The organism is Rossellomorea sp. YZS02, from assembly GCF_033963925.1.
Taxonomy (GTDB): domain Bacteria; phylum Bacillota; class Bacilli; order Bacillales; family Bacillaceae_B; genus Rossellomorea.
Map to the genome: position 1 here is coordinate 1 of NZ_JAXBLY010000011.1, position 57671 is coordinate 57671.

General features: G+C 43.8%; 60 protein-coding genes and 2 riboswitches. Of the genes, 13 read left to right on the forward strand and 47 right to left on the reverse strand.

Annotation, left to right across the window (positions count from 1 at the left end):
- Positions 1-86 precede the first annotated feature (86 nt).
- The gene (locus tag SLH55_RS11910) at positions 87-362 is read right to left on the reverse strand and encodes a YutD family protein (protein ID WP_206856811.1); all 276 of its coding nucleotides are present in this window, start codon (positions 360-362) and stop codon (positions 87-89) included.
- Between the two features lie 103 nt (positions 363-465).
- Between SLH55_RS11910 and SLH55_RS11915 the strand changes: the two genes are divergently transcribed.
- Entirely contained in the window at positions 466-1206 is a 741-nt protein-coding gene (locus SLH55_RS11915; protein ID WP_226677028.1) for a YhcN/YlaJ family sporulation lipoprotein, read from the forward strand.
- Between the two features lie 75 nt (positions 1207-1281).
- On the opposite strand, the gene lipA is transcribed toward SLH55_RS11915, so the two are convergent.
- The gene (gene lipA, locus SLH55_RS11920) at positions 1282-2199 is read right to left on the reverse strand and encodes a lipoyl synthase (RefSeq protein WP_079532004.1); all 918 of its coding nucleotides are present in this window, start codon (positions 2197-2199) and stop codon (positions 1282-1284) included.
- Positions 2200-2417: 218 nt separating this feature from the next.
- On the opposite strand from lipA, the gene SLH55_RS11925 reads away from it, so the two are divergent.
- Positions 2418-3422: a M23 family metallopeptidase gene (locus tag SLH55_RS11925; RefSeq protein WP_219166196.1), complete on the forward strand. Its 1005-nt coding sequence runs from the start codon at positions 2418-2420 to the stop codon at positions 3420-3422.
- A gap of 39 nt (positions 3423-3461) precedes the next feature.
- Here the strand turns inward: SLH55_RS11925 and SLH55_RS11930 are convergent, their stop codons facing one another.
- The 30 genes from SLH55_RS11930 to SLH55_RS12075 all read right to left on the reverse strand — a co-directional run bounded on the left by SLH55_RS11930 (position 3462) and on the right by SLH55_RS12075 (position 33436).
- Complete coding sequence (locus SLH55_RS11930) at positions 3462-3569, reverse strand: methionine/alanine import family NSS transporter small subunit (RefSeq protein ID WP_201714229.1); 108 nt, start codon at positions 3567-3569, stop codon at positions 3462-3464.
- Position 3570: 1 nt separating this feature from the next.
- A complete protein-coding gene (locus SLH55_RS11935) occupies positions 3571-5097 on the reverse strand; it encodes a sodium-dependent transporter (RefSeq protein ID WP_320323513.1) in 1527 nt (508 codons plus the stop codon).
- 284 nt (positions 5098-5381) lie between these two features.
- Entirely contained in the window at positions 5382-6944 is a 1563-nt protein-coding gene (locus SLH55_RS11940) for a Na+/H+ antiporter NhaC family protein (protein WP_219166194.1), read from the reverse strand.
- A gap of 115 nt (positions 6945-7059) precedes the next feature.
- Positions 7060-7242: riboswitch (Lysine riboswitch) on the reverse strand.
- Positions 7243-7321: 79 nt separating this feature from the next.
- Positions 7322-8086, reverse strand: a complete 765-nt coding sequence (yunB, locus tag SLH55_RS11945) for a sporulation protein YunB (RefSeq protein WP_219166193.1) — start codon at positions 8084-8086, stop codon at positions 7322-7324.
- 58 nt (positions 8087-8144) lie between these two features.
- Complete coding sequence (locus SLH55_RS11950; RefSeq protein ID WP_320323514.1) at positions 8145-9257, reverse strand: HD-GYP domain-containing protein; 1113 nt, start codon at positions 9255-9257, stop codon at positions 8145-8147.
- A 457-nt stretch (positions 9258-9714) separates the two neighbouring features.
- Positions 9715-10017 carry a YunC family protein gene (locus tag SLH55_RS11955; protein ID WP_219166191.1) on the reverse strand — a complete coding sequence of 101 codons (303 nt, stop codon included), beginning with the start codon at positions 10015-10017 and terminating at the stop codon, positions 9715-9717.
- Positions 10018-10073: 56 nt separating this feature from the next.
- Positions 10074-11426: a bifunctional UDP-sugar hydrolase/5'-nucleotidase gene (locus SLH55_RS11960; protein WP_320323515.1), complete on the reverse strand. Its 1353-nt coding sequence runs from the start codon at positions 11424-11426 to the stop codon at positions 10074-10076.
- A gap of 27 nt (positions 11427-11453) precedes the next feature.
- Positions 11454-12278 carry a sulfite exporter TauE/SafE family protein gene (locus SLH55_RS11965; RefSeq protein WP_219166189.1) on the reverse strand — a complete coding sequence of 275 codons (825 nt, stop codon included), beginning with the start codon at positions 12276-12278 and terminating at the stop codon, positions 11454-11456.
- A 20-nt stretch (positions 12279-12298) separates the two neighbouring features.
- Positions 12299-13141: a DUF72 domain-containing protein gene (locus tag SLH55_RS11970; RefSeq protein ID WP_219166188.1), complete on the reverse strand. Its 843-nt coding sequence runs from the start codon at positions 13139-13141 to the stop codon at positions 12299-12301.
- A gap of 138 nt (positions 13142-13279) precedes the next feature.
- The gene (gene sufB / locus SLH55_RS11975; RefSeq protein ID WP_219166187.1) at positions 13280-14677 is read right to left on the reverse strand and encodes a Fe-S cluster assembly protein SufB; all 1398 of its coding nucleotides are present in this window, start codon (positions 14675-14677) and stop codon (positions 13280-13282) included.
- 39 nt (positions 14678-14716) lie between these two features.
- Positions 14717-15157, reverse strand: a complete 441-nt coding sequence (gene sufU / locus SLH55_RS11980; protein ID WP_098350063.1) for a Fe-S cluster assembly sulfur transfer protein SufU — start codon at positions 15155-15157, stop codon at positions 14717-14719.
- The gene (locus SLH55_RS11985) at positions 15147-16376 is read right to left on the reverse strand and encodes a cysteine desulfurase (RefSeq protein ID WP_219166186.1); all 1230 of its coding nucleotides are present in this window, start codon (positions 16374-16376) and stop codon (positions 15147-15149) included. Before SLH55_RS11985 ends, sufU begins: the two co-directional genes overlap by 11 nt.
- A complete protein-coding gene (gene sufD / locus SLH55_RS11990) occupies positions 16376-17686 on the reverse strand; it encodes a Fe-S cluster assembly protein SufD (RefSeq protein ID WP_320323516.1) in 1311 nt (436 codons plus the stop codon). The genes SLH55_RS11985 and sufD overlap by 1 nt, the downstream gene beginning before the upstream one ends.
- Positions 17687-17703: 17 nt before the next feature.
- A complete protein-coding gene (sufC, locus tag SLH55_RS11995; RefSeq protein WP_034763664.1) occupies positions 17704-18489 on the reverse strand; it encodes a Fe-S cluster assembly ATPase SufC in 786 nt (261 codons plus the stop codon).
- 301 nt (positions 18490-18790) lie between these two features.
- A complete protein-coding gene (locus SLH55_RS12000; protein WP_219166365.1) occupies positions 18791-18937 on the reverse strand; it encodes a hypothetical protein in 147 nt (48 codons plus the stop codon).
- 806 nt (positions 18938-19743) lie between these two features.
- Positions 19744-20109, reverse strand: a complete 366-nt coding sequence (locus SLH55_RS12005) for a carboxymuconolactone decarboxylase family protein (protein ID WP_219166184.1) — start codon at positions 20107-20109, stop codon at positions 19744-19746.
- 417 nt (positions 20110-20526) lie between these two features.
- Entirely contained in the window at positions 20527-21351 is an 825-nt protein-coding gene (locus SLH55_RS12010) for a MetQ/NlpA family ABC transporter substrate-binding protein (protein WP_320323517.1), read from the reverse strand.
- A 16-nt stretch (positions 21352-21367) separates the two neighbouring features.
- Positions 21368-22036 (reverse strand): methionine ABC transporter permease, encoded by a 669-nt coding sequence (locus tag SLH55_RS12015; RefSeq protein ID WP_219166182.1) that lies wholly within the window; start codon positions 22034-22036, stop codon positions 21368-21370.
- A complete protein-coding gene (locus tag SLH55_RS12020) occupies positions 22033-23055 on the reverse strand; it encodes a methionine ABC transporter ATP-binding protein (protein ID WP_320323518.1) in 1023 nt (340 codons plus the stop codon). The genes SLH55_RS12015 and SLH55_RS12020 overlap by 4 nt, the downstream gene beginning before the upstream one ends.
- 152 nt (positions 23056-23207) lie before the next feature.
- Positions 23208-23314, reverse strand: a riboswitch (SAM riboswitch).
- A gap of 104 nt (positions 23315-23418) precedes the next feature.
- On the reverse strand, positions 23419-23772 hold the full coding sequence (locus SLH55_RS12025; protein WP_320323519.1) for a hypothetical protein: 354 nt from the start codon (positions 23770-23772) through the stop codon (positions 23419-23421).
- Positions 23773-24559: 787 nt separating this feature from the next.
- On the reverse strand, positions 24560-24871 hold the full coding sequence (locus SLH55_RS12030) for a thioredoxin family protein (RefSeq protein WP_257474879.1): 312 nt from the start codon (positions 24869-24871) through the stop codon (positions 24560-24562).
- 2 nt (positions 24872-24873) lie between these two features.
- Positions 24874-25233 carry a toprim domain-containing protein gene (locus SLH55_RS12035; RefSeq protein ID WP_219166179.1) on the reverse strand — a complete coding sequence of 120 codons (360 nt, stop codon included), beginning with the start codon at positions 25231-25233 and terminating at the stop codon, positions 24874-24876.
- 174 nt (positions 25234-25407) lie between these two features.
- Positions 25408-25644, reverse strand: a complete 237-nt coding sequence (locus SLH55_RS12040) for a YusG family protein (RefSeq protein ID WP_219166178.1) — start codon at positions 25642-25644, stop codon at positions 25408-25410.
- Between the two features lie 93 nt (positions 25645-25737).
- Positions 25738-26121: a glycine cleavage system protein GcvH gene (gene gcvH, locus SLH55_RS12045; RefSeq protein ID WP_201714209.1), complete on the reverse strand. Its 384-nt coding sequence runs from the start codon at positions 26119-26121 to the stop codon at positions 25738-25740.
- Between the two features lie 129 nt (positions 26122-26250).
- Positions 26251-26607: an arsenate reductase family protein gene (locus SLH55_RS12050; protein ID WP_219166177.1), complete on the reverse strand. Its 357-nt coding sequence runs from the start codon at positions 26605-26607 to the stop codon at positions 26251-26253.
- Positions 26608-26717: 110 nt separating this feature from the next.
- Positions 26718-27020, reverse strand: coding sequence for an ArsR/SmtB family transcription factor (locus tag SLH55_RS12055; RefSeq protein WP_219166176.1), 303 nt, complete (start codon positions 27018-27020; stop codon positions 26718-26720).
- A 32-nt stretch (positions 27021-27052) separates the two neighbouring features.
- Complete coding sequence (locus tag SLH55_RS12060; RefSeq protein ID WP_320323520.1) at positions 27053-27832, reverse strand: SDR family oxidoreductase; 780 nt, start codon at positions 27830-27832, stop codon at positions 27053-27055.
- 143 nt (positions 27833-27975) lie between these two features.
- Positions 27976-29760, reverse strand: coding sequence for an acyl-CoA dehydrogenase family protein (locus SLH55_RS12065; RefSeq protein ID WP_320323521.1), 1785 nt, complete (start codon positions 29758-29760; stop codon positions 27976-27978).
- 75 nt (positions 29761-29835) lie between these two features.
- Entirely contained in the window at positions 29836-31014 is a 1179-nt protein-coding gene (locus SLH55_RS12070) for an acetyl-CoA C-acetyltransferase (protein WP_219166173.1), read from the reverse strand.
- Between the two features lie 37 nt (positions 31015-31051).
- Positions 31052-33436 (reverse strand): 3-hydroxyacyl-CoA dehydrogenase/enoyl-CoA hydratase family protein, encoded by a 2385-nt coding sequence (locus SLH55_RS12075; RefSeq protein ID WP_320323522.1) that lies wholly within the window; start codon positions 33434-33436, stop codon positions 31052-31054.
- A 440-nt stretch (positions 33437-33876) separates the two neighbouring features.
- On the opposite strand from SLH55_RS12075, the gene SLH55_RS12080 reads away from it, so the two are divergent.
- Positions 33877-34014, forward strand: a complete 138-nt coding sequence (locus SLH55_RS12080) for a YuzL family protein (RefSeq protein WP_206856877.1) — start codon at positions 33877-33879, stop codon at positions 34012-34014.
- 287 nt (positions 34015-34301) lie between these two features.
- Positions 34302-34928, forward strand: a complete 627-nt coding sequence (locus tag SLH55_RS12085) for a YczE/YyaS/YitT family protein (RefSeq protein ID WP_219166171.1) — start codon at positions 34302-34304, stop codon at positions 34926-34928.
- A 49-nt stretch (positions 34929-34977) separates the two neighbouring features.
- On the opposite strand, the gene SLH55_RS12090 is transcribed toward SLH55_RS12085, so the two are convergent.
- From SLH55_RS12090 to SLH55_RS12100, 3 genes are all read right to left on the reverse strand, one after another.
- Entirely contained in the window at positions 34978-36444 is a 1467-nt protein-coding gene (locus SLH55_RS12090; RefSeq protein WP_320323523.1) for a potassium/proton antiporter, read from the reverse strand.
- A gap of 104 nt (positions 36445-36548) precedes the next feature.
- The gene (locus SLH55_RS12095) at positions 36549-37043 is read right to left on the reverse strand and encodes a GNAT family N-acetyltransferase (RefSeq protein WP_320323524.1); all 495 of its coding nucleotides are present in this window, start codon (positions 37041-37043) and stop codon (positions 36549-36551) included.
- Positions 37044-37115: 72 nt separating this feature from the next.
- Positions 37116-38033, reverse strand: coding sequence for a proline dehydrogenase family protein (locus SLH55_RS12100; RefSeq protein ID WP_219166168.1), 918 nt, complete (start codon positions 38031-38033; stop codon positions 37116-37118).
- Positions 38034-38350: 317 nt separating this feature from the next.
- Between SLH55_RS12100 and SLH55_RS12105 the strand changes: the two genes are divergently transcribed.
- Positions 38351-38608 (forward strand): hypothetical protein, encoded by a 258-nt coding sequence (locus SLH55_RS12105; RefSeq protein ID WP_219166167.1) that lies wholly within the window; start codon positions 38351-38353, stop codon positions 38606-38608.
- A gap of 79 nt (positions 38609-38687) precedes the next feature.
- The gene (locus SLH55_RS12110; protein WP_201714322.1) at positions 38688-38972 is read left to right on the forward strand and encodes a spore coat protein; all 285 of its coding nucleotides are present in this window, start codon (positions 38688-38690) and stop codon (positions 38970-38972) included.
- Between the two features lie 146 nt (positions 38973-39118).
- Here SLH55_RS12110 and SLH55_RS12115 read toward each other — a convergent pair whose 3' ends face one another.
- The 5 genes from SLH55_RS12115 to SLH55_RS12135 are packed head-to-tail and all read right to left on the reverse strand — an operon-like array spanning position 39119 to position 43041.
- The gene (locus SLH55_RS12115; RefSeq protein ID WP_219166166.1) at positions 39119-39382 is read right to left on the reverse strand and encodes a DUF2573 family protein; all 264 of its coding nucleotides are present in this window, start codon (positions 39380-39382) and stop codon (positions 39119-39121) included.
- 27 nt (positions 39383-39409) lie between these two features.
- Positions 39410-40156, reverse strand: a complete 747-nt coding sequence (gene fhuF / locus SLH55_RS12120; RefSeq protein WP_219166165.1) for a siderophore-iron reductase FhuF — start codon at positions 40154-40156, stop codon at positions 39410-39412.
- 5 nt (positions 40157-40161) lie between these two features.
- Positions 40162-40980 (reverse strand): ABC transporter ATP-binding protein, encoded by an 819-nt coding sequence (locus tag SLH55_RS12125; RefSeq protein WP_219166164.1) that lies wholly within the window; start codon positions 40978-40980, stop codon positions 40162-40164.
- Positions 40981-40995: 15 nt separating this feature from the next.
- Complete coding sequence (locus tag SLH55_RS12130) at positions 40996-42051, reverse strand: FecCD family ABC transporter permease (RefSeq protein WP_219166163.1); 1056 nt, start codon at positions 42049-42051, stop codon at positions 40996-40998.
- A 3-nt stretch (positions 42052-42054) separates the two neighbouring features.
- Positions 42055-43041, reverse strand: a complete 987-nt coding sequence (locus tag SLH55_RS12135; RefSeq protein WP_320323525.1) for an iron ABC transporter permease — start codon at positions 43039-43041, stop codon at positions 42055-42057.
- A 210-nt stretch (positions 43042-43251) separates the two neighbouring features.
- Between SLH55_RS12135 and SLH55_RS12140 the strand changes: the two genes are divergently transcribed.
- The 4 genes from SLH55_RS12140 (at position 43252) to SLH55_RS12155 (ending at position 48089) form a co-directional block, all read left to right on the forward strand.
- Complete coding sequence (locus SLH55_RS12140; protein WP_219166161.1) at positions 43252-44211, forward strand: ABC transporter substrate-binding protein; 960 nt, start codon at positions 43252-43254, stop codon at positions 44209-44211.
- Positions 44212-44374: 163 nt separating this feature from the next.
- Complete coding sequence (locus SLH55_RS12145; RefSeq protein ID WP_320323526.1) at positions 44375-45880, forward strand: spore germination protein; 1506 nt, start codon at positions 44375-44377, stop codon at positions 45878-45880.
- Positions 45881-45897: 17 nt separating this feature from the next.
- Positions 45898-46986, forward strand: coding sequence for a GerAB/ArcD/ProY family transporter (locus tag SLH55_RS12150; RefSeq protein WP_320323527.1), 1089 nt, complete (start codon positions 45898-45900; stop codon positions 46984-46986).
- A complete protein-coding gene (locus SLH55_RS12155) occupies positions 46983-48089 on the forward strand; it encodes a Ger(x)C family spore germination protein (RefSeq protein WP_320323528.1) in 1107 nt (368 codons plus the stop codon). The genes SLH55_RS12150 and SLH55_RS12155 overlap by 4 nt, the downstream gene beginning before the upstream one ends.
- Positions 48090-48136: 47 nt before the next feature.
- Here SLH55_RS12155 and SLH55_RS12160 read toward each other — a convergent pair whose 3' ends face one another.
- Positions 48137-49174 carry an oxidoreductase gene (locus tag SLH55_RS12160; protein WP_320323529.1) on the reverse strand — a complete coding sequence of 346 codons (1038 nt, stop codon included), beginning with the start codon at positions 49172-49174 and terminating at the stop codon, positions 48137-48139.
- 124 nt (positions 49175-49298) lie between these two features.
- Between SLH55_RS12160 and SLH55_RS12165 the strand changes: the two genes are divergently transcribed.
- Entirely contained in the window at positions 49299-49613 is a 315-nt protein-coding gene (locus SLH55_RS12165; protein ID WP_219166151.1) for a thioredoxin family protein, read from the forward strand.
- 51 nt (positions 49614-49664) lie between these two features.
- On the opposite strand, the gene SLH55_RS12170 is transcribed toward SLH55_RS12165, so the two are convergent.
- Positions 49665-51041, reverse strand: a complete 1377-nt coding sequence (locus SLH55_RS12170) for a hypothetical protein (protein ID WP_320323530.1) — start codon at positions 51039-51041, stop codon at positions 49665-49667.
- Positions 51042-51215: 174 nt separating this feature from the next.
- Here SLH55_RS12170 and SLH55_RS12175 point away from each other — a divergent pair, with 174 nt between their 5' ends.
- Positions 51216-51356: a hypothetical protein gene (locus SLH55_RS12175; protein WP_226676970.1), complete on the forward strand. Its 141-nt coding sequence runs from the start codon at positions 51216-51218 to the stop codon at positions 51354-51356.
- Between the two features lie 49 nt (positions 51357-51405).
- Here SLH55_RS12175 and SLH55_RS12180 read toward each other — a convergent pair whose 3' ends face one another.
- A complete protein-coding gene (locus SLH55_RS12180) occupies positions 51406-51558 on the reverse strand; it encodes a hypothetical protein (RefSeq protein WP_320323531.1) in 153 nt (50 codons plus the stop codon).
- Positions 51559-51668: 110 nt separating this feature from the next.
- On the opposite strand from SLH55_RS12180, the gene SLH55_RS12185 reads away from it, so the two are divergent.
- Complete coding sequence (locus tag SLH55_RS12185) at positions 51669-51848, forward strand: H-type small acid-soluble spore protein (protein WP_061809731.1); 180 nt, start codon at positions 51669-51671, stop codon at positions 51846-51848.
- 50 nt (positions 51849-51898) lie between these two features.
- Here SLH55_RS12185 and SLH55_RS12190 read toward each other — a convergent pair whose 3' ends face one another.
- The 4 genes from SLH55_RS12190 to SLH55_RS12205 form a co-directional block, all read right to left on the reverse strand.
- Positions 51899-53278, reverse strand: coding sequence for an alkaline phosphatase (locus SLH55_RS12190; RefSeq protein WP_320323532.1), 1380 nt, complete (start codon positions 53276-53278; stop codon positions 51899-51901).
- A gap of 140 nt (positions 53279-53418) precedes the next feature.
- On the reverse strand, positions 53419-54276 hold the full coding sequence (locus SLH55_RS12195; RefSeq protein ID WP_219166141.1) for a dimethylarginine dimethylaminohydrolase family protein: 858 nt from the start codon (positions 54274-54276) through the stop codon (positions 53419-53421).
- 184 nt (positions 54277-54460) lie between these two features.
- Entirely contained in the window at positions 54461-56041 is a 1581-nt protein-coding gene (locus SLH55_RS12200) for a long-chain-fatty-acid--CoA ligase (RefSeq protein ID WP_320323533.1), read from the reverse strand.
- Between the two features lie 159 nt (positions 56042-56200).
- Positions 56201-57631 (reverse strand): DEAD/DEAH box helicase, encoded by a 1431-nt coding sequence (locus tag SLH55_RS12205; protein ID WP_320323572.1) that lies wholly within the window; start codon positions 57629-57631, stop codon positions 56201-56203.
- Positions 57632-57671: the final 40 nt, after the last annotated feature.

Below are 57671 nucleotides of genomic sequence, written 5' to 3' on the forward strand. Positions count from 1 at the left end.
GGAAATCAACAGCGGTGTAACACGTAATCTCATTGTTCGTCTTTAGAGTGTATAGATTTTGTTTTGTCCCTGCCTCTTCTTTCCCTTTATTTATTGACTTTCTTCACGAGAAAATAAGCGCATCCGAAATTGCAGTATTCATATAAATAATCCTTATGAGTACTTACCTTTGTATCGAAAGAAGCCTTTTGATTGTGATCTTCAAAGAACCCCTTCAGCCTGAGCTGTCCATATCCCCAATCGCCGAGGATATAATCGTACTTGCTTAAAATATCGCTATATCTTTCCTTAAACGCTTCTTCGTTGAATCCATCTCTGAATTCGTCGACGATTTCATAGCATGTGTTCTGCACGCAAATCACCTCTGTCCACCCACTTTCGTTTCCTTATCTTAAATTATAACGGATTGTCCATTAATTTCTATGAAAAATTACCATACGAGATGGTCACCCTATCAAATAGGGGGTGTTTAAGTTGAATAAATTAATTCTAGGTACGACGGTTCTGAGCATTACGCTAATCGGAACTGCCTGTAATGGCATTGACACGGCCAATGAAGAAATGTTCCACGATAATGGAAATACAATCAACGTCAGAGACAGGGAAGACCTGTATAACGAAGACAGCTGGACCAAAAAAGGAGCCCACAGAGGGGAAGACTTCGGTTACGTCCGACAGCAGAAAAGTCCCACCGGTGGTCAGAACATCTCTACGAAGGATATGTACAGCATCAATCGCGAACAGGTAGCAGACAGCATCAGCAAGATGAGTGTCGCTCTTCCTGACGTGAAGGATTGCTCTACCCTTGTGACGGATGAAGAAGTTCTTGTCTCCTATGTGACCGACAAAAAAGATAAAGACGGCCGCTTTGAAGTAGCCGATCAAGTAAAGAAAACGGCCATGTCCGTCATCCCACGCTGGTACCATGTCTATGTGACCGATGATAAGTCTTTGATGCGGAATGTCGAAAACCTGGCCAAAATGGATAGTGACAGCAAAAACGCCAATACAGCCATTGACGACACCATCAACCTAATGCTGAAAGATTCTCCACAAGGAAGAAATGTCGATTCCGGAGAGAATGCCAACGGCGAAATGACATCTGATCAATACGAAATGCGTGATGATGACACCCATAAAATCAACATGGACCGTCAGAAACGTAATGACTACACTGATACAGGTACTGATAAAATGATGGATTAATCTCCATCTGCTACAAAAAGGACTGACTGTAAGAGTGCAACTCCGACAGGTCAGTCCTTTTCTTGTTATGTGAAATTATGCGTTTTGAACTTCCTGCTCACCTTTGGCTTGTCTTGCTTTGGCTGCTGCGTTTACCTGCTCGTCGGCATGGTAAGAAGAACGGACAAGCGGTCCTGCTTCACAGTGGCTGAAGCCTTTTTCCATAGCGGCTTCACGGAGTTCGGCAAATTCATCTGGATGGTAATACTTTTGAACCTTCAAGTGTTTCTTCGATGGTTGCAGATATTGACCCAAAGTCACAATATCAACATGATTGGCGCGTAAATCATCCATCGTTTCAAGAATTTCTTCCTTCGTTTCCCCAAGACCAACCATGATGCTTGATTTTGTCGGAATATCAGGATTCAGTTCTTTTGCACGGCGCAGGAATTCCAATGTACGATCATAGGTCGCACGTGCTCGAACTCTTGGAGTCAGGCGGCGGACCGTTTCGACATTGTAATTCATGATGTCGGGCTTTGCGTCCATTAATGTTTTAATATTATCAAAAACCCCTCCCATATCTGAAGGCAGTACTTCAATGGAAGTGAAAGGACTCTTACGACGAATGGCTCGAACGGTTTCAGCAAAAACTTGTGATCCGCCGTCTTTTAAGTCATCACGGGCAACAGCCGTAATAACCACGTGCTTCAGATTCATTAATTGTACGGAATCCGCAACACGTTCTGGTTCTTTAAGATCCAATTCAGTTGGTAGACCTGTTTTAACCGCACAAAAACGGCAGGCACGTGTACAAATATCCCCCAGGATCATGAAAGTTGCCGTACGTCTTGTTCCCCAGCACTCATGAATATTCGGACAGCGAGCTTCTTCACAAACTGTATGAAGATTGTTTTCACGCATCATTTTTTTCAAGCCCATATAATTATCGTTCGTATTCAGCTTAATTTTAAGCCAATCCGGTTTACGAATATGTTCATCTTTCTTGCTCATACCCCTCATCTCCAATCCTAAATAATTCTGACTTAGGCAAAGAGTGAAACGCTGTATCGTTCATCCTATGTAAAAAAGCCATCATCAATATACTTCTTTTGTCACTTTATCATACTAAAAAAGTGAAAACAAGCATGCGATACCCTATTACCATTTATTGATGATTATGAATCCCGATGAACGATACAAACTACAAATAGGCCCCTAAAAATGGAGGGATGATTTTGTACAAAAGATTGGTCATACTCATTGTCCTTTTCTCCTTCGTGATAAGTCCAACTCAGGGCTTTGCAGCAGAAAAGCTTACGGATGAGCAGATATACACCAAAAGAATGGAATTGTTTCAAAAGAGCGAGGCCTTGACTCATATTCCCTGGTACTACTTAGCTGCCATTGATCAATATGAACGAAGTCTCCGGTTCGCCCGGAAAGATAGAGAAAAGCCTTCTTCTTATATCTCGATTTATATGGAACCCGAAAAGTGGATTGGCCCTCTGAATCCGCGCTCTGACGATGAGAATCCGGAAACCATTGCACTATTCAATGGAATCGGTCGGGACGGAGACCTGGATGGGAAAGCAAGTCTGAAAAATGATGAAGATATTCTTGCTTCCTTAACAGACTTCATACTGAGATATGGTATCGATCGCGATAACTTCAAGCTGGCACTTTGGGATTATTACAAACGGGATAAAACCGTCAGTATCATCATGGGAAATGCCAAAATATATAAACAGTACGGAACGATTCATTTGAATAAAAAAGCCTTTCCCCTTCCCCTGAGATTTAACTATAGTTACCGGAACACCTGGGGGGATGCCCGAGGTTGGGGCGGAAGAAGGATCCATGAAGGGACGGACCTATTCGCTGATTATGGTGTACCGGTGAGAGCCACCTCATACGGCATCATCGAGATGAAAGGCTGGAACCGTTATGGAGGCTGGCGCATTGGGATCCGTGACATCAATAACACGTATCATTACTTCGCCCACTTGAGTGGTTTTGCCAAAGATCTTCATGTAGGACAGGTGGTCGAGCCTGGCATGGTAATAGGCGGGGTCGGAAGTTCAGGTTATGGACCTCCGGGAACGTCAGGAAAATTCCCTCCCCATTTGCATTACGGTATGTACAAGGATAACGGCCTGACAGAATGGTCGTTTGATCCGTATCCCCATCTACGAATGTGGGAGCGCCAGGACAGAATCGAAAGCAGGAAACATTAAAAAAGCAGACAATGGAGGATCCATCGTCTGCTTCTTCCTTTATACCTGTTTCTTCGATTTGGAAACAGCGTTCATGATACTAGCTGCTAATCCACCCCAGATGATAACCATCCCGACCACCATCATTGCAATTGCGCTACCAGTCATGTTAGCTTACCTCCTTATAGCTTTCAGCATCCGATTTGGCATGCCAGCGTTTAAATCCGAAGGCTACTCCTGCCAGGATAGCAAATGCCGCTACAAACCATCCACTGTACATAATGAAAGTATCAGAGTATCCTCCATAGTTTCCAGTTTCTGTTTCAAATTCTTTCAGTAGGTTCATTTTGAATAATCCGAACATCATCCAACCAAGGACGATCGGTGTGATAACACCTAAACATACTTTCCACCATGCACCAAGCTGGATATCAGAAATTCCATTCGCATGGGATTGGAATGCTCCCAGTTTGCGAAGGAACCAGGCTATTACTACCACTTCCACTAATCCTACAAACGCCACTCCGAATTGATTAATGAAGTAATCTGCTACATCCAGGAACAATAGTCCGCCCTGTGTGGCAAAAAGAATGGAGATAACAGCTGAAAGTCCTCCACCGAATAGAACGGCTTTGTTACGGGAAATCCCGAACTTCTCAGAGACTGCTGCTACATACGTTTCTGAGATCGATATTAACGATGACAGTCCGGCAAGGACCAGCGAAGCAAAGAATAAGAAACCAAATACTTCGTTGAATGCCGGGAATTCGTTAATGATCTGCGGGAAGACGACAAACGCTAGTCCTACGCCGCCACTTACTACTTCCTGCACACCAACACCTTGCGATTGAGCCATGAAACCTAATGCGGCAAACACCCCGATACCGGCCAATAATTCAAAGCCTGAGTTACTGAAGCCAGTGATGAAGGCATTGTTCGTAATATCCGATTTTTTCGGAAGATAACTTGAGTACGTGATCATGATGGCAAAGGCAATGGATAAGCTGAAGAATATTTGCCCGTATGCTGCCACCCAAACGCCAGGATCAGCGATTTTGCTGAAGTCAGGTTTGAAGAATGCATCAAGTCCATCCATCGCCCCAGGTAACGTTAAAGCGCGAACAACAATAATTAAGAATAAGATAACAAGTGCTGGAATAAAGATTTTATTCGCTACTTCGATCCCTTTCTTTACTCCTTTGAAAAGGATACCAAGTGTTACGGCCCATACGATGACAAGCGGGATGAATACTCCTGGAACCACGCTTCCCGTCTGACCTGCATCAACCGAAAGTTTTAAATAATCGCTGAACAGGAAGGATTCTGTATCCTTTCCCCAACCTAAGTTGAAAGAAAATACGCTGTACGACATCGCCCAGGCGATAATGACGGCATAATAGGTGGAGATGACGAAGGCAATTAATACCTGCCACCAGCCAAGCCATTCTGTTTTCTTATTAAGACGGAAATAAGATAAAGGTGCTGAACCACGGTACTTATGACCGATTGTAAACTCAAGTACTAATAATGGAATCCCTGCTGTCAAAAGAGCGAATAAATAAGGAATGAAGAATGCTCCCCCGCCATTTTCATACGCTACTGCCGGGAAACGCCAAATGTTCCCTAGACCGATTGCCGATCCGACAGCAGCTAGAATAAATCCTGCCCGTGTACCAAACTGTGCACGATTTTCCATGCTGTTCCCCCCTAGTTCTTTCCAACTACCATTTAATAGGTATTTGAAATTTTTATATTTTCAGATTATTTATAATCTAAAGTCAGTATAGCTAGTTCCGGGACAATTGTCAAAGCTTTATTTTAGTGATTTCATAAGAATTTCACAAAAATCCGGCAGTACTATTTCACTATAAGAATTTTGTCGGAATTTGGAGAATGGGAGGCGATAGAATCATAAAGTGAATTCATCCTCCATACAAGAAAAAAAACCAGAAGCCGTTTGGCTTCTGGTCTTCATTTCCATTATTCTGCAGATGCAGGCTTTGCTTTTTCACCGAACAGAAATGCGATTGCCAGGATTAATATGATGACAACCACGAGTCCCAAGATGGTGCTTCCCGTAAATCCTAATACCAGGTATCCGATTGCGGCTACTACCGCACCAATAATCGCATATGGAAGCTGCGTGATGACGTGATCGATATGGTTGCTTCCTGCACCTGTAGAGGAAAGGATCGTCGTGTCTGAGATCGGTGAACAGTGGTCACCCAGAACAGATCCCGCAAGCACCGCTGCCATGGCAGGAAGTAAGATCGTTACATCTGACGCTGCAGCAATTTCTCCGGCGATCGGCAGGAGAATTCCGAACGATCCCCAGGATGTTCCCGTTGAGAAGGCCATGATTCCGGCAACAAGGAATAAAATGACCGGAAGTGCCTGCATCGGTAAGTTAGATTGCTCTACCAGACCGGCAAGATACGTTCCTGTTTGCAATTGGTCGATAAGCGTGACGATGGTCCAGGCAAAGATCAGGATGTAAACAGCCGGAAGCATGGACTTGATTCCTTCCAGTACAGCCGTTCCTAGAGCACTTCCTTCAATTCCTTTTAGGCTTACTTGGCGAAGGAAGAAGATCAGGGCAACCACAAGTCCGAATAATCCACCGTATAGTAACGATTTGGTAACATCCGTATTTTCAAAAATAGGCAGTAGATCAAAGGATCCCACCGCTTGATAACCAGTCCATAGCATCATGGAAACTGTACCGATGACAAGAGCCACAATCGGCCAGACAAGATCGCCCACAGATCCTTTTGAGCTGACTGGAAGATCGTTTTTCAATTCACCGGGAATTTCTTTGCCGGGATCATAAAGATCTCCGGTTTCAATGGCACGTACTTCATGCTCTTTCATTTTACCGAAATCAAGACCCTTATAGGCAACCATTACAACAAGTAAGACTGCTGCCCATACGTAAAGGTTCATCGGGATCATTTGAATGAAAGCTGAAAATGCCGTATATTCCGTGATACTGTGAGCAGTAAGAATCGAACCGATGATCCCGATAATATAAGCTCCCCAGCTGGAAATAGGTGAAACAACACAGATCGGAGCCGAAGTTGAATCAATGATATAAGCTAATTTTGCTCGTGAAATTCTGTGACGATCGGTGATGGGCCTTGAAACCTGACCGACAGCAAGGGCATTGAAATAGTCGTCAATAAAAATGATGATACCTAATACCGCAGCCAGAAGCTGTGCACCCTGCCTTGTCTTCACTCGTTTCATCGCCCATTCACCGAACGCGCGGCTTCCGCCTGAGATATTCACAAATGCCGTGATAACACCGAGAATGAGTAAGAAGAAAATGATGTAGACATTCCAGGTATTCAGTCCGCCATCTGCGACAAAGATACCCTTAAAGGCGTCCCATATAAAGCTGAATGTTTTGGGTATTGATAAATCCGCCAACAGAAAGGCAGATGCGACAATCCCTACTCCCAATGAAAGCAGGACCCGTCTTGTGAGTATAACCATAAGAATGGCTAAAAGGGGTGGTAATAATGAGTAAATCGTGTTTTCCATAGTGTCCTCCTCCTATTTGATAGGGGGGAACCATCGTAGCATGACAGAGGATAATAAAAAAAGGCAACGATAGAGAAACTATCATTACCTTTGTTAGTAACGTAAGTGCTCCATCACGATCTGTAGCTCCCCATTATAGAGATTTCCCTATAATGACAGTGTTATCCTTCTTCAAGACAACCCCAGCAAATATCCCTTTGACAAGCATATTTACTTCGGCAAAGATTCCCTTTCATCTGTTTTCTTCGTTGTCATCCTCGAACAGATTACTCTTGAACCCTGCGCCTCTACCCCATCGGACTGATGATGTGGTGTGTTATAAAATTTTCTTTATTAATATAACAAACTATCATTCTTTTGACAACTTTTTTTCCGTACTAATTTGTGGGAATTTCAATGGATGGTCCGGAATCTCCTCCACCATTGTTATAAAATTGCGGTACATCCAGATGAACCGTTCCCATGGCAACCAGGATATCCTGCTTAATCGTTTCGGTTTTCGTTGCAAATGGGATGATGATCTGTACATTTACTTCAAGCTCCACAAATACTTTCACTACTGCGTTATTGATGCCAAACTGCTCTACCGTCGTTTTCACATCGGAACGCACGTCACCGATGGAATGAAAGCGAATGGGTATCTTCGGCCCCAGGTTTCCGAGTAAAACGTTGTTCGTAGCCTGACCTAGAGGGACGGAATACGTAATGCCCTTCGATGCTTTCGACTTCCCTTCATCAATTTCCACTTCAGTGAGGAACTCCAGATTTTCAATATTCCCTGCCTCAGCTTCCTGAAGATTCTGTTGGACCAGATTCGTGATTTCTGCCTGGACCCTGTTGATGGTCTGCGTATTGTATTTAAACGAAACGATATCGCCTTCCTGGTTCTTCACTTCTTCAGTTATATCCGAAATATCCAGTACATCGGCAATCTTCTTATTGATCGCTTTATTAATCACCAGGGTACCAATCCTGCTGGTCTGTGTCTCGGCATAAGCAAGAAGGGTCGGTTTCAACCCTTTGTTAATGATCCATAATCCAAATCCAGTTGAGATCATAAAAAACAAAAATGTAATGATCATCACATGTCGAAAAGGCAGTGGACCTCCTCTTCGGGGTTTGTAGGTTTTGAACTTTGACAAAAAAATCCCCCCTTACAAGCTATTTGTATGCTTGGTAAGGAGAGATTAACGCAAAAATTTATGTAATCTTCAGAGATTGCGGTTCATAATCGGGGTCAAAGCCTGTAATGACCTTATCCAGTTCCTTGCTTAAATCCAAAGGATAAGGAGAATTCAGTTCCTCGCCGCCCTCTTCGATGATACGGATCACTGGTCTGTCCGTCACCCCTTTATTTTGATCGGTGACGATCCCTTTCCTCCCATCATTTAGCTCGACGATCATTCCAGTAGGATAGATGGCCACCGATGAACGGAAGGCTTCGATCACCTGGGAATCAAACAGAGATCCAGAACCCGCATACAAGACCTCCAATGCCTGATGAGGAAGCATGGCTTTTCTATAAACTCGATTCGAAGTCATGGCGTCAAATACATCGGCCACAGCGATGATCTTTGCAAAAGGATGAATGTCTTCTCCCTTGATCCCCCGTGGATAACCGGAGCCATCGAGCCTCTCATGGTGCTGGTACGCACAATGGGCGATGATCAGGGATACAGAATGAAGCTGTCTCAGAATGTCAAAGCCATGCTCCGAATGTTTCTTGATTTCACAGAATTCGTCTTCTGTGAGTTTACCCGGCTTGAGAAGGATCTCTTCAGGAACCAGCATCTTGCCGATGTCATGAAGGATCGCCCCCACTCCAAGCTGCTCCAGCTGCTTCTGGGACAGCTTGAGTTCAAGCCCGATGGAAAGCGTATATAACGTTACATTGAATGAATGATGAAAAATATAGGAGTCATATGTAAACACATCTGTCAAAATGGTGAGAAGATCATGGTTCGCCTTGACCTCTGACAGGACGACATCTATCACCTGTTTCAACTGCTTGGCACTATTCTCAATCATGAATAACCCTGGCTGCTCTTTAGAGGTACTTATTTGATTGAAGGCCGTCTCAATATTTTGGATCGCCTGCTGCCGCACTTTACTCGAAACGGACCCCTTTACATGGATTCCACTGGAAAGAGAGTCTTCAATATAGACATACTGAATACTAAGCTCCTTCAACCTGTAAATCATGCGTTCTGTAATAGGAACGTTATCATGAATCAAAGCTTGACCTCTCATATTATATACCGTTGTAGCTAGAACCATGCCGGGTTTTAAAGCCCGAGTTGATATAAGCCTCATAGAATTCTCCTATGTAATTCTTTCATTTTTCGACAAAATTTCCTAGTATCTCCATTATAAAGGATAAAAATGATCTTGCAAGGTGTATTTGGTTAAATATTCATGAAAGAATATTGAAGAAATAAGGGGGATTAGATGGGGTTTTTTGGATGTGAAGCGGGTTAGATACGGGACTCAATTTCCTTTTTTTGTTAAAATACGCAATTGCGGGTGACTTTGACGCAATAATTAAAATAATGACGCAATTACGGTCGGTTTTGACGCAATAAATCATATAATGACGCAATCACGGTCGATTTTGACGCAATTATCCTTATACCAGCAATGTGAAAATGTGATAAATCCCTTTCTACATGCGGGATCCACCTACCAATAGCTCAAATTCCCCCTTAATGATTCTCTTTCTCCCATAACAAAGACCAGTTACTCTGTTATGAGCACTGGTCATTCTCAACTTTTATATCATCTTTAACAGCGCATCCCTGCCAGCCATCCCTGTATGGATACCGAGATTCGCAGCTTCGTAGGTGATGGACTCCAGTGGCGCATCCAGTAGCTGATCAATGGTTTTCACACCGACCGCTCTTCCGGCGATGATCCCCCTGTCCTTTAACTTCTCATTCAGCAGCGCAACATCAAGTGCCCCACACATGATATATCCTTTTTCACTCGTCACGACGAGGAGATTGGTTTTCGGAAGTTCAACAGATATGGCTGTAAAGGTATGTCCTCCAATGGTAATTGGAGATACATTCATCATATTTCATCGCTCCCTTCACTCATATGTATGTTATGAATGAAGAAACGGTGACCTATTTACTGCTTTAATTTCCATTCCAAAACGTCCCGTAAAAACTCCGGCATAAAGTACTTTTTCTCAAGCCTTTGAAGGTCTGGAAAGAAGTGACCGAAAGTGAACATATCAGGAAGCGCCAGTTTGTACATTTTTGAAGGCTCGATCGGGGAGTCTCCAATCAGGATATCATGGTTACTGAAATGAATATTGTAATATACAAATCTACCCATCACTTTCCCCCTGAACCCAAGGCCCTTCACTTCAAGATTCGGCCAATCCTCATTGAGAGTCTGCTTAATGATTTCCTTCAGCTCAGCTCCCTTCATCCAGATCATACATGGGTTGATGGGATGGGGAAGGATGCTATGCAAATCCTGCTTTGTCACTGCTCCCTCATGAAGACCATCCATAAGAAGACCTGAATTCAAGAATCCGCAATCAGCACTACACCATTCCACAAGTGCTGCACAAAGCCTGTCAGGAAGGAGGGATGGCTGAAACCAATCGACTGGGAGAGGTGCTTTCAGCCGGGTAATCTCTTGCTCTAATAATTTTTCCCCCTTGCGAATCCAATCAAGAATCTCCTCTTCTTCCCCCTCAACTGAAGGAAGTTCATGCTGTTCATATAACACTGCCTTTTTTTCTACGATTTGCTTTGTAGCCGTATCCACTTCAATGGTCACATGACCGACGTAGTGACCATATTTCCCTCCGGCACCCAGCATGGTCCCTTTCACCATTTTGCCCACAGGTAATACATGGTGGGTATGTGCACCGAGAATGACGTCTATTTCAGGGAATTGCTCCCCAATCATCTCGTCATCCTTGATTCCTAAGTGCGAAAGCAGAATGATCATATCCACTTTGGGATGAAGCTCGTCAACCAATCTCTTTAATTCATCTATTGGTGAAGTGATATTCCAGCCGAGCGCTTCGTAAAAAGGCTTGAAATAGGCCGTTAATCCAATGACACCAATCTTCCCTCCTCTACCCGTCTGATAAATCCGGTGAGTATCTATCCAGTCGGGACGCCCGGATGACTGATCCAGCAGGTTCCCGACAATCACATCAAATTCGGCATCTTTATAGAGATTGTTTAAATCATCATAATCAAGGGTGATCCCTTCGTTATTGCCGATTGTGACGGCATCGTACCCCGCTTCATTTAATAACTCTACATTCCCTAGTCCCAACGTCGCTTCACTCAAAGGGTGCCATCGGTCAACGTGATCTCCGATATCGAATACATACACAGAGTCCCCGTCCATCACATGCTGCTGTTTTCGCTGTTTGAGGAAATCTCTGATCCTGGGCCAATGTTCAAAGTGACTGTGAAGATCGTTCGTATGATAAATATGAATGGTTTCTCTCATAAGTCGTTCACTCCTATAGGAGGTATATTATCCTGTCATTCCTTGATAAATCAACCGAATTCCAATTAATATCAAAATAATTCTCAATACACTAACCAATACTTTGGATTCGAGCTTCGTGTTGATATACGCCCCGATCTTTGCGCCGATCCAGGCTCCCGGGATGAGAGCGAGTGCATAGAGCCATTTAACATTCCCGAACAGGACATGTGTGCCAGAACTTACAATTGCCGACAGAAAAATCATGAACATGGACGTTGCCACGGCCACATGAGGTGGGAATAAGAAGATCAGGATCATGGCAGGGACCATCAATGAGCCCCCTCCAATGCCGAATAATCCGGATGTGAAGCCGACGACAAAGGCAATGGCCGCACCCAGGACAGGAGGATATCCGTAGCGAAATGTCTCTCCGCTTGGATCGGTGAATTCCCGTTGGAAGGATGCATTCCTGAATTTTTCAATGGGCTTTAATTTATTCCGCACCATCAGAATCACGGCTATCAATATCATGAAAATTCCGAAGTAAAGATTAAAGCTCTCCATATTCAAGCCTTTGTTCACCCACGCACCGACTATGGAACCAGGTCCGCTCCCGGCAAAGAAAATCAAGCCGCTTTTATAATCGACGGTTTTATGCTTCAAGTAAGCAAGGGTGGATGATAATCCCGTAAAAATCATAATAACCAAAGAAGTACCTACAGCCGTTTGAGGGTTCATGCCATCTATCAAGGTTGTATATGTACCAAAGTATATCAAGGCAGGTACAACGATCACACCACCGCCGAGTCCGACGAGGGAACCGATCGCCCCTGCTAAAAGTCCAATGGATAGAAGAACAATCCATTCCATCTATCTTTCATCTCCTGTCATTAGAAAAGATCCAGCTGCTTCGGTGCAAGCCCGTCATACTCGATGCCCAGCAATTCAATCAGTTCTTTCGCATTTGCTGCGGCGTCTCCTCCAGAATTATTGTTAAATAAAATATATAAATCTTTCGAGTTTTCATGTAAGCGATGAATGTGAGGAATCCACTCTTCCAGTTCGGCACGATTGTAGCGATAAAGATAGCGAACCTCACGCCAGTCTTCCCCATTCGGTTTATTCCATCCATACAGATTCCTGCCGTGAAACCGAATGAGCGTAGCCTCTTTATGGGTGGCTTCGAGCACCCGAGGTACAGACCCCTCTCCTGCCTGTGGTTCATCGCAAATACTGTGGATCCAGCCTTCATTTCCCATGAAGGATAAGGTCTTTTCCCGATACTCCGGTCTGAACCAGCTCTGATGACGGAATTCAAGTGCAAGGGGAAAGTCCTTTAACTGCTCCCTGCAATACCGGATATATGCGACATGCTCTTTTTTACAGTCGTACCATGGTGGAAATTGCAGCAGGACCATGGCTAATTTATCTGCCTTCACATATGGCAGAAGGGAATCCTTGAATGCACGGAACATGTCTTCCTTTGTTTCGAAGGGGATTTCTCCACGCTGATGCCCGGTGATCCCCTGATAAGCTTTTACAATGAATTTAAAATTTTCCGGTGTTTCTCGTACCCATTTTTCAGCATTGCGAACAGGCTGGACCGCGTAAAACGTCGTGTCTACCTCTACGATGGGAAAATGGGCTCCATATTCTTTTAATTTATCACGTAGAGAGATATTCTCATAAAGGGTATCATGATCTCCCCAACCTGTGACTCCTATGTATATCATCCGCATTCACCTGCTTTATTATGAACATGTCCATTTTATCATAAGGGAAATGGAAATTCTTATGTTTGGCTTGATCCACCGCCATTTAGAAAAAGAAAAAACTCCCCTGATAAACATCAAGGGAGTTTGACATGTAGATTATCCGATTGAACCTTCCATTTCAAACTTGATCAGACGGTTCATTTCAACTGCGTATTCCATCGGAAGTTCTTTCGTGAATGGCTCGATGAAGCCCATTACGATCATTTCTGTTGCTTCTTCCTCTGAAATACCGCGGCTCATCAGATAGAATAACTGTTCTTCAGATACTTTTGATACCTTCGCTTCGTGCTCTAACGAAATGTTATCGTTAAGGATCTCGTTGTAAGGAATCGTATCGGAAGTCGATTGATTATCCATGATCAGCGTATCACACTCAATATTTGAGCGTGCGCCTTCTGCTTTACGGCCAAAGTGTACAATTCCACGGTACGTTACTTTACCACCATGCTTTGAGATGGATTTAGAGACGATCGTAGAAGATGTGTTAGGTGCCAGGTGGATCATTTTCGCTCCGGCATCCTGGTGCTGGCCTTTCCCTGCAAGTGCAATGGATAGTGTCATACCACGTGCGCCTTCACCTTTCAGAATGACAGCCGGATATTTCATCGTCAGTTTTGAACCGATGTTTCCATCCACCCATTCCATCGTTGCGTTCGCTTCACATACGGCACGCTTCGTTACCAGGTTGAACACGTTGTTCGCCCAGTTTTGAATCGTCGTATATCGACAGTATGCATCTTTTTTGATGATGATCTCAACGACTGCAGAGTGAAGTGAGTTCGTTGTGTAAACCGGTGCTGTACAACCCTCTACATAGTGAACGCTTGCGCCTTCGTCAACGATGATCAACGTACGCTCGAACTGACCCATGTTCTCAGAGTTAATACGGAAGTAAGCTTGAAGTGGTGTATCCACCTTTACCCCTTTAGGTACGTAGATGAACGATCCACCGGACCATACCGCTGAATTCAAGGCAGCGAATTTATTATCCGTAGGAGGGATAACCTTCGCCCAATGCTCACGGAATAGCTCTTCATTTTCCTTAAGAGCAGAATCTGTATCTTTGAATACGATTCCCATATCTTCAAGATCTGATTGCATATTGTGATATACAACCTCTGATTCATACTGTGCAGATACCCCTGCAAGATACTTTTGCTCAGCTTCAGGAATCCCTAGTTTATCAAATGTTTGCTTGATCTCTTCAGGTACTTCATCCCAGCTGCGCTCAGATTTTTCAGATGGCTTCACGTAATAAGTGATTTCATCAAAGTTCAATTCCTGCATATCTCCGCCCCATTGAGGCATTGACATATTATAAAAATGCTCAAGTGATTTCAAACGGAAATCAAGCATCCATTGAGGTTCTTCTTTCATGCGGGAGATTTCTTCTACGATTTCACGCGTCAAACCACGTTTCGAGCGGAAAATGGAAACGTCTTTATCGCTGAATCCATATTTATAATCCCCGATCTCAGGCGCTTTCTTAGCCATGTTGATTCCTCCATTCTTTGGTAGGGCCGAAGGAGAGCATTAGTCCTGCTCTTCCTCTGACACTCCTTTTTCCATCGCTTTCCATGCCAATGTCGCACATTTGATGCGGGCAGGGAATTTCGCGACTCCTTGTAATGCTTCAATATCTCCTAAATCCACATCGTCATCATATTCATTGCCTTGCATCATATCAGAGAAGATCTTGGAAAGCTTGAGGGCTTTCTCAATCTCTTTTCCCTTGACCGCCTGTGTCATCATGGAAGCAGAAGCCATGGAGATCGAACAGCCTTCTCCATCAAACTTCGCATCCTGAACGACACCGTCTTCCACCTTCAATGTCAGGTGAATGCGGTCACCACACGTAGGGTTATTCATGTCGATGGTAAAGCTTCCATCCTCTAAAGAACCTTTATTACGTGGATTCTTGTAATGATCCATGATGACTTGTCGATACAACTGATCTAAATTATTAAAAGACATCGCTGAAAAACTCCTTTGTCTTCACCAGGCCGGCAACCAGTTTATCAATATCTTCTTCTGTATTGTAAAGATAGAAACTGGCACGTGCTGTTGCGGATACGTTCAACCACTTCATCAGCGGCTGTGCACAATGATGACCAGCGCGAACGGCAATCCCTTCAGCGTCAAGTACAGTCGCTACATCATGGGGGTGAACATCATCAATGTTGAACGTCACAAGACCGGCACGCTGACCCGGATCATTTGGTCCGTAGATTGTCATCCCCTCAACTTCACTCATCTTGTTCAAAGCATAAGCCGCAAGCTTATGTTCGTGCTCTTCGATGTTATGAAGCCCTACTTGCTCAAGGAAATCAATCGCAGCTCCAAGTCCGATGGCACCTGCAATGATCGGTGTGCCTCCTTCAAATTTCCACGGAAGCTCTTTCCATGTGGATTCCTGAAGGCCGACAAAGTCGATCATTTCCCCACCGAATTCTACCGGTTCCATTTTATTCAGATGCTTTTTCTTACCGTAAAGTACTCCGATCCCTGTAGGACCTACCATCTTATGACCGGAAAAAGCAAAGAAATCGCAGTCTAAATCTTGTACATCAACTTTCATATGTGGAGCTGCCTGAGCTCCGTCCACAACCATGACGGCATCATTTTCATGAGCGATCCTGGTAATTTCTTTGATCGGATTCATTGTACCAAGTACGTTTGAAACCATCATGATGGAAACGATTTTCGTTTGAGGAGTGACAGTCTCTTTCACATCCTCGATCGCAATCGTCCCATCTTCCTGAAGTGGAACATATTTTAACGTCGCTCCGGTTTCTTTGGCTAACTGCTGCCAAGGAATGATGTTACTGTGATGCTCCATATGAGTGATCACAATTTCGTCACCCTCAGTCAGGTTCGCACGGCCGTAGCTCGCTGCGACGGTATTGATTGCAGTAGTCGTTCCACGGGTGAAAATCACCTCTTGAGTAGAGGACGCATTAATGAAATTGCGGACCTTTTCACGGGCACCTTCATATCCATCCGTTGCTCTCGTACCAAGAGTATGAACACCTCGGTGAACATTTGAGTTATATCCACGATAATAATCATTCATCGCTTCTATAACGGAAACAGGCTTTTGAGATGTTGCGGCACTATCAAGATAAACCAGTGGATGGCCATTTACTTCCTGGTCGAGAATCGGAAATTGTTTACGAATCTCTTTTACATCCATTAGTTTACTTTCCTTTCAATAACCTCAACAAGCTGTTTCTTAACTCCTTCGATTGGTAATTGTTTTACCACAGGAGCAAGGAATCCGTGGATGACAAGACGTTCTGCTTCGTGCTGTGGAATCCCGCGACTCATAAGGTAGTAAAGTTGTAATGGATCTACACGGCCTACAGAAGCTGCGTGACCTGCTGTTACATCATCTTCATCGATTAGAAGAATCGGGTTCGCGTCTCCACGTGCTTTTTCACTAAGCATTAACACCCGTGATTCCTGCTCTGCATTCGACTTGGATGCACCATGTTCAATTTTACCGATACCGTTGAAGATGGAAGACGATTCGTCTTTCATTACTCCATGCTTAAGGATGTATCCTTCAGAGTTCTTACCATAGTGAACAACCTTCGTCGTGAAGTTTTGTTTTTGTTTTCCACGTCCGACAACGACGGTTTTCGTATCACCATATGAGCCATCGCCCATCAGGTTCGTCACATTTTCAGAAACGGTATCACCGTCGTTCATTAACCCCAAAGCCCACTCGATGCGGGCATCTCTTGCTGCTACACCACGACGGTTTACATATGTCGTGAATCCGCTTGTAAGATTATCCACTGCACCGTATGCCACTTTCGCGTTATTATTTGCCAACACTTCTGTGACGATATTGTATACACCGTTCTCTACATCAGCTGTAGAGATATAGTTTTCTACATATGTGACAGAGCTATTATCTTCTGCGACAACCAATACATGGTTGAACATAGCAACTTCAGCATTGTCATGAACGTAAACCGCTTGAATCGGTTGAGAAAGTTCCACATTCTTAGGAATGTACAGGAAGGCTCCTCCATTCATCAACGCTGCGTGAAGGGCAGTAAGCTTATGCTCATCCGTTTTCACGCCTTCAGTCATGAAATACTTCTGTACAAGTTCGCTGTGTTCTTTCACTGCTGTAAAAATATCCGTAAAAATAACACCGTTGTCTTTTAATTCGTTCGATAGTGAAAGAAAAGCAGGTGTATTATTCCGTTGAATATAAAGACTTTGATCTTTGTTTTCTAAATCAACTAATGCTTTCGCTTCTTCAGGCAGCTCGCTCAATGATGAAAACGCGTCACTTTCAACTGAATGCTTCTGGAATTGAGTGAAATTCCAATTTGTGATCTTCGTTTTATCAGCAACTGGAAGGCTAAGATCCTTTACTTTATCAAAGGCATCTGTACGAAGGGTTGTTAACCATTCTGGCTCTCCAAGTTGTTTTGAGTAGGAGCTGACATAGTCCTGATCTACTGGTAGTTTCGTTTCTACAGTCATTTTCATCCCCCTAACACTTACGCTTCTTGGCCAACAGTTTCGTCTTTGATTCCTAACTCTTCTTTAATCCAGTCATATCCTTCCGCCTCAAGGCGTTGAGCTAATTCTTCGCCGCCTGATTTCACAATGCGTCCCTGCATCATGACGTGAACATGATCTGGAGTGATGTAGTTAAGAAGACGCTGATAGTGAGTGATGATCAGGCAACCGAAATCTTCCCCACGCATTTTGTTGATTCCTTTTGAAACAACTTTAAGAGCATCGATATCAAGACCTGAATCGATTTCATCAAGGATAGCGATCTTTGGTTCGATCATCATTAATTGAAGGATTTCATTACGTTTCTTCTCTCCGCCCGAGAATCCTTCGTTCAGGTAACGTTGAGCCATGTCCGGATCCATCTCAAGGTATTCCATTTCGGAATCCATTTTGCGGATGAATTTCATAAGGGAAATTTCTTCGCCCTCTTCACGACGGCTGTTGATGGCTGAACGTAAAAAGTCTGCGTTCGTTACGCCACTGATTTCACTTGGATATTGCATTGCAAGGAATAGACCTACGCGAGCGCGCTCATCCACTTCCATTTCAAGGACATCTTCACCGTCGAACGTGATGCTTCCCTTTGTCACTTCATACTTCGGGTGACCCATGATAGCAGAAGATAAAGTTGATTTACCTGTACCATTTGGTCCCATTACTGCGTGGATTTCTCCACCCTTAATTTCAAGGTTAACCCCTTTCAGGATTTCCTTTCCTTCAATCTCAACATGAAGATCTTTAATTGTTAAAGTAGAACCTGCCATGTGTATTTACCTCCGTGACTTTATAATGAATTTAAGAATACAATTCTTTAATCATTCTCAATTTATTCTCATTACAATCTTATAACAAATAAAAGCTATAATCAACTTTTTCAAGTTGTCAGTTCATGTTAACCGGACGATAGAATCCTTATCTATTGTTGTCCTAAACGGGTGGAAAAATGTAGGATGTCGATGACTTGTTTCTCTTTGGCGGACTTTAGCCGGTTTTCTGCCCTTTCATCATCTATAAACAGCAAAAAACCAGTGCACATCCTACACTGGTTTCCTTTTTTCTTCCTTATTATATATTAGCGTGCACCCTGCGATCAAGGGCCGCAATCATTCTTCTGCTTTCCTTGTATTCCTGCTCTCTCTTCTGCTCTACTTGCATCCTGACATCATGCTTTCGTTTGTACACCTCATAACCAATCCCATGGGCTCCATGCATAGCCTTTTCCATTTCACTTGTGTACGAGATACTCTCAAGAGAGTCGATAATGAATCATTCCTTTCAGGTTTTTAATTACTTTACAACTATACTACCCCCTCGTTCATAAGACAAAACCGGAATTTCATCATTTTTTCTGAAAAATTCACCTTCAGAATCACTCCCGGGGGCTACCCTTAAGTTTTCACAAAATTCCGCCATTATACTGCCAATTAATAGTATGGAAGTGTGAATTTATTAATTAGAATGTATATTTATTGATTTTTTGATACTCTCTTTCAAAAATGGCAACTGTTGTTGCTTTTGACGAAGATAGTGGCGGTTGATTTCCGTTCCAGGTGCTCGCTTTCCGCGGGGCTGGCGGTGAGCCTCCTCGGCTGCGCCTGCAGCGAGAATCAACTGACGAAAAGTTTGACTATCACAAAGGAAATGTGAAGATAGCGTATGACACTGCTTTTTCATTCGTTGCCGTGACTGATTTTATTTCATAGTCCCATACTCTTTTTAAACGGATGGTCACACACCATTTTGCTCTGTCAACTACTGACTACGTTAGAGGGTGAAGGGAACTGCGTAGACTCCTACGGAAAACGGGCGTGCCGAGACCCCGGAAGCGGTTTTTGCTGAGGAGGCTCGGCCGAACGTCCGTGGAAAGCGGAGCAGTGCCCTTCACCCTCCTGCACCACAACCTAAATGACAGAGCATACCCAAAACTTAAGTCTGTATAAGAATCGCAACAATTTTTGAGAAAACTGCCTTACGAAAAGAGTCAAAAAAAAGAGAAGGATTTCTCCCTCTCGATTAGGTTATTGCTTTAATTGATTCAAGTCTTGAATCGACTGTTGAACCAGGGTGACTGCCTGGCTCATGACGGCTCCTCCGCCGAATGCAGCTGTTACGCCGATGGCCTCAAGGATTTCTTCCTCACTGCACCCTTGATCGAGGCATCCTTTTGTGTGATAGATGATGCAGTATTCATCCTGTGAATACAGACTGATTCCAAGGGCAATCAGCTGTTTTTCTTTTTTGGTAAGTACTCCTTCTCTAAAGCAGTGCTCGGTAAATGTGTTATACTGCTCAGCTAGTTCCGGCATTTTCTCAGTGAAGATTCCAAGTCCCATTTTATAATCATGAAGGGCTGCTTCTGTTGTATTTCTCGGTTCCATCTGCATTTCATTCAACTCCATCTCAAAATAGATTCATCGGAAATAGTATGAGCCAATCAGGAAATGATTATGTTATTAAATTACGGAAAGGGCTGTGATCAAATAAAGAGGCTGGGACATAACTAAATCTATACACTCTAAAGACGAACAATGAGATTACGTGTTACACCGCTGTTGATTTCCGTGCAAGACTTCGCTTTCCTCGGGCGGAAGGCGAGCCTCCTCACAGCTTGCGCTCCTGCGGGGTCTCACCTATTCCGCTTTTCCCGCAGGAGTCTTTGTCTTGCACTCCAATCAACAGCTAGAACCTGCTAAATACATGGATTTTAAAAATTAAAAATCCGAACGAGTTAGATTTTTATCAAATTACTCGTTCGGATTTTTCTTTATCTGAAACCCTTTTGTCCCAGTCTCTTATGATTGTTATTCAGTTACCGGTACCACCGCTCCGTCCCATTCTTCATTGATGAAGTCTTGGATTTCTTTTGAGCGCAATGCCTCAACCAAAGCTTTTACCTCTTCTTTGTTTTCATCACCTTTGTTCACTGCAATCACATTTACATACGGTGAGTTACTGTCTTCGATGGCAATTGAATCTTCGAGTGGCTTCAAGCCAGCATCGATGGCATAGTTCGAATTGATGACGACCGCATCCCCTTCTTCATTTTCATACATTTGTGGAAGCAGGGCTGCTTCGTATTCATAATCGAATTTCAGGTTTCTAGGGTTTTCTTTGATGTCTTCCAGTTGAGCCTGTGTATTCTCGACACCGTCTTTTAATGTAATCAGACCCTTTTTCTCCAATAAAGTAAGGATGCGTCCATGGTCGGAAACGGAGTTACTCATGAGAATCGTTGCGCCTTCTGGAAGGTCCTCAAGTGATTTATACTTTTTAGAGTATACACCGATCGGCTCGATATGAATTCCGCCGGCGTTGACGAAATCATAGTCATTTTCTTTCATTTGTAAGTCCATATACGGTGTGGTTTGGAAATAGTTCGCATCCAGGTCCCCATTATCCAGGTCTTTGTTCGGTAGGATATAGTCCTGATACGTCTCGATTTGAAGATCGATCCCTTCCTCCTCTAAGATCGGCTTCACTTGTTCAAGAATTTCTGCATGAGGTACATTCGATGCCCCAACCACTAACTCCTTCTCGTCACTGCCTCCGGAACTTGAATCATTCCCGCATGCTGCTAAACCAAAGATACTCGTTGCTGCAATAATACCTGCTGCCCATTTTTTCATTATCATTCTCTCCTTTTTATCTTTTATCTAATTTATTTGTAAAGAAATCACCTATTAGTTGAATGGCGAAAACGACAAGTAAAATCATGATCGTTGCTGCCAGTGTTACATCTTCCCTGCTGCGCTGGAATCCATCCAGATAGGCGAGATTCCCCAAGCCTCCTGCCCCGATGACCCCTGCCATCGCTGTATATCCAACGAGGGCGATGGCTGTTACTGTGATTCCTGATATTAAAGCCGGAAGTGATTCAGGGATCAATACTTTCCATATAATCGTACTCGTTTTAGCTCCCATTGCTTTCGCTGCTTCAATGACGCCTTTGTTCACTTCTCTCAGAGCAATCTCAACCATCCTGGCATAGAAAGGAGCCGCTCCTATGATCAAAGCAGGAAGAGCTGCGTTCGCTCCACGTATCGTATCCAATAATAATTTGGTGAAGGGAATCAATAGTACAATCAGGATAATGAACGGGATGGAGCGGAACACGTTGACCACTGCACTCGTTATGGTATAAGTAAGCTTGTTCTCCCACAAATTTTCCTTGGATGTAAGAAATAACAAAATTCCAAGGATCATCCCCAATACAAATGTAATTAACACCGACATCCCGGTCATATAAAGGGTTTCAAGGGTGGCTTCCCACATCTTTTCCCAATCCACATTCGGAAATAAGTTCTCCATCATCCTCGTAACACCTCCACCTTAACCAACTGCTCTTCGGCAAACTGAACGGCTTTGTTGACCGTCTGTTCTTCCCCGTCCAGATGGACGGATAGCGTACCGTAAGCTCCTTTTTGTGTTTGTGAAATTTGCCCTTGCAGGATATTGACTTCAAGATCGAATTTCCTGATCAGGCTGGTGATGAGCGGTTGCTCAGTCGAATCGCCCACGAATGTAAATTTAATGACTTTTCCATTCGGATACTGTTCCAATAGGTGCTGAATTGTTTCTCCCGTTTCCTCTCCTTGGGATACTTCCTTTACAAATCGCTTTGTCACCTGCTCTTGTGGATTCCGGAACACTTCCAGGACATCACCAATTTCTACAACCTTCCCTTTTTCCATGACAGCCACACGGTGACAGATTTTTTTGATCACATGCATTTCATGGGTGATCAAGACGATTGTGAGTCCTAACCGTTGATTGATGTCCACCAGCAAATCAAGGATGGAATCGGTGGTTTGCGGGTCTAATGCTGAGGTGGCTTCATCGCATAGAAGGACGTTTGGATTATTCGCCAGAGACCTCGCTATCCCGACTCTTTGTTTCTGCCCTCCGCTCAGTTGAGAAGGATAGGCATCCCCTCTGCCTTCCAATCCGACCAGCACCAATAATTCATTGGCTCTTTGTATCCTTTCCTTCTTGGGTACCCCTGCAATTTCCAAGGGGAACATAATATTTTGCAGGACAGTCCGGGACCAGAGGAGGTTAAAGTGTTGAAAAATCATTCCAATGGACTGTCTTGCCTCTCGCAACTTTTTCCCCTTCACCTTGGAAACGATTTGTCCATTCACATCGACAATACCCTGATTCGGAACCTCGAGTCCATTGAGCATTCGAATCAGCGTACTTTTACCTGCACCACTATAGCCGATCACTCCAAAAATTTCTCCTTCGGCAATGTCAATATTTACTCCATCAACTGCAGCAATCGGACCATTTTTGGATTGATAGATTTTCTTTACATCTGAAATGCTGATCATGTTGTCTCCACCTTCTTTCTAAGTAAAACGGTCGTTTTAATCAGGATTGTAAATATATCCCTGCAACCTCTCAAGCTCTTTCAGGATATTCAATAAAAAAATGCCCTCCTGCGATAAGCAGAAAGGCATAATCATATATAGGACTATCCTTTCTCTCATCTTTCAAAGCAATCGCTTTGAGTGAATTGGCACCATTTCAATTTTCATTGACGGTTGCCGGGCTTCATAGGGCACGTCCCTCCACCTCTCTAAATAAGAGTAAAGTATCAAGTTATTTAATTTTATTAGCTAAAGACTCTGAAAATTTGCTACAAGAGAGATTCTATCATCGGATATAGAAAAGTGTCAATTCTTTTTTTACTTTTATGACACTTTAACCGGTTCCTTCACCCTGGACCTTGTCAACCAAAGCACCGACTCCACAAATAGCAGCGGGCGGTATCCTCCCCTGACTTCAAGGATTCCTTTTTCAACCAGTTGGGACAATCGCTCTTCACCTGTCAACAGAGAAATGATATCCCCCTCTTCTCCCTCGATCACAAAATGTGCTTCAGGCATTATATCTTCTAATACTGCACAACGGCTGTTCGAAATGGAAATTCCATAGATCCAATCCCTGCATTGAAAATGAAGGATAAATGGGCTGTCTGGAAACAAGAGTCGTAAATGGTATCTTGAATGACACTGATCTACTAATTCCTCTAAATATAGTCGCATGAATACCCTCCCAGTGAAACTTCTATATACTTACAATTCCACTTCAGGTGATCATTCCCTTTTAAACATTCTCGACATGTTTTGAACGGATGTATCAAATTTGTCGAACAGTAAGAATTTGGATGATGGAAGGTCAAAAAATGAGGGGATTCGAACCATTTCCCGAGAAATATGTCTGCGAATGTAGAACGAAAAATGCTAAAATGTCCAAAGTATAAAAACAAAAGGCTGTTTTCGTAAACATTGTTGTTTTTGGATGTAGCGAGTGGCGGTTGATTTCCGCTACAGGTGCTCGCTTTCCGCGGGGCTGGCGGTGAGCCTCCTCGGCTTCGCCTGCGGGGTCTCACCTGTCCAGCGTTTCCCGCAGGAGTCGAGCACCTTCCGCTCCAATCAACTGACGCGAAATTTGACTATCACAAAGGAAATGTGGAGATCGGGTATGCCACTGCTTTTTCATTCGTTGCAGTGACTGATTTTATTTCATAGTCCCATACTCTTTTAAAACTGATGGTCACACACCATTTTGCTCTGTCAACACATACTACTCCAGAGGGTGAAGGGAACTGCGTAGACTCCTACGGAAAACAGGCGTGCCGAGACCCCGGAAGCGGTTTTTGCTGAGGAGGCTCGGCCGAACGTCCGTGGAAAGCGAAGCAGTTCCCTTCACCCTCCTGCACCATAACTTAAATGACAGAGCATCGTATATCTTGGTTTGTATGAGAATAGCAACAATCTTTGCGAAAACAGCCAAACAAAAAGACCCTCTTTAAAAAGGTCTTTTATCTCTCTAAGCATTCTTGGTGATGGTCTCATAGATGAATGGAACGGATTGAAAGGCATAAATCCTTTCTTGTTCCACGCTATCTTTTAAGAGGAGCAGGCAGGGTACACTTTCAATGGAGTGCTCTTCTGCATATTCGGGCAAGTAGTTCAAGTTTGCTTTCACAAAATGGAACGACTGGGGAAGTTTCTCCACAACGTCCATCATTTTACCTGCAACCTGGCATGTACCACACATTGGTGTATAAAGGTATACGGCTGCTAACGTATGACCATCAATCGATTGCTGTAATTCTTCTGTACTGCTTACCTCGATCAAAACTAGATCATCCTTTTTCCAAGATATTGTTTATGCACATCAATGTTTGCTCCGATCAGAACAGAGGCAAGGTGATATTCAGGAGCTGCGGCTACTTCTTTGTACATCCGGTCGATGTAAAGGTGTCCGGCCTCAGGAAATTCACGCATAAACTGTTTACGTAACTTCTCACCTGCATCATCGGCATCCACCAGGATGTACACATCCCTTTCAAACAGTTCGTCAATCAGTTCGTCCATCTTTGTAATACTGATCGTTCCATTTGTGCAAATGATTTCAATTGGTTCTTTAATAATGTCTTTTACTTTTCTCTTATCGGTTGTTCCTTCAACGATAATTACCTTTTCGTCAAGTTCCATCATGATCATCACCTTATCTTTCAGAAATAAGATTAGGATAGTATATTCAGATAACAAGAGATGATGTCCACTTTCTACTCATATTTTCTCATGTTTACAAAAAATAGTGCAAGTGGTTTGTTTCATTACGTATAGAAATGGTGCCAGATTCAATAATGAATCTGGCACCGAGAAAATCTAACACCATCCACCTTCATCACAATCCGTATATCTGGCGTCATGTCCATCAGTGGAAGTATAGCTTTGATAAATTTTATTTTCCTTTGCTTCAAAGTTCGGTTCCAGAGTCACCCCATCAAGAGGCAGACTCATTTTGCCGATCGGTTGATTATCAAGGTATAACTCAACTTCACCATTTTTTAGTTTACCAGTGACTCTGCCTGTCACATCTAATTTCTTTGGTTCAAGGACCATACGTCTTCATCCTTTCTATTTACGCGTAGTCATATGATGCCCAAAAAGAAAAACAAAACACCTTGAGAAATCCTCAAGGTGTCCTGGCAGATATTATCCTTCATTAATCATTTCGTCATACTGTTCAGCTGTCATAAGCTTGTCTACTTCTCCAGCATCTGAAGGCTCAACAACGACCATCCATGCCTTTTCATAAGGTGATTCGTTCACGAATTCAGGGCTGTCGGACAGCTCTTCATTCACTTCTACCACCTTACCTGAAACAGGGGCATACAGCTCAGAAACGGTCTTAACCGATTCAACACTGCCGAATGGCTCATTCGCTTTGATTTCATCGCCAACCTCAGGTAACTCGACGAATACGATATCGCCCAGTTCAGATTGTGCAAATGATGTAATTCCTACGCGTACATTTTCCCCTTCAACTTTGACCCACTCGTGTTCTTCTGAATAACGAAGTTCTTTCGGTGTACTCATTCTCTATCCCTCCAAATGCTAGTTATACAACCTAATATTGACACACTTTTCATTGAAAAAGCAAGAAAACCAAGTATGAATAATGAAACTTTTTCATAGCCCATGATTTAGGGAATCCAGGGCCCCGAATTACTTCCAGGTATCTTCAAATGTTTCTTCTTTAAAACCTACTGTAACCTGGTTTCCATCCGTTGTAATCGGACGTTTGATCAGCATTCCGTCAGAGGAAAGGATTTCCAATAATTCATCATCCGATGCTGAATTCACTTTATCTTTTAAACCAAGTTCACGATATTTTTTTCCACTTGTATTGAAAAACTTCTTAAGAGGATATCCGCTCTTTTCATACATGCTCTTAAGTTCTTCTTTTGAGGGCGGATTCTCTACAATATGTACTTCATTCAAAGCTGTGCCCTGGTCTTCCAGCCACTTTTTAGCTTTGCGGCATGTACCGCACTTCGGATAAGAATAAAAAGTCAATGACATCATTCCACCACCTTTCAATAAAATCCGGAGACGGGGAAATCCCCGTCCGGCAACAGTCATCTATTTCTTACATTCGACAATATCCGTAAGTATCCTTCTTTTCAGAAACATTAGCTGCATTGATTTTCTACCGTTTCTACCAACTCTTTAAGGAGGTCGGTTGCATTATCCAATTCAAGAGAATAGAAACGCTGGGTTCCTTTTTGTTCCATGGATACTAATTGCTGATCCCTCAGGATTTTTAAATGGTGCGAAACAGCAGGCCGGGATAGTGTCAGATTATCAGTTATCTGATTGACCGTAAGAGGTTCTTGTTCGGCAAGAAGTAAAATGATATCTTGACGATAAGGATCGCTCAGCGCTTGAAATAATGGTATACAAGCACGAAATGTATCGATTGCTTTTTGACCCATAGTGTTCTCCCTTCAAACTCATTCACTATTAATTATACCCGTTCTTGTACCTTACGAACAATACTGGTGACCATTTTACGCGGCATGAACCGAATTGATTGTGTGAGAATCCGGTTTTTCATCCCTGGGACAATGACCGTTTTAGTGCTTGTCATCATCTGTTTATACCCTTCCTCCACTACATCTTCGACACTCATCACGCCTGATTGGAACAGTTTGGAGGACTGAAGTTCCGCAGCGTCACTGAATCCCGTTTTAGTGGCTCCCGGGCATAGGGCCGTCACATTCACTCCATGTGGTGCCCACTCATTCGCGAGAGCTTCCGAGAAAGACAGTACATAGGCTTTTGTCGCGTAATACACTGCCATCAACGGTCCGGGCTGGAACGCAGCGGTTGATGCGACATTTAATATTTGTCCCTTCTTACTCTTCACCATCTCTTTACCAAAATACTTACTCAACTCTGTAAGGGCTGTGATATTCACTTGGATCATGTCCAGTTCCTTTGACAAATCCGTTTGCTCAAACTCTCCAAATAGACCGAACCCTGCATTATTGATTAAAATATCCACTTGTATTCCTTGGGCTTTTATTTCTTCAAACAATTTCTTTGAAGCATCAGGCTTTGAAAGGTCTGAAGTAAATACATACGTCTTTACTCCGTACTTGTTCTCGATTTCATTTGAAAGAGTTTGAAGCTTTCCCTCACTACGGGCTACAAGAATCACATCATGGCCAGATCCTGCAAATTTATGGCTGAAGTTTAACCCGATCCCGCTTGAAGCTCCTGTTATCAATACCGTTTTATTCATTTATGGTAACCACCTTGTTTTAATGTTTAAACACTTAAACGTTCAAGTGTTTAAACATATAATAATTTACTGGGTTCGGTATGTCAAGTTATAGAACAAAAATAGGGACGGACCTCCGATTCGGAGGTCCGTCCCTGACTTACTTACAGTGCATATTTTTCTGAGTCGATCAGTTTTTCTGATGCTTCACGCTTCACTGCGATCACGTTGATCGGTGTGTGGCGGGTGAACTTACGAAGTGCTGACAGCATCATGCGAAGTGTGTCACCAGTTTCGGTTGCAACAAGTGTTTCTTTCGCATGCTGTTCGATTTTGTTGAATGCTTCCTGGCAGAAGATTTGTGTGTAAAGAAGTTTTTGCTTCGCTTTCTCTACGCCACCTTTTTCAATCGCTTTTTCCGTTCTAAGAACAACGGATTCCATTGCATAAGCCTCAGAAACGATATCCGCGATGTTCACTAGGATTTCTTGCTCTTTTTCAAGGGCTTTACCGTATTTCTGTGCTGCTAATCCAGACAGCATCAAGCCGATCTTCTTCGCATTTTTCACAAGGTATTTTTCCTGTGCCAGTGGCTCATTGCCCACTTCTTCAGGCATAAGCATCATTAACTCTTCTTGAAGCGCCTGTGCTTTTTGAAGTAGTGGTAATTCACCCTTCATCGCTTTACGAAGGTATGTGCCAGGAACAAGAAGACGGTTGATTTCATTCGTTCCTTCAAAGATACGGTTGATACGGGAGTCGCGGTACATTCTTTCGATTTCATATTCCTGCATGAAACCGTATCCACCGTGAAGTTGAACGCCTTCATCAACGATATAATCCAGTACTTCCGTTGCGAAGAATTTGTTCAGTGAACACTCGATTGCGTATTCAGCAATGGATTTGGCAACCTCTGTTCCATTCTTTACTTCTTCATCCGACAGCTTGCTCATACGATCCTCGAATAAGCCAACTGTACGGTAAACGGAGCTTTCAGCTGCATATAAGCGTGCTGCCATCGTTGAAAGCTTTTCTTTCGTTAAGTTGAAGCTTGAGATCGGAGTTTTGAACTGTTGACGTTGGTTCGTGTATTGAACCGTTACTTCAAGAGCGCGCTTACTTGCTCCCACTGCACCTACTCCTAATTTGTAACGACCGATATTTAAGATGTTGAAGGCAATGATATGACCTTTGCCAGCATCCCCAAGTAGGTTTTCCACTGGGATTTCAGCATCTTCAAGAATCAATGTACGAGTCGATGAACTCTTGATCCCCATTTTCTTTTCTTCTGGTCCTGTTGAAACGCCAGGGAATTCTTTTTCCACGATGAATGCTGAGAAGTGCTCCCCATCAATCTTCGCATAAACAACGAACACATCGGCAAATGCAGAGTTTGTGATCCATTGTTTTTCCCCATTTAAGATATAGTGGGTACCTTCAGCGTTTAATTTAGCCGTCGTTTTTGCACCAAGGGCATCAGAACCTGAACCTGGCTCAGTCAGTGCATAAGCCGCTAACTTTTCACCAGTTGAAAGTACAGGAAGATACTTTTGCTTTTGTTCTTCGTTACCGAAAAGAACGATTGGAAGGGAACCGATCCCCACATGGGCACCGTGAGAGATGGAGAATCCGCCAGCACGTGACATTTTCTCAGCAATCAAAGCCGAACTTACTTTATCAAGGCCCAATCCACCGTACTCTTCAGGTACATCCGCACCAAGAAGACCAAGGTCTCCAGCTTCTTTTAAAAGGCGGACAGAGTGATCGAACTCATGGTTTTCCAGATTGTCAATGACAGGTACCACTTCATTCAGGACATAATCTTCCGTCGTTTTTGCAATCATTTTTTGCTCATCGGAATAATCTTCCGGTGTGAAAACTTGTTCAAAGCTTACATCTTCAATTAAGAAACTTCCGCCTTTGATTAACTTATCTGTTTGATTCGCCATTTCGAATCCCCCTAAAATTGATTATTTTGTAGTGAGTTGGGAGGGCCTCTCAGTGAGAGGTCCGTCCCTCCTCTATTAACCTATTAATTCAAATACTCCTGCTGCTCCCATTCCGCCTCCGATGCACATGGTGACGATACCGAATTGCTGGTTTCTGCGTTTCATTTCATGGACAAGTGAAAGGGTAAGCTTCGCGCCTGTACAGCCAAGCGGATGACCAAGAGCGATGGCCCCACCATTCACGTTTACTTTGTCTTCGTCTAATCCGAGCTGACGGATGACCTGGATGGACTGGGAAGCAAAAGCTTCATTCAGTTCAAATAATCCGATGTCTGAAAGCTCAAGCCCTGCCATCTTCAATGCCCGTGGAATCGCTTCAACCGGCCCGATTCCCATGATTTCAGGTGGAACTCCCGCTACTGCAAAGCTTCTGAACTTCGCCATCGGCTGTAGTCCCAGTGAACCTGCCTTTTCACGATCCATCACCATGACAGCCGCAGCCCCGTCACTCGTTTGCGAAGAGTTCCCTGCCGTTACAGAACCCTTCACATTGAAAGCCGGGCGTAATTTAGCCAGTACTTCCGAGCTTGTTTCCGCACGCACACCCTCATCCTTTGTGAATTGGAAGGATTTCTCGACGAGCTTATTGTTACCGTTCACTGAGCGATGAAGGACATCAACAGGTACGATTTCATCATCGAATTTCCCTTCAGCGATTGCCTTGGCTGCTTTTTGGTGGCTTCGCACGGCAAAGGCATCCTGATCTTCACGGGATACGCCGAACTTAGTTGCCACCTGTTCCGCCGTGTGACCCATGCTCATGTAATATTGAGGAGCGTTTTCAGCGAGCTTTGCGTTGGGACGGACCACGTGACCCATCATAGGAACAAGGCTCATGGATTCTGCTCCACCTGCAATGGCTGTGTCTGAGTGACCGAGCATGATTTTTTCTGCCGCATAGGCAATGGATTGTAGTCCAGATGAACAGTAACGGTTAATCGTGATCGCAGGTACCGAGTCCGGAAGACCTGCAAGTCCTCCGATATTCCGTGCCATATTCAATCCCTGTTCTGCTTCAGGCATGGCACATCCGATGATCAAATCATCAATGTTACCTTCATAATTTCCTGCACGCTTGAGGGTTTCCTTGACTACAAGTGCTCCAAGATCATCCGGTCTTACCCCGGCCAATGATCCTTTTCGTGATTTTCCGACTGGTGTTCTTGCACCAGCAACAATGACTGCTTCGCGCATGATATTCCCCCGCTTTCTCATATGATAAAAACGCTGATTAATTGCGTAATGGTTTTCCTTTTACAAGCATGTGCTGCATTCTTTGCTGAGATTTCGGCTGAGCAACCAGGCTCAGGAACGCTTCTCTTTCAAGATCCAGCAGATATTGTTCGTCTACTTCGGTTCCGTATGGTACTTTTCCTCCTGCAATGACGTATGCAAGTTTTTTCGCAATCATCAGGTCATGTTCTGAAATAAAGCCTGATTGGAACATGGATTGAGCCCCTAGAAGCAGAGTCGCGTAACCTGGTTCACCTACAACCGGAACCTTTTTACGGATCGGCGCTGAGTATCCACCTTCGTATAAGCTGAGTGCTGCGCGTTTCGCATCGTATAACAGATGATCATTGTTCACGCTCACTCCATCTGCTTTGTTTAAGAAATTATTGTCCCTTGCTTCATCACCGGATGTGGAGACTTTCGCCATGGCAATCGTTTCGAATACTTTATTGGCTACTTTTTGAAGATCGAATTCCACACCGTTCGGCAGGTTGGCTAAGTGCTTCATATAAAGCTCTTTGTTTCCGCCTCCCCCAGGGATCAATCCTACACCGACTTCAACCAATCCCATGTAGGTTTCCATGGAAGCCTGGATGTGGGCAGCCGGTAAGCAGACTTCGCTACCTCCGCCTAATGTCATACCGAATGGCGCTGCAACAACTGGTTTAGAGGAATATTTGATCTTCATCATAGCCTGCTGGAAGTGTTTTACGACCATATCAATTTCAAAGACGTTGTCATCCTGTGCTTCCATAAGAATCATGGCAAGGTTTGCTCCTACACAGAAGTTCTTGCCCTGGTTTCCGATGACAAGACCTTTGTAATTCTTCTCCACTTCATCAACGGCAAAGTTGATCATTTGCGTTATATCCATCCCAATGGCGTTGTTTGGAGAATGGAATTCAAGAAGGGCAATTCCGTCCCCGATATCGATCAGGCTCGCTCCGGAATTTTTCTTGATCAGATTCCCCTGTTTTTTCAGAGCTTTTAAATCAAGAGCTTTAGGATTCCGCACTACCAGTTGGTAGTCACCGTTGTGATAGAAATATCGCTCTCCATCTTCTTCTTTGTAGAAAGTAGAATGACCCTCTGAAAGCATGGTTTCAACCCACTGAGGTACAGTGTGGCCTTCTTCCTTCATACGGGTTACGGATTTTTCAACTCCGATGCTATCCCATGTTTCAAATGGTCCCATTTCCCATCCGAATCCCCATTTCATGGCCTGGTCGATCCCTACGATATCATCGGCGATTTCGCCATGTAGCTGTGCCGAATAGAGTAAGACCGGTGACACGATATTCCAAAGAAGGCTACCTGCCTGATCTTTTGCGTAAACAAGTGATTTTACTTTATTTTTTAATCCCTTTTCATTTTTCGCCATTTCAAGTGAAGCTGTCTTCAGCTTTTTGCGTGGCTGATATTCCAATGTTTCAGGGTTCAGTTCGAGTATTTCTTTTCCTTGCTTCAAGAAGAAGCCTTGACCGCTCTTACTTCCAAGCCAGCCATTTTCAAGCATTTTTTGCATAAAGGCCGGTACTTCGAACACCTTTTGCTCTTCGCCATCCACTTGGTCGTACACATTTTTTGCAACATGTGCAAACGTATCAAGTCCCACTACATCAAGTGTACGGAATGTCGCACTTTTCGGTCTTCCGATCGTCGGCCCTGTGATGGAATCCACTTCTCCTACAGAGTAGCCGCCCTTCAGCATTTCCTGTACCGTAACCAGCAATCCATATGTTCCGATCCGGTTTGCAATGAAGTTTGGCGTATCCTTCGCCATGACGACACCTTTACCGAGGACGTCTTCACCAAATGTCTTCATGAAGCTGACGACTTCCGGATCCGTCTTTTTCGTAGGAATCACTTCAAGAAGCTTTAAGTAACGAGGTGGATTGAAGAAATGCGTACCTAAGAAATTCTTCTGAAAGTCTTCAGTGCGTCCTTCTGACATAGCCTCAATTGAGATCCCTGACGTATTGGAGCTGATGATGCTGCCAGGTTTACGGTAGCGCTCCACCTGCTCAAATACTTTTTTCTTAATATCTAAGTTTTCGACAACTACTTCGATCACCCAATCGCAGTCCCCGATATTTGCAAGGTCATCCTCAAAGTTACCTGCCGTAATTAGTGAAGCGTTTTGTTTTGATGTTAATGGAGCCGGTTTTTGTTTGAAGAGCTTTTTTAAAGCGTTTTCACTAAATTGATTACGAAACGCCTTGCTCTCTTCTGTCAGTCCCTTTGCTTTATGTTCGTCGGTCAATTCTCTTGGTACGATATCTAATAACATTGTCGGGATGCCGATATTTGCAAGATGAGCGGCTATTCCTGAACCCATGACTCCTGATCCTAACACTGCGGCTTTCTGAATTCTACGAACCAATGGTATTTCCCCCTTATACACACTTTGAATGAATACTCATTCATTTTTCACTTAAAAAAAAGACTCGAATGAGTTCCTGTTACATCTAATATATCGGATATTCTAAAATATCGCAATATTTAAACGTTAAATTTACAAAAAATTCACTAATGTCTCCCACACCCTCAAATGGGCAAACGTCTACAACCGTCTACAGCAACCTATTCACCAAAACCCGTCCACGTGAAGACAAATACCAAAACAAATTCCCTACTATTATTTATATGTTATTTTTGAGGGACGGACCTTAGGTAGACGGCCATTTCTCCTCCCATTTTTTTAAAAAAGCCTATTCTGAAGGGATTCCCCTTCTCTTTCGTGTTCGTTTCTGCTTAAATTTGGAGGTCCGTCCCTCATAATTCATTCGTGTTTCGGGCATGTTAGGGGTGGAGGTGTTCGATATGGCGAAGCATAAGAAGAATCCTTCTAAGGCTGGGGTTAGTGCAGCGAGTGTGAAGGGGGATGCCGGTCCGACGGTTGAGATGGACGGCGGCGGTAAAAGGAACAGTCAGAACAATCAATTTAAGAAACAGCCATAAAAGGTTTGGGAACGGCACCTGATCCGTTGTGATCTGGTGCTGTTTTTTATATGGGGTTGAGTGGTTACGGATTTATGAGCCGTTAACTTGTTTTAGTTAAAAACTGTCATAAACCAAACATCATTTCCATACAAAAATTAACTTTGCCTTCCCGCACGTTTTAAAGTAAACTATTATTATTCATTAGAAGACGTCAGACCTCCTACTTTAAAAGCATGATCGAAGTGGATTGTCTGTTTTTTTTAAGTATTTGAATGAGAACGTTTACAGATAAGGAGTTTGTGTAGATGAAGCGAAGATTTATGTTTTTTACAATTGGACTTTTCATTTTAACAATGGGGGTTGCCCTCATTATTAAATCAGGACTCGGCGCTTCTGCCTGGGATGCCCTGGCGGTTGGTGAATCGAATATGTTCGGAATCACGGTGGGGACTGCGGTCTTCATCAATGGAATTGTGCTCATTGGCTTGAATGCCCTTATTATGAAGAAAAAACCGGATGTATTGGCAGCGGGATCTATCCTTTTAATTGGGATGTTAATCGATTTTTGGCTGCTCGTTGTCTTTAACAATTATGCTCCTGAGATGCTGTTCAATCAGCTTTTCGCTCTTGTTTCAGGGATCTTGACGATGGGACTTGGAATAGCCATTTACCTGCAGGCTAAATTTCCGGCAAGTCCGATGGATACACTTATGGTGGCCATTCACACACGTTTCGGCTTAAATCTTCGTAACTCCAGGATCATCAGTGAGGGATTTGCCCTTTCACTCGCTTTCCTATTTAAAGGGGATATCGGAATCGGAACGATCATTGTGACTCTCACGTTAGGGTTCGTCGTTCAATACAGCTTCCCGATTTTCGAGCAGATCTTCGAAAAAAAATCGATGGGGAAACCAGCCGTTTCAGCAGACTGACCAAAGTAAAAAGCCATCTCTCCTTGGAGATGGCTTTTTCTGTTCCATTTCATGACTTGTCGACTACTTTCCCTTTCGCATTCAACATCTCATTAATACGTTTTCGCTGGCTTTTATCAGCGAGCACATAGAGGGTATCTCCTGCTTTGATCAAAGTGTCCCCCATGGGAGTGATCAATTCATTGTTTCGTATGACGGCAGAAATCAACGTTTTCTGTGGAAGATTGATGTCTTTGATGGCCCTGTTCGTAATATATGCACCCTTATTAATAAGGATTTCAAGCATTTCATTATTAGTTTTTCCAATGGAGACGAGCTCGATGCTGTGGGCAATCGGCGGTTTCTCTTCTCCCGCTAGCTTCAGATAGTTTGCTAATGGTGAAATCGTCGTCCCTTGTATGAGGGCAGATAGGAGCACGACGAAGAATACGACGTTGAAGATGACTTCATTGTTCTCGATACCTGCTACCATCGGATAAGTGGCCAATACGATCGGTACTGCCCCTTTCAATCCTGCCCATGAAATAAAGAACTTTTCTTTTACCGTGAAGTTCTTGGCAAGTGCTAAGCTTAAGTAGACGCCCAGTGGTCTCGCTACCACAATCAGCAGAACCGCCAGTGCAATTCCCTGCCATGCAATCCCCGGCAGGTGCTGAGGGAATACCAATAATCCGAGGAGGATAAACATGACAATCTGCATCATCCACGCAAACCCTTCATTAAAACGGACAATCGAATGGCGATAGGTCAATTCCTTATTCCCCACAACGATCGCCATGATATAAACGGCTAACAGACCACTCGCCTCCAGTATGCTCGTGAACGCATAAGTGAAGATGGCTAGAGAGATGGATAGGACCGGATACAAACCTGATGAATCGAGGTTGATTCTGTTGATGATCCACACTGAAGCATATCCGAGAACCAATCCAAGTATCAATCCCATCCCCATCTGCCAAAAGAAACTAAGGATCAGTGACGCTGGATTTAATCCCGGAAATTGAATCAATTGTAAAAAAGCAACCGTTAAAAAGATGGCCATTGGGTCATTGCTGCCGGACTCGGCTTCCAGTGTGGAAGATATCTTCGGTTTGATGTTTTTGTTCCCTAAAACGGAGAACACCGCTGCAGCGTCTGTGGAACCGACGATGGCCCCGAATAGCATCCCTTCAAGCCAGCTTACATCGAGTATGTACTTGGCTGCCACACCGATGGATACAGTCGTGGCCACCACCCCGATCGTTGCCAGGGATAAGGCAGGTTTATATACCTTTCTCACATTCCCCCATTTCGTTTGAAGACCGCCTTCGAACAAAATGATGATCAGGGCAAGCGTACCGATGAATTGAGTGATGGGAGCATTGTCGAAGAAGAAATATGTATTGAGTACCATACCCACGATGATGAACAGGATCAGTGAGGGAACGCCAAGTCGTGTGGAGAATTTAGCCGTGATGACGCCGACCAACAGCAAGAGGCCAAGGAGCAGGGTCAAGTTATCAATGGTCATTTCCATAGTATCGCCTCTTATTTCATGAAGATTATTCCTTATATTATACAATATTGTGAATTATATCACAATGATTATGCACTACACCCCAAATGAATTTATGCCCCTCCTCATAATTGTTTGCCCATAATGATATATTCATGAGGGACATTAGGAAAGAAGCCCTCCCGGATCGTCTGAAATCCCCTGGAATGGTAAAAGGCAATGGCACCATGATTATCTTTACGTGTTGTAAGCAGGACTCTCTCTTCCCTTCTGTTTTGCAATAAATGCTCCACAAGTTGTTTGGCGATTCCCCTGCCTCTGTATGCCGGGTCGACACCAAGCTCAACCAGCTCCATGCAATTCTTCATCCATATCCGTTCTGCATGTAAATGGCGTGCTAATAAATCGTGATAGTACTGACCTTTTCTTGAAGAATAACCATAGATGTACCCTGCCACCTCCCCATCAACGATAGCCAGGTATCCTTCAAAAAAGGGATAGGTAGAATGACGTTTGAACTGTTCTTCCATGCCTACGGGATCTAGGTTGAACAACCGACAGTATAGACTGATCATCTTCTTAAAATAGTAACCCCCGACTCGGAACGGCACCAATTTCATCTTTTCTCCCCCTGTCATATGTAAACAAATAAGACCCTATGAACATCCATAGAGTCTACATCCTACTTACTATTATTTCTTTATGACCCCTTTTAGAACAAAGGCGACGTTGGCCGGTCTTTCAGCCAGTCTTCTCATGAAATATCCGTACCAGTCCGTACCGTATGGAACATAGACGCGCATTTTGTAGCCTTCTTTGACCAGTTCATGCTGACGTTCCACGCGGATACCGAAAAGCATTTGGAATTCGAATTGATCACGTGGAATCTTATATTCTTCCACGAGTCTTTTCGTATATTCGATCATCTCATCGTCATGGGTGGCAATAGCCGTATAATTCCCATTCAGCAAATGAGTTTTAATGATTTTTTTGAAATTATCGTCTACATCCTTCTTATCGGGAAACGCAACTTCAGGTGACTCTTTATAAGCCCCTTTTACAAGACGCAGATTGGGGGAATACGCATTCAAATCATCGATATCCTTTTCTGTTCTATATAAATAGGCTTGAATGACCGTGCCGATGTTATCATACTCTGACTTCAGACGCGTGAAAATATCAATGGTCTTTCCACAACGGGAGTAGTCTTCCATATCAATGGTAACGAAAACGTTCTGCTTGGTTGCTTCATCAAGAATCAGTCTCATATTCTTCATGACAACCTCTTCAGAAATATCGAGCCCCATTGAAGTCATTTTAAGGGATAGTTGAGATTTGAGGTTCTCTCTTCCGATTGCACGAATCGCCTCTACGCATTCAAGGGCCATTTCGTTTGCTTCACGCTCATTGTCCACAAACTCTCCCAAATAGTCGATCGTTACAACAAGATTCTGACTATTCAGCTCGCGAATAACCTCAACTGCCTGCAGGATGGAAGACCCTGCAACGAACCGACCGGCACCAAAGCGCAGGCCATATTTCTTAGCAAGTTTCGTCATCGGCTTATTTTTTGAAAGGAATAAAAAGAAATTACGCATTGCTTGCTCCATGTTGCTTACCCCCTGAAAAAACATATATACCATACTATGAAACCGTTTTCTTTATTGCTAAAAAAGAGAAGGTCCATACCAGTATATCTACCAATATTTTATCACCTTTTAAACGTTTTGAATATACTTTCAATACTTTCTTAGTAGAATATTATCGAAATTTGTAAATCCGTGAATAAGTCTGTTGAATAGTAGGAAAAATAACCTTTGCCTTATGATGATATCGCTTTCTGACCGTTTCGTATACAGGGTAATATTACCTATAATATCAACCCGAAGAAGGCATATCTGAAAATATGGAAAGGGAGGAATAGAACATGCAACAACAACCTCAACAAGGAAGTCAGCAGCAGACTTATACACAGCCACCGAATATGCTTACAACGAAAGATTCACTTTATTTAAATGATATGCTGGCGTGGAATCTGAACGCTATGAAGAAGTGTCACTTTGCCGCTGCTCACTGTCAGGATACGGAGATTAAAGCCGAGTTGGATAAATGCGGGCAAATGCATCAGCGTCACTACCAACAGCTACTGGCACATTTAAACACGACGAACCAAAACATGATGTAGAAAGGGGTCCTCTACCGTGAATCAACCAAATCAGCAAAAAATTCAAAATCCACAAACTCAAGTACCTGCTACACCCCAGATGAATGATCGTGACTTCATCACCGATGTCCTGTCACAGGAAAAGTATATGACAGCTTCGTACTGTACGGCTCTGAATGAAGCAAGTCATCAAGCGCTATACCAAGACTTGCTCACGATTTTTAATGAAACACAGAACGCCCAGCGCGAGTTATACAACGAAATGTTCCGCAAAGGCTGGTACAAGCTTGAAGCCGCCGACAGCCAGAAGATACAACAATCGTATCAACAGCACCAGCAATATTCTTCTCAATTCCCTTATGGGTATGGCGGTCAGGTTCAATAATGCTGAAGGCAGACTCCGGTCTGCCTTTTTTGATTACTCCAACCCCCAAACTCGTTCAGAATCTCCATCTATCTTCCCCGTCTCTTCCAAATTCCAATAAAAAAGCACCCTCTTCTCATCAAAAGGGTACTAATCAATCTAAACCGCTATTCTCCATTATTTTTCCCATTCATTTCCGCACGATGAGCTTCATTCATCTTCTTGATCTCCCCGACGATCCGTTTCATTTCATCCTTGCCTTCAGGGTAAAGTGAATTCCAATGCTTCACGAGTGAAGGCATGTTTTTGGCGATGAATGAGTAAAGTGCATATTGTGTCACCATTTCTTTCTTGCCGGCGTCGGATTCTCCAACCAATAGCTCCGTGTACTTTTCAAGCAATGCATCAAATTGTTCAGGAAATTCCTTCATTACGTTTACCTCCTTATGAGTGATGAATCAGGTCTTTTTCACCAGACAGGTTTGCGGACAGGTTTTACAGCGATACTGTTCCCCGTCCTTCAGCTTATAGGAGAAACAGCATGTTTTCCTGACACGCACCATGTCCATTACACCCTCGACATTTACTTTCCTACTATAATATTTTGCCAATGGATTCGTACGATATCTGCCGAACCACTGTCGGTTTTCATCTGACAGAAGATCCTGGAATTGGTCATCACGCCGATGCCTCATTCCTTCGTTCATAAGGAAGTCATCATTCTCAAATACCCAGAATACATATACGGCGATGTTTTCCCAAAGGATATGGTTGGAAAGCTTCGTAACATTCTTTAATGTTTGAATCACCCGATCAAGATGCCCCCGGAAGAGGGATTGAATGAACTCGTTCTTTTCCTCAAGAGATGAAAACTCCGTCACGGACGCATCTTTCAGGTGAAAGTGAGGTATCCACAGACCCTTTTTGTCCTCATCCACAAGTATCAGGTTTTCAGGCGTAAGGTTTAATTTCTTATTCCAATACGTCATCGCCATCAAGCCCATGGCCGCTACAAAAGCATATCGCTTCATAAATAAGGATGCTGCCACTTTAAGATCATCCGTCCCAATCAATGAAAGGCGATGTGACAAGTACTCCCTCATCTCATCACCGTCGCAGAATGTGCTTGCATCAACTCCTTCAATAGTAGCAGTTGACGCATGAAACCGGTATTTTCCAAGAGTATCCCATTGTTCTTCAGTCAAGGAATTCATCCCGTCTCAACTGCGTCCTTCAAGATGCAGCGCCCTTTCCCGAATGGAATGCATAATGGCGTGCCGAATAGCGGGTCCCTTGAAACCTGACAATCCATATCGAACACATTCTTTACGAGTTCACAACTGATCACCTCTTCAGGCTTTCCTTGGGCGTAAATCTGCTTATCCCGGATCGCGACGATATTATGGGCATATCTGCAGGCGAGATTCAGATCATGAAGAACCATGACAATCGTACGCTGCTCCTTCTCATTGAGTTCGAATAATAAGTCCAGGATCTCGATCTGGTGGGTCATATCAAGATACGTCGTAGGCTCATCCAATAATATGATGTCAGTGTCCTGGGCGAGTGTCAGGGCGATCCACGCGCGCTGTCTTTGCCCCCCTGATAATTCATCCACTTTCCGGTCCTTGAGCTCCTCCATCTTCGTTGCTCTCAATGCATCCTGGACAATTTTCTCATCCTCTTGGGACCATTGTTTGAGCCAGGTTTGATGGGGATAGCGCCCCTGCTTGACGAGTTGCAGGACGGTCAATCCTTCCGGAGCCGTCGGAGATTGAGGGAGAATGGCCATTTTTCGAGCGACTTCTTTTGTTGATAAACGTGAGATTGCCTCCCCATCCAAGAGGACCGAACCTTGTTTCGGCTTAAGCAAACGGGCGATGGAACGAAGAAGTGTGGATTTACCACAGCCGTTCCCGCCGATAAAGACCGAAATCTCCCCTTTTGGAATGTCAATATTCAATTCATCGATGATGGTCCGCTCCCCGTAGGATAGAGTCAAATCTTTCGTTTGTAATGCATCACTCATCTATGGCCAACTCCTTTAAGAATTTCTTGTTTTAAATAAAAGATAGATAAAATATGGTGCACCGATCGCTGCCGTAAATACTCCGGCAGGGACTTCCAAGGGCAGGAATAAGGTCCTTCCGATCAAATCTGCCACCATGACGAGAATTCCGCCGATAAGGGCTGCAGTAGGTAGCAGTGCCCCAAATGAAGACCCGACCATCCGTCTTGCCATATGGGGAGCCATCAAGCCTACAAATCCGATCCCTCCCGCGAAGGCAACAGCCCCGCCTACTAAAGCCGTTGACATTAGTAGAAGGAAGAAGCGCTGAAGCTGGACATTCCCTCCTACACTTGTCGCAATTTCTTCTCCTAGTTCCTGTATATTCAGTTGACGGGTAATAAAGAAGCTTAACAGAATAAAGACCAGGCTCCAGGGAAGCAATATCCATACATCCTGCCAATCGGAACCGTTCACCGTACCCGTGATCCATATATTTGCCTGACTCGCCCGGTAAATCGGTCCGAGAATCATGAGCAATGTCGTCAATGCTTGTGTTAAAGCGGATATCCCGATCCCGATCAGCACGAGCCTTACAGGAGATACCCCTTTTCGCCAAGCTAAAAAATAGACCAAAAATGCAATGATGGTCGCTCCGATAAATGCAGCGACCGGGAGCCATTTAACACTCACCATCAGCGTATTGTCATCGTTGCTGAAAAGGGTCAGAAACGCTACGACAGCCGCTCCCGCTCCCCCTGTGATCCCGATGATATCAGGTGAAGCCAGGGGATTCCGGATCATTCCCTGAAGGATTCCCCCTGCAACGGCCAGCGCCATTCCCGCCAGGAGAGCAATGATGATCCTTGGGAGGCGGAATGACGTCACCACGAGATGTTCCAAGCTTGTCCCGCCTCCAAAGAAGACACTTACCACCTTCCAGGGAGCGATTTTTAAATCGCCTATACCTGTACTCATAATCAGGACAAGCAATGTAATCACACCAAGGATGAGTACTTTCTTAAGTGCGGATAAATCCACGAGCATGGATACCCGATCCTTCAGCCAGCGTTTTCCTATAAATCGATTCATCTGTCAAAACCCCTTCCTAGCAACATACACGAAGAATGGTGCACCGATGATGGCGGTCATGACGCCAACGGGCACCTCCTGGGGCATGATGACGTATCGGGCTCCAACGTCAGCGGCCAAGAGTAATACCGCTCCGAGAAGTCCCGAGAAGGGAATGAGCCACCGATGATCCACTCCGATGATTTTCCTGGCTATATGAGGGATGACGATACCAATAAAACCGATGGGACCTGCAACGGCGACAGAGCCACCTGCCAGCAGGACGACGATGGCCAATGCGAGAAACTTGATCAGTGACGTTTTCAAGCCCAGCCCTTTTGCCACATCTTCCCCCATAGCAAGGATGTTCATCTTACCCGCTATGATCAGAGCAAGGATCCATCCAACTACTATATAAGGGAAAACGCCATTTAATATCTCCAGACTTCTTCCCTGTACAGAACCAGCCAGCCAGAATAATACCTGTTCAAGTGCCGCTTCATTCAGGACAAGCAATCCTTGTGTAAAGGAAGAAAACATCGCCGTGATGGCGGCCCCTGCCAAAGTCAGCTTCATTGGTGTCAAGCCTTTATCCCCTGCGGAACTGATGACGAAAACGCCTACAGCTGCAATTGCAGCACCTAGAAATGCAATCCACGTGAAGGATTGAAGGTTGGTTACACCAAATAACGTAACCGCAACGACCACCATGAAGGCACCGCCTGCATTGATACCGAATATCCCCGGCGAAGCCAAAGGATTCTTGGTCAACATTTGCATCAGGACACCTGAAATCGCCAGGGATGCCCCTACTGTCGCAGCGATCAGCGCCCTTGGTAACCGGATCGTCTGGAGCACGATATGCTCAGTCGATCCCGTCGGATTGGTAAAAGCATTGAAAGCGGTCCTCCATGACGTGTCCGTGTAACCATACACAATACTGATCCCGACACACAAGATAAGAAAAAGGAATGTACCTATAAATATCAAAAGTTGTTTTTGAATTTTCATTATGTGCTAACCTTTCTATTTTTTAAAGGTCTTCTTTAAGAAAAGGAAATCAATTCTACCCTTACTATTTTAAAGAAGAATGAAACAAGCGTCAATGATTTTGAAAATCATTATCATTTAGGTGTTGACAATGAAAATCTTCTCATCTACTATTATGAGTGTAAATGATAATCATTATCATCGATAAACCAATATCAGGGGGATATACATATGAAATTGAGAAGCTTACTTTCATTACTGTTGATTTCTACTCTTCTATTTCTTGCAGCTTGTGGAAATAAAGACGAGAAAGATGAATCTGCAGGAAATGATACGAAAGAAGAAACATACACGGTGGAACATGCCATGGGTACGACAGAAATCAAAGGTACTCCTAAAAAGGTCGTCATTCTTACAAATGAAGGAACAGAAGCCCTTCTTTCCATGGGAGTGACGCCGGTCGGCGCTGTACAATCATGGACAGGTGACCCTTGGTATGAACATATTGCCGACGACATGAAGGATGTTGAAGTGGTCGGAACAGAGAGTGAATTGAACGTTGAAGCAATTGCAAAGCTACAACCTGATTTGATCATCGGAAATAAAATGCGTCAGGAAGAGCAGTATAATCAGCTGAAAGAAATCGCACCGACAGTAATGGCTGAAACCCTTCGCGGAGACTGGAAAGAAAACTTCGAATTGTATGCGAAAGCGTTAAATAAAGAGGAAAAAGGGAAAGAAGTATTGGCTGAATATGATCAGCGCATTGAAGACCTGAAAGGAAAACTGGGAGATAAATTGAATCAGCAAGTGTCTATGGTCCGTTTCATGGCTGGAGACGTCCGAATCTACCATAAAGATTCCTTCTCGGGTGTGATCCTGGATGAATTAGGATTTGCCCGTCCAGAAGGTCAGGATGTGGACGACTTTGCTGAAAAAGGGGTGACAAAAGAGCGCATCCCTGCGATGGATGGAGATGTCCTATTCTACTTCACGTATGAAACGGGAGATGGCGAAGCGAATAAGCTTGCTGAAGAGTGGATCAACGACCCTCTATTCCAGAACCTTGAAGTAGCGAAGAAAGATCGGGTATACGAAGTCAATGATAGCATCTGGAATACAGCAGGCGGTGTCATCGCAGCGAATCAAATGCTTGATGATATCGAGAAGTATTTCTTAGAAAAGGAATAAATGTAAGCCGGAAGGGATTATCCTTCCGGCTTATTTTCTTTCACATTCCAGGCTCCCCTCACCCTCCTTACGATTATTTTCCTTCTCCCCCTCTATTTTTCATAATTCTCCTTTTTTCGGAAACACTACTGGGTAGAATAGACTTCGGACATGAGGGATTAGTATGTTTCCATTCTTTAAGAACAAAAAGAATAATGATCATGATAAGAAGAAGCAGTCATATGAGAGCATGAAAAAGGAAGCAGAGAAATCTGCCGATTATAAACAGGCATTTTATAAAAATCCTCACACAGGGGCCAAATTCAGTCTCCACTTCCTTACAACGCTGATCGATGGGAAAATCCTGCAGGAGGACGTCCTCCCCTCTTTACTATCCAAAGACTTTCATTCATTCGATGATTTGAAGACACTGGTTCCTGTACTGGATATTCAAATTTCCACGGATGAATCTCAAATTGAGCAGAAGCTTTATAACGGATATACCCTCTTAACAATGGATGCTTCGAACCGAAAATTCGCCTTCATCGCGACTAAAAATGAGATGGGGAGAAAGGTATCCCAACCAGAGGTCGAATTCAGCGTCGTCGGTCCGAAAGAGGCATTTGTGGAATCACTCAGCGATAACTTAAACCTCCTTCGAAAACGGCTGCCCATCAAGGAAATGCTTGTGGAAGAATTCAATATCGGAAAGCTCACCCATACCCGGGTGGTGTTACTTTATATTGACGGATTGGCAGATGAGGCCAACGTTAATACCGTTCGCCAACGATTACGTGATATAGACTTTGATCAGATCATGGATAGTTCCTTTATAGAACAATTGATCGCCGATAACAGTAAATCCCCCTTCCCCCAACTATTGGACTCGGAACGACCTGACCGGGTCGCTTCTGTATTGGTGGAAGGGAAGGTTGCGATTCTTGTGGATGGATCTCCTCATGCTCTGATCGGTCCTACCACTCTCGTAGAATTTTTCAATGCATATGAGGATTACTTTCTGAATTTCTTCATTTCGTCATTCTTACGTCTCGTTCGTGTATTCGCCGTAGCATTCTCTATCTTAATTACACCCATCTATGTAGCGGCATTGACTTATCATTATGAACTGATTCCTAAGGATTTAATGGCAACCCTCATCACGTCGAGACAAGAGATTCCCCTGCCGCCGATACTAGAGGCATTATTTCTTGAATTGACGATTGAACTGTTGCGGGAAGCCGGGGCCCGCCTGCCGACCAAGGTCGGTCAGACCATTGGTATCGTTGGAGGTATCGTAATCGGGACAGCATCCGTTGAAGCCGGGATTACGAGTAATGTACTTCTCATCCTGGTAGCGCTTGCTGCACTTGCTTCCTTTACCACTCCCGTATACCGGATGAGTAATACCATTCGTCTGCTGCGTTTTCCGTTTCTTTTGTTCGCACAGCTTTGGGGGTTGTTGGGAATCGTTTATTGTTTCTGCCTCCTTATGGGACATCTCTTACAATTAACGTCTTTGGGCAGGCCATTCTTAGAGCCCCTTTATCCTCCAAGGGTAAAGGACCTTAAAGATGCACTCATTCGACTTCCGTTTAGTAAGCAAAAAGGGCGTCCGGAATATTTGCGAACACAGAAGCCTTTTAGATTCAAACCGTCTGAAGGCAAGAAAAAGCTTGATATTGATGAATAATGGTTGGAGGTGATCACATGCAACCTGTTCCGGATCGAAGAAAAATATCGCCGTTCCTCGTCTTCTTTCTCGTTCACGCCATCCAAGTAGGGGTGGGCGTTCTCGGATTCCAGCGTATCATTTCAGTAAATGCGGGATATGATGGATGGATTTCTGTTATTCTGGCAGGGATATCGACTCACATTATTATGATCATGATGTACCTAATTTTAAATAAGGTGGATGGAGACCTTGTGACTGCTCACACGTTTGTTTTTGGAAAATGGATAGGGAATGTATTCAATTTCATTTTTGTCGTATATTTCAGTTTGCTTGTGATCACCATTTTGAGAACGTATATCGAGGTGTTACAGGTGTGGATGTACCCAAGATTGAGTACGTTTTTCTTTTCCTTATTCTTTCTCATCCTTGTCTATTATATTGTGAACGGTGGGGTCCGAACAATTGCCGGAACGGCTTTTTTCGGGATCATCCTTCCCAGTTATCTTATTTTAACTTTCGCTTTTACCTTTAAATATGCAGACTTCAGAAATGTTTTACCGGTCTTTGATCATACTGTAAAAGATTTATTGATTTCTACAAAGAATATGTCACTAACTTATTTAGGTTATGAATCGATCATGATTCTTTACCCTTTTGTAAAGGACGCAAAAAAATCTCAAAAGTACGCCCATTGGGGGTTATTTTTCACAACCACTCTCTACACTTTATTAGCTGTCATTTCATTTGCATTCTTTAGCCAGAAACAATTGGAAAAGACCGTCTGGGCCACCCTCTCTATGTGGAAGATTGTCGAAATGCCGTTTGTAGAACGATTCGAATACATTGGGATCGCCAATTGGTGTCTCATCATTCTTCCAAACGCATGTATTGCCATCTGGTGTGCGAGCAGGATTTTAAAACGAATGACGCCGTTAAAACACAGGACTACGTTATTGATCATATGTATTCTATGCCTATCCACTCTTACGTTTTTCTCTGATCGAAAACAAGTGAACTTCCTGAATAACATCTCAGGGCAAATTGGCTTTTATATAGACTATCTTTACGTCCCAATACTCCTTTTACTTGTGATTATCATGATGAAAGTGAGGCATAAACAATGAAATTACGTTCCTTATTTATTTTTATCCTGATCTCCTCTATGCTCCTGGCAGGATGTGTGGAAAGAGAAATCCTGGATGACTTATATATTGAAACAGCCAAAGCTTTTGATTACGAAGGAGAGGATAAAATAAGAGGCACAGCGCTTTTCCCAATCTATCTAGCCGATAAGTCTATTCAAAACGGTACCCTTTCTGCAGAGGCCTCCTCTACCCGTGAAGTATTGGAAAAACTAGAAAGAAGATCACAACAACCCATGGTACGTGGCGGCCTGGACATCGTGTTGATTGGAGAAGAGTTAGCAAGGAAGGGAATCATCGATATCGGTGATTCCCTTCAAAGGGACGCAAGTGTCGGAGACCGTCTCTATTTGACCGTCACAGAGGGAAAAGCTGGGGAACTCATCAAAGGAAATTATGGATTAAGGGGAAACGGTACGTACCTCTCCAATTTGATTCACCATAACATTAAACGGAGAGAATTACCCGAGACCAACCTTCATATGTTCGTATTTGATTATTTTCAGGAAGGCCAGACACCGTATCTTCCAGTGTTACAGCAGATTTCCAATGAGAGCGTCGCTATTACAGGCGTTGCTTTATTTGATAAAGATAAAATGGTTAAGAAGATCCCTGCTAAAGATATGTTTTTCTTTAAACTGCTGGTGGATAAGTACGCAGAAGGCAGTCACGTCATTAAAATGGGGAAAGAAAAAAAAAGCGGCCATATTGAAAAGTCCGTTGAGGCTTCTGTCACGAGTCTTAAATCCAAGAATAAAATTATCGTCAAACACAATACCGACCCTGTCGAAGTGACGGTCCAAGTAAAAATAAAGGGAATTGTCCGGGAATATACAGGTAAAAACTTGACTCCCGACAAAGTAAATGAAGTAGAAAAACAAATGAAGAAAGATATAGAAGAGAAATGCACAAAAATGCTGAAAGAATTCCAGGAGTTAGGGATCGACCCTGTAGGCATAGGCCAAAACCAAAAGCATGGTATACGCGGGTTTGACTTCAAGGAATGGGAGGACAGCATCTATCCTCAAGTGAAATTCAATGTGGACGCAAGAGTTCAGATTTTAGAAGCGGGTACGGTGGAATAACGCATAATGAAAGGCTCCCTTCATATGAAGGGAGCCTTCTATAATGATCATAAGGTTATGACCCGTCCACTTTCAGCACTTTCTTTACACGCTTCAATGATTTTTATGACCTGTAAAGCATCCTCAGGGTCAACGGGAAGAACTTGATTTTCTCTTAGAGCACCATACACACCGAGATAAAATTGAGAATAATCCCCTTTTTCGGATGGAATGACTTCAGATGTCACATCTTCCTCTGAGATGGTTGTCAAGACGCCCCAGTTTTCTTCATCTTCCATTCCCCAGTCTTCTGATTGAGGATTTTTTCCGGCCTTCAAATCATCCTCCTGCCGATCCATCCCATGTTTCACGTAGCTGCCGTTTAGTCCATGAACCTGATAACGCGGTCCCGGATCGAGGACGATCGAACGTGAGTACAATTGCACTCTCAGAACGTCATATCCGAGGGTGATAACGAAGTAATCTTCCGCTTTATCCGGATTCCGTTGTGGAAAGACATCTGCCTGTACCCATTTTGGCTTGCCAAACAGGGTTAAAGCCTGATCCAGAAGATGAGAACCCAGATCATACAGTACTCCCGCTCCTTCAATCTTGTTCTCTTTCCACCGGTCCTTGATAGCGGGACGGAATCGGTCAAAATGAGCTTCATATGTATAGATTTGACCAAGCGCCTCTTCTTTTAATAACTGCTGAATCGTTAAGAAGTCAGCATCAAAGCGTCGATTATGGAAGACAGAGAGATGCAGGCCTTTTTCCTTTGCTAAAGCCAGAAGCTCTTCCCCTTCCTTGCTGTTCGTTACAAATGGCTTCTCCACGATGACGTGCTTGCCTGCTAGTAACGATTGTTTAATCATGCTGTAATGAAGGTGATTAGGAGTCGTAATGACCACTAACTCGATATCTTCCTGAAGCAAGTCGTCAAGTGTCGACACGACGGTCGCTCCTTCTATGTCTTTCAATACTTTTTCTTCATTGGAAGACATAACCGCTTCAATGTGAAATTCCTCTAAGTGAACTAATAAAGGACGATGAAAGCTTTGTCCTGAGAAACCGTATCCTGCTAAACCAACTTTAATGGGCTGCATAATGTCACCTTTTTCTTTGAAAATGTATTCTCATATTAGCATGTACAAAGTCAGACTAAAAATGATTCGTTTTACAATGGGGCAGGGTTTTGTATAAAATAAGTGGAAAAGGGAGGTTAGCATCATGCAATCAATCAAAAACAAAGAAACCTTTGACGATCTAATCGGTTCAACAGAGCCTGTCATCGTAAAATTCCATGCGGACTGGTGTCCGGACTGCCGTCGTATGGACATGTTCATTGATGAAATCATGGAAGAGTTCAATCAATATAAATGGTATGACATCAATAAGGACGAATTCCCGGAAATCGCTGAAAAATATGACGTCATGGGCATTCCAAGCCTGCTGGTATACAAAAACGGCGAAAAAATCGCTCACCTGCACAGCGCAAACGCCAAATCACCAGAACAAGTGACAGAATTCCTGAATTCACTATAAAAACAAAGGTCCGTCCCTATTTATACAGAGGAACGGACCTTTGTTTTTCACTTAATAAATATTTCCCTTTCCATCTACATACACCGTTTGAATCACTGTTCGTTGAAATATGTTTCCTTGCTCCGTTTTCCCTTCCAGGTCAAGGGTGATGTTGTGGATTCCTTCCTCAAAGTCCGCCAGCGGCAGGGACGACAGATCTTCACAAGTAATGAGTGTAGAGGGTTTTTTCCCGCTCTTCATTGGGATATGGTGGATCGTATACATTTTTTTCAACAAGGTTTGATCACTTGCAGTCAAGGAAGTCACTGCTAATTTCTTATGAAAGAGAATGCTCAGCATATAGTGTTCTTGAGACGCGTGAGCCCTTACTTCCCACCTTCCAGTAATGGGAGCAGCAAGCTGGATGCTGTGATGAAAAGCGCCGGGGAAATATCCTGTAGCATCTTCAGCCACACTCCACTGCCTGTATACTTGACCGTCCGGACCCACCAGTTCATACATCGTATCCCGTTGATCGCTGACCCAGTCGATCGTGAGCCTCTCAACCCCTTCTTCCACAGAGAAATGTTCCACTGCCATACCATCTACTGTCCCTCCCCTGTGAAGCACCGAGGTTTCCTCTTCCTTAACATGTTCGTTCGCTTCAGCATGAACTACAGCTTTCACCTCATCCGAGAGAAGCTCCTTCATATAAGGGAAAATGGTACTTCCTTCTTTAATGGTCGAATGAGTCCAGTCCCGTACCGCCACTTCTATGCCATAAGGAAGCCGGGAGCTCTTCACCAGGACAGCACCATCGCTCTGACCAAATCGACTTAAATAAAGCCCTCCCCAAAACAATTCAGATTGTGCTCCGCCCCAACCTGTACCGCCAAACGTATAAAAAGGGATGCTTCTTGCAAGATCATGCCGGTCCATTTCCGACCTGAAACCTTTCATATAGCCCGTTTGCAATGAAAAGACGGCAGGGGTCTTGCTTTTCAACGCATCGGTCAGCCATCCCGCCCATTTACTAAATGCAAGATCGGCGAGCTCTGATCCATGATGGGGAGTTGATAGTGTAATGACCCGTTCTACATAAGGGGAAGCACCGTAATGCAACAGTGCCGTTTGGGCATCGATCGCTCCCTTGCTGTGACCGACAATCACGAGCTTTTCCTTTAAAGAATCGTACATTTCACCTATTTTCTCTGCTAAAATAGCTCCATTCGTCCACATGTCTTCGTCCTGGTGCAAATCGATGAACACCGATTGATAACCGGCTCCACGGATGATGGGGAGCATATCATTATTCGATAGCCACGTGTCTGATGAAGTATTGATGCCATGGACAAACAAGACCGGAAACCCTTCCGTATTCGCTGCTTCCTCATCTTTGAACCACCTGCCTGGTTTTCCTTCCCGCATTTCTTTTATTCTTTCATGCATCAGCATTGCCCTCCCCATAGAAAAGCGTTCTTCTCTTCATTATCGTTCAGCACTGATAAAAATTCATCCTGATTGTTAAATTTAGGAATAAAGACATATATTCTCCCGGAATTGAATAGTCCCCTTGTCCTTATCAAAAACTAATATCGATTTTACTAATATGGAGGGATTCCTTTGACAAAGAAAAACAATCGGGGCAGCGAGAACCAAAATTCACCTAAACGAGGCACGACAGAGTTTGCAAGCGAAATCACAAGCGGGGACAACAGTAAGGGAAACAAGCATAATAAAGACCAGAAAAATAAAACGAAATAGTAAAAACCTGCCTGATTTGTTTCAGGCAGGTTTTTGGTTGGAAAAGGTTTCAGTCATCTTCCTTAGAGATATTCACCGGAATCATGTTGGATTCAACATGTATGTGACTCTGGTCGGCTTCCCTCTCATCATCACCATTTAATCGTTCGTTTAACTCCATGTTGGCTTCTGTCGGGGACATTTTTTCTTCCTGCTTCTTCATATCATCATCCTTTCACTATTAGAGTATCAATTTCCCATTGGGATTATGCGGCTCATGGTTCTACCGAATTGGGACACACTAATCAATGAAAACATTAGGAGGTATGAATTATGGACCAAAATCGAGTAAAACAGATCTTATCTTCTTCAGCCGACATCCAGGTCAAATACAAAGATGCATCCGTTTGGATCGACTCTGTATCAGAAGACGGAAAAACGGCTGTTGTGCATCTTCGAGGGCCTTTGGAAGAACGTTCAGAAGTAAGTGTTTCTGATTTAGAAGAGGTATAAAAAAGAAAAGACCACGCCGGGCAAGTCCCCCGTCGTGGTCTTCATTCAGATCATTTCTTGTCTTTAATTTTCCCTTTGTTCTTCAAAAGTTCAAAGATTTGGTTTGCCTGATCTGTATTATCGATCAAACCGGCAAATTTCTCTTTTTGTGGACCAAAGGCATAAACAGGAACGTCGTCACCAGTGTGCCCGTCTGTTGTCCAGCCCGTTCCAGAACGGGTATCAAAAATCTTCTCGATCGCATTATCGATTTCCGTTTGGTCACCTTCTTCAGCCGCGGTTTTCACAGATGCGATTTCTTCAGGCGTCAGTTCAAGGTCGATATTATTCGCTAATGTTTCTTCAACCGATGCACCATTCACAATCTGCTCTGCCATATAGTCAGGTGTATGCTTTGCCGCTTGGATCGGAGCCGGATCCCAGTTGTACTCACCGTCTGAACCAATTGAGATTCCACCTGTTGAATGGTCTGCCGTCACGATGACAAGAGTTTCTCCATTTTCTTTTGCAAAATCTCTTACTTTTTCAAATGCTTGTTCAAAGTCTCTCATTTCACTCATCGCACCGACTACATCATTATCATGGCCGGCCCAATCGATCTGACTACCTTCCACCATTAAGAAGAAACCATCTTTATCTCCTTTTAAACGGTCAAGGGCAGCCGTCGTCATATCCGCTAAGCTCGGTTGCTTCTCATCACGGTCAATCATCTTGTCCATTCCGGATTCAGCGAACAGACCAAGGATTTGATCATTCTTATCTTTTTTAAGCTCATCAGCTGATTTTACATAGCTGTATCCGTCTTTTTTGAATTGTTCTGCCACATTACGGTCATCACGTTCGAAGAAATCCGTTCCTCCACCCAACATGACATCAATCTTATGTTTACCGTTGATCATTTCATCATAATAATCATTGGCAATCGCATCTTCGCTCTTACGTGACTCTTCATGTGCCCCGTAAGATGCCGGTGTAGCATGCGTGATTTCAGATGTAGCTACAATTCCTGTAGACATGCCATTTTCTTTCGCCTGTTCCAGTACCGTTTTCACATCTGATTTATCGTTATCCACTGCAATTGCATTATTATAAGTCTTCACTCCACCGCTCATGGCTGTTGCAGCAGCTGCAGAGTCTGTAACATTCTCTTTTTCATCTTCCGGATACGTCGTTTGTAGTCCGACAAGGTAAGGATCAAATGCCGTCTTTTCCATTTCGACAGTATCAGGATTGTCGTTCATATAACGAAGGCCAGTTGTGTAAGGTACACCCATTCCATCACCGATCATAAAGATGACGTTCTTGGCTTTGCCGTTCTTCGATTCCTTCGCACTTGCTTCTGTGTCGTCCTGGTTCATTCCTATGACACTTCCAAGAGCTAATGTGGAAACCACCGCTAATGGAAGGATCTTCTTCATCGATTTCTTCATTTTCCCTACCTCCTATAATTCGTGGTACATGTAGAAGAATAAAGGGGAAATATGAAGAACCATTTACGAAACGAATACAGGAGAGTAAAGCTTATGTAAATTTAAAAAAACAGGCAAAAAGTCACCTGTTCTTTTCAATATCATTCTCTTATAAGGGGGAGAGTACAGCAGCGGAATGACCCACCCGACTTAATGATTTCCGATAAGTCGAGCTCGATCACCTGAAATCCTTCCGCTCTGATCCGTTCATTTAAAGCTTCGTTCTGGATGAGACTGATGATCTTTCCGTCACCGATCGCCAACACATTCGGCCCCATTTGAAATTGTTCACGATCTGTGACCGTGATGGTATGATAATGCTTCTTGATGGTCTTTAGATCCTCTTTTGAAAATGCCGGCGGATAGACAAGTGCCCAATCACTCGAAATGATGGTAAAGACACAATCCAAGTGGAGGATGTCTTCCCTTAAAGGCATTTCATGAACGGTGTATTGCGGGAGTTGATTTCGCAACGATTGGATGGCCAATTGATTCGTCCGGCCACTCACCCCGATCCAGATATTTTCTTCATCCACGAGGACATCCCCTCCTTCTATGGAATGAAGAAGTTCACGATAAGGGATCTCACCTTCCTTCAGCCAAGTCTTTAGCGTCTCCACTTCCCCACGCCTGACTTCAGTATTCATCGATGCTACGAAGAACTGATCATGGATGGTGAAGCCAATGTCTCTTGTAAAGACTTGCTCATTGAATTCAGGGGATGCCGGAAGATGAATGACCTCTGAACCATTTTTTTCTAATGTGTCTACAAATTGTTTATGTTGCAGAACAGCTTTATCTATATTGATATTGTCATTTAAAAAGTGCTTTTGAGTTTCATTTATGATTTCGTTGATTTGCATATTTTCAGGTGAAACCACCACTACTTTTTTTAGCTTTCCATACTCATTGGCACAATGCGTTTTCGAATTCGGAACCAACGGGGAATTTAAACTCATCTTTACGCCCTCCATTTGTCTACTCTTAAACACTGCTTTTCCCTGTTATTATGCTGATAAAACTTCCTTTTTATAAGTTATGCCGCATAAGCCTAAACAGGGACGACGAGCATCATGTATCGATGAAATAAGGGCGTTTGTCCATGGAAATGGAAAAAGGCATGCAGCTGCATGCCTTTTATTATCAATGCACCATCCGATCATGATCCTTCCAGAACTCTTTTCTGATGACCACTTTTTGGATCTTACCGGAGGCCGTTTTGGGTAACTCTTTGGCAAAGGTTATATTTTTCGGCGCCTTGAAGTGGGCAAGTTTTTCTCTTGTAAACGTTATGAGATCTTCTTCTGTGACACTGTGCCCATCCCTGAGAACGACCACTGCATGGGGAACTTCCCCCCACCTTTCATGAGGAACCGCCACAACGGCTGCTTCCAGCACACTATCATGCTCGTAAAGGGCACCCTCTACTTCAATGGATGAGATATTTTCCCCTCCGCTGATGATCACGTCTTTCATCCTGTCGACAATTTCAATATATCCATCTTCGTCAACGGTCGCCATATCCCCCGTATGAAGCCACCCTTCCCGGATCGTCTGCTTTGTGGCTTCGGGGTTTTTGTAATAGCCTTCCATCACCGTATTAGTCCTGGTCACGATTTCACCGATTTCTTTACCGTTACGAGACACTTCTTCCCCCAGCTCACTTACCACTTTCACCTTGCTTCCAATCATGCTGTAGCCCGCCTTCGCTTTCAGTCGGTATGTTTCTTCTTTAGGTCTGCCCTGTTCCGAAGACCTTGGGATGGAAGTCGTGATTAGTGGCGAAATTTCAGTCATCCCATATACTTGGATGAATTCCCATTTCAGATTTTCTTCCACTTTCCGGACAAATGCCGGTGGAGGTGCAGACCCGGCAATGACCACCCTCACATCCTGCCCGATGGAACGCTCCCTCTCCGGGTAGGATTCCAGAAGCATATTAAGAACCGTCGGTGCCATATGCATGACGGTGACACCATGCTTCTCCACTTTGTCCAAAATCACTTCCGGATCTACTTTTCGAAGCATCACCTGGGTCGCACCGTTCGCCGTATAATAAAATGGTGACCCCCATCCATTCACATGAAACATCGGCAGGACGTGAAGAAGCGTATCCTGATCAGAGACTTTTAAATGATGCATGGATGACAAGGCATGCAAATAATTAGACCTGTGGGTGAGAAGGACTCCCTTCGGATCTCCTGTTGTCCCGCTCGTATAGAGAAGTGACGCGATATCCGTCTCTTCCAAGTCTACCCGGTCGAAAGGCTCCCGGCTGAACGAGCCTCTCCATTCTTCATATCCGGGGTGTCCGTCCCTCTCCTTACCGTGTATCACCACATGCTCCAAATGAGGAACTTCTGAAAGTATCGGTTGAACCAACGGATAGAGCTCTTCATCGACAAACAATGCCTTACTCTCGCTATGGGTCAGGATAAATTGATAATCTGCAGGCTTTAATCTGGTGTTTAATGGCGTCATGACCGCTCCGACAGAGTATACACCGTAGAATCCTTCCAGCATCTCCGTCGTGTTAGGAGCAAGGTAGGCGACTTTGTCGCCCTTCTCTATCCCAAATTGTTTCAAACCCCTTGCCAGCTGATTCACCCTGTCATTCAGCTGCTTATAGGTCAATCGTTTTTCATCATCGATGATCGCGACCTTGTCTCCATATAACTCCACTGCCCGATCGAGAAAATCCGTCAACACTAAAGGTACATGCATATGTATATCCATCCCTTCTGATTCGTAATGACTGCTGTGAATCGTTTATAGGAATTATTTTACCAGATTCCGCTATATTTTTGGGAATATTCAGAAATTATTAAAGGTATCCAGTCAAAATAAATAGCATGGTGACACTAGTGTCACCATGCTAACAGGCTACCTTCCTCTGCGGCTGGAAGTGGATCTTCCCCCGCTATTTCGCTTAGTACCGGAGTTAGTCCTTTCCGTAGAGCCTCTTCGGCTGCCCCTGGAAGAGCCCGTTGATTCACCACTTCGACGTGAGTCCACTCGACCGGAACTCCTCTTGTGTGAAGGAACATTACTTTCATCCGTGCGTGGTCTGCCTCCACGTGGGTGCCGTGCTTTACGGTCTTTATTCGCTTGAATCTTCTTTTCACGGCGATCTTTCGCACTTTCATTGGATCCTTTCGGCGCATGAGAGGTCCCTTTCGTAGGAATAACCTCAACAACCCGACGGGGCAAGGAACGACCGATCCCTTTTTCAATCACTTCCAGGTCCTGCTTATCCTTTAATGCTACAAACGTAATGGCAAGTCCGTCGTTCCCGGCTCGGCCCGTACGTCCGATTCTGTGAATGTAGCTTTCTACATCTTGCGGAATGTCATAATTAAATACATGTGTGACACCCTCGACGTCAAGCCCGCGTGCTGCCACGTCTGTCGCAATAAGAAGTTGGAGCTTTGCGTCCCTGAACTTCTTCATCACGTTTTCCCGCTTTGCCTGGGACAGGTCACCGTGGAGCTCATCGACTAGAAAGCCCCTTGCTTTGAGATCCCCAAGGAGCTTACTAACCCTTCTCTTTGTCCGGCAGAAAATGATTCCGAGGAACGGCTGAACATCATGAATCGTCTGGCTGAGGGCATCGAGTTTCATACGATCCGTCGTTTCCACGACTTCCTGCTGAATTTCCTGTACGATCTTTTCTTTTTCACGGATCTGTACATTATGGGGACGATTCATATAGCGCTTGCCGATCTTGCGGATATCCTTGGACATCGTCGCTGAAAACAGCGCTGTCTGACGAGTGAACGGCGTCTCGCGGATGATCGCTTCTACTTCATCGAAGAATCCGATATGAAGCATCTGATCCGCTTCATCTAATACAAGAAACGATACATTCGAAAAGTCGACCGTCTCTCGGCGTACATGATCAAGTATCCGACCCGGTGTTCCGATTACGATATGGATCGCTTTATTCTTCAATCTCTTGATCTGCTTCTCGACATCCTGGCCACCGTATACGGCCAGCACATGTATATCATCTTCCGTTGAAGAAAGAATCTGGTTTAATTCAGCCGTTACTTGAATCGCGAGCTCCCTGGTCGGAGTCACGATAAGTGACTGGATTTCATCTTTTTCAGGATCGATCTTGGCTAGCATGGGCAGGATAAAGGCCATCGTTTTTCCTGTTCCTGTCTGCGCCTGTCCAATTACATCTTCCCCGTTTAAGAGAAAAGGAATCGTCTCACTCTGAATCGGCGTAGGTTCTATAATGGATTGTTCTTTTAATGCATTGACATACTTAGGCTGGATACCTAAGGAAGTAAAATCATTCATTGGGGTCACCTCTTTGATCCTCATTATACCTGTAAACCTCTTTAGAATA

Coding starts and splice junctions, on each gene's coding strand:
- SLH55_RS11950 (WP_320323514.1), bottom strand. CDS start 9,257: ATGAGGCTTATATCAACTCGGGCTTTAAAACCCGGCATGGTTCTAGCT.
- SLH55_RS12130 (WP_219166163.1), bottom strand. CDS start 42,051: ATGAATCGATTTATAGGAAAACGCTGGCTGAAGGATCGGGTATCCATG.
- SLH55_RS12015 (WP_219166182.1), bottom strand. CDS start 22,036: ATGATGGAGAACTTATTTCCGAATGTGGATTGGGAAAAGATGTGGGAA.
- SLH55_RS12060 (WP_320323520.1), bottom strand. CDS start 27,832: ATGAATAAAACGGTATTGATAACAGGAGCTTCAAGCGGGATCGGGTTA.
- SLH55_RS12085 (WP_219166171.1), top strand. CDS start 34,302: ATGAAGCGAAGATTTATGTTTTTTACAATTGGACTTTTCATTTTAACA.
- SLH55_RS12195 (WP_219166141.1), bottom strand. CDS start 54,276: ATGAGTTTAAATTCCCCGTTGGTTCCGAATTCGAAAACGCATTGTGCC.
- sufD (WP_320323516.1), bottom strand. CDS start 17,686: ATGACTGTAGAAACGAAACTACCAGTAGATCAGGACTATGTCAGCTCC.
- SLH55_RS12125 (WP_219166164.1), bottom strand. CDS start 40,980: ATGAGTGATGCATTACAAACGAAAGATTTGACTCTATCCTACGGGGAG.
- SLH55_RS11930 (WP_201714229.1), bottom strand. CDS start 3,569: ATGACTGGTAGCGCAATTGCAATGATGGTGGTCGGGATGGTTATCATC.
- SLH55_RS12070 (WP_219166173.1), bottom strand. CDS start 31,014: ATGCGCGAAGCAGTCATTGTTGCTGGTGCAAGAACACCAGTCGGAAAA.
- SLH55_RS12025 (WP_320323519.1), bottom strand. CDS start 23,772: ATGCGACTATATTTAGAGGAATTAGTAGATCAGTGTCATTCAAGATAC.
- lipA (WP_079532004.1), bottom strand. CDS start 2,199: ATGAGCAAGAAAGATGAACATATTCGTAAACCGGATTGGCTTAAAATT.
- SLH55_RS12140 (WP_219166161.1), top strand. CDS start 43,252: ATGAAATTGAGAAGCTTACTTTCATTACTGTTGATTTCTACTCTTCTA.
- SLH55_RS12165 (WP_219166151.1), top strand. CDS start 49,299: ATGCAATCAATCAAAAACAAAGAAACCTTTGACGATCTAATCGGTTCA.
- SLH55_RS11955 (WP_219166191.1), bottom strand. CDS start 10,017: ATGATGAATGTATCTCCAATTACCATTGGAGGACATACCTTTACAGCC.
- SLH55_RS12100 (WP_219166168.1), bottom strand. CDS start 38,033: ATGGAGCAAGCAATGCGTAATTTCTTTTTATTCCTTTCAAAAAATAAG.
- SLH55_RS12170 (WP_320323530.1), bottom strand. CDS start 51,041: ATGCATGAAAGAATAAAAGAAATGCGGGAAGGAAAACCAGGCAGGTGG.
- sufB (WP_219166187.1), bottom strand. CDS start 14,677: ATGGCTAAGAAAGCGCCTGAGATCGGGGATTATAAATATGGATTCAGC.
- SLH55_RS12190 (WP_320323532.1), bottom strand. CDS start 53,278: ATGAAGAAATCGATGAAGAAGATCCTTCCATTAGCGGTGGTTTCCACA.
- SLH55_RS11935 (WP_320323513.1), bottom strand. CDS start 5,097: ATGGAAAATCGTGCACAGTTTGGTACACGGGCAGGATTTATTCTAGCT.
- SLH55_RS12035 (WP_219166179.1), bottom strand. CDS start 25,233: ATGATGGAACTTGACGAAAAGGTAATTATCGTTGAAGGAACAACCGAT.
- sufC (WP_034763664.1), bottom strand. CDS start 18,489: ATGGCAGGTTCTACTTTAACAATTAAAGATCTTCATGTTGAGATTGAA.
- SLH55_RS12065 (WP_320323521.1), bottom strand. CDS start 29,760: ATGGCGAATCAAACAGATAAGTTAATCAAAGGCGGAAGTTTCTTAATT.
- SLH55_RS12020 (WP_320323518.1), bottom strand. CDS start 23,055: ATGATCAGCATTTCAGATGTAAAGAAAATCTATCAATCCAAAAATGGT.
- SLH55_RS12135 (WP_320323525.1), bottom strand. CDS start 43,041: ATGAAAATTCAAAAACAACTTTTGATATTTATAGGTACATTCCTTTTT.
- SLH55_RS11960 (WP_320323515.1), bottom strand. CDS start 11,426: ATGAGAGAAACCATTCATATTTATCATACGAACGATCTTCACAGTCAC.
- SLH55_RS12185 (WP_061809731.1), top strand. CDS start 51,669: ATGGACCAAAATCGAGTAAAACAGATCTTATCTTCTTCAGCCGACATC.
- SLH55_RS12110 (WP_201714322.1), top strand. CDS start 38,688: ATGAATGATCGTGACTTCATCACCGATGTCCTGTCACAGGAAAAGTAT.
- SLH55_RS12160 (WP_320323529.1), bottom strand. CDS start 49,174: ATGCAGCCCATTAAAGTTGGTTTAGCAGGATACGGTTTCTCAGGACAA.
- sufU (WP_098350063.1), bottom strand. CDS start 15,157: ATGTCTTTTAATAATTTAGATCAGTTGTATCGACAAGTCATCATGGAT.
- SLH55_RS12105 (WP_219166167.1), top strand. CDS start 38,351: ATGCAACAACAACCTCAACAAGGAAGTCAGCAGCAGACTTATACACAG.
- SLH55_RS12115 (WP_219166166.1), bottom strand. CDS start 39,382: ATGAAGGAATTTCCTGAACAATTTGATGCATTGCTTGAAAAGTACACG.
- SLH55_RS11925 (WP_219166196.1), top strand. CDS start 2,418: ATGATTTTGTACAAAAGATTGGTCATACTCATTGTCCTTTTCTCCTTC.
- SLH55_RS12080 (WP_206856877.1), top strand. CDS start 33,877: ATGGCGAAGCATAAGAAGAATCCTTCTAAGGCTGGGGTTAGTGCAGCG.
- SLH55_RS12200 (WP_320323533.1), bottom strand. CDS start 56,041: ATGCATGTACCTTTAGTGTTGACGGATTTTCTCGATCGGGCAGTGGAG.
- SLH55_RS11970 (WP_219166188.1), bottom strand. CDS start 13,141: ATGATATACATAGGAGTCACAGGTTGGGGAGATCATGATACCCTTTAT.
- SLH55_RS12040 (WP_219166178.1), bottom strand. CDS start 25,644: ATGGTCCTTGAACCAAAGAAATTAGATGTGACAGGCAGAGTCACTGGT.
- SLH55_RS11965 (WP_219166189.1), bottom strand. CDS start 12,278: ATGGAATGGATTGTTCTTCTATCCATTGGACTTTTAGCAGGGGCGATC.
- SLH55_RS12000 (WP_219166365.1), bottom strand. CDS start 18,937: ATGCATGGAGCCCATGGGATTGGTTATGAGGTGTACAAACGAAAGCAT.
- SLH55_RS12095 (WP_320323524.1), bottom strand. CDS start 37,043: ATGAAATTGGTGCCGTTCCGAGTCGGGGGTTACTATTTTAAGAAGATG.
- SLH55_RS12005 (WP_219166184.1), bottom strand. CDS start 20,109: ATGCAGATGGAACCGAGAAATACAACAGAAGCAGCCCTTCATGATTAT.
- SLH55_RS12010 (WP_320323517.1), bottom strand. CDS start 21,351: ATGAAAAAATGGGCAGCAGGTATTATTGCAGCAACGAGTATCTTTGGT.
- SLH55_RS12050 (WP_219166177.1), bottom strand. CDS start 26,607: ATGTCATTGACTTTTTATTCTTATCCGAAGTGCGGTACATGCCGCAAA.
- SLH55_RS12090 (WP_320323523.1), bottom strand. CDS start 36,444: ATGGAAATGACCATTGATAACTTGACCCTGCTCCTTGGCCTCTTGCTG.
- SLH55_RS12155 (WP_320323528.1), top strand. CDS start 46,983: ATGAAATTACGTTCCTTATTTATTTTTATCCTGATCTCCTCTATGCTC.
- gcvH (WP_201714209.1), bottom strand. CDS start 26,121: ATGAGTACACCGAAAGAACTTCGTTATTCAGAAGAACACGAGTGGGTC.
- SLH55_RS11985 (WP_219166186.1), bottom strand. CDS start 16,376: ATGGATGTAAAAGAGATTCGTAAACAATTTCCGATTCTCGACCAGGAA.
- SLH55_RS11940 (WP_219166194.1), bottom strand. CDS start 6,944: ATGGAAAACACGATTTACTCATTATTACCACCCCTTTTAGCCATTCTT.
- SLH55_RS12145 (WP_320323526.1), top strand. CDS start 44,375: ATGTTTCCATTCTTTAAGAACAAAAAGAATAATGATCATGATAAGAAG.
- SLH55_RS12180 (WP_320323531.1), bottom strand. CDS start 51,558: ATGAAGAAGCAGGAAGAAAAAATGTCCCCGACAGAAGCCAACATGGAG.
- SLH55_RS12055 (WP_219166176.1), bottom strand. CDS start 27,020: ATGGGTCAAAAAGCAATCGATACATTTCGTGCTTGTATACCATTATTT.
- SLH55_RS12150 (WP_320323527.1), top strand. CDS start 45,898: ATGCAACCTGTTCCGGATCGAAGAAAAATATCGCCGTTCCTCGTCTTC.